54 protein-coding genes and 1 pseudogene (1 of these 55 only partly in view) are annotated in these 57,264 nt (G+C 68.6%); 36 read left to right on the forward strand and 19 right to left on the reverse strand.

The annotated features are described in order from the left end of the window. The first annotated feature begins 241 nt into the window (after positions 1-241). The 3 genes from NS2_RS01690 (at position 242) to NS2_RS01700 (ending at position 2,010) form a co-directional block, all read left to right on the forward strand. Positions 242-1,279, forward strand: a complete 1,038-nt coding sequence (locus NS2_RS01690) for a LacI family DNA-binding transcriptional regulator (protein WP_155239656.1) — start codon at positions 242-244, stop codon at positions 1,277-1,279. 21 nt (positions 1,280-1,300) lie between these two features. After that, positions 1,301-1,510, forward strand: coding sequence for a hypothetical protein (locus NS2_RS01695; RefSeq protein WP_033085319.1), 210 nt, complete (start codon positions 1,301-1,303; stop codon positions 1,508-1,510). Positions 1,511-1,686: 176 nt separating this feature from the next. Further along, positions 1,687-2,010, forward strand: coding sequence for a hypothetical protein (locus NS2_RS01700; RefSeq protein ID WP_033085318.1), 324 nt, complete (start codon positions 1,687-1,689; stop codon positions 2,008-2,010). Positions 2,011-2,317: 307 nt separating this feature from the next. Here NS2_RS01700 and kilB read toward each other — a convergent pair. The 4 genes and pseudogenes from kilB to NS2_RS01715 all read right to left on the reverse strand — a co-directional run. Beyond that, a pseudogene (gene kilB / locus NS2_RS38740) lies at positions 2,318-2,620 on the reverse strand (plasmid transfer protein KilB); the annotation flags it as partial. Positions 2,621-2,749: 129 nt separating this feature from the next. Beyond that, complete coding sequence (locus NS2_RS01705) at positions 2,750-3,049, reverse strand: hypothetical protein (protein ID WP_033085316.1); 300 nt, start codon at positions 3,047-3,049, stop codon at positions 2,750-2,752. A gap of 206 nt (positions 3,050-3,255) precedes the next feature. After that, entirely contained in the window at positions 3,256-3,468 is a 213-nt protein-coding gene (locus NS2_RS01710; RefSeq protein ID WP_033085315.1) for a hypothetical protein, read from the reverse strand. 160 nt (positions 3,469-3,628) lie between these two features. After that, positions 3,629-4,114, reverse strand: coding sequence for a carboxymuconolactone decarboxylase family protein (locus NS2_RS01715; protein ID WP_033085314.1), 486 nt, complete (start codon positions 4,112-4,114; stop codon positions 3,629-3,631). A 46-nt stretch (positions 4,115-4,160) separates the two neighbouring features. Between NS2_RS01715 and pdxR the strand changes: the two genes are divergently transcribed. After that, positions 4,161-5,597: a MocR-like pyridoxine biosynthesis transcription factor PdxR gene (gene pdxR, locus NS2_RS01720; protein ID WP_033085313.1), complete on the forward strand. Its 1,437-nt coding sequence runs from the start codon at positions 4,161-4,163 to the stop codon at positions 5,595-5,597. Between the two features lie 7 nt (positions 5,598-5,604). Here the strand turns inward: pdxR and NS2_RS01725 are convergent, their stop codons facing one another. Then, a complete protein-coding gene (locus NS2_RS01725; protein WP_033085312.1) occupies positions 5,605-6,297 on the reverse strand; it encodes a TetR/AcrR family transcriptional regulator in 693 nt (230 codons plus the stop codon). A 92-nt stretch (positions 6,298-6,389) separates the two neighbouring features. Between NS2_RS01725 and NS2_RS01730 the strand changes: the two genes are divergently transcribed. Together NS2_RS01730 and NS2_RS01735 are read left to right on the forward strand one after the other, a co-directional pair. Further along, a complete protein-coding gene (locus NS2_RS01730) occupies positions 6,390-6,947 on the forward strand; it encodes an ester cyclase (RefSeq protein WP_033085359.1) in 558 nt (185 codons plus the stop codon). Between the two features lie 36 nt (positions 6,948-6,983). After that, positions 6,984-7,784, forward strand: coding sequence for an MBL fold metallo-hydrolase (locus NS2_RS01735; protein ID WP_036546611.1), 801 nt, complete (start codon positions 6,984-6,986; stop codon positions 7,782-7,784). A gap of 22 nt (positions 7,785-7,806) precedes the next feature. Here NS2_RS01735 and NS2_RS01740 read toward each other — a convergent pair whose 3' ends face one another. The 5 genes from NS2_RS01740 to NS2_RS01760 all read right to left on the reverse strand — a co-directional run bounded on the left by NS2_RS01740 (position 7,807) and on the right by NS2_RS01760 (position 12,037). Continuing rightward, positions 7,807-8,646, reverse strand: coding sequence for an SMP-30/gluconolactonase/LRE family protein (locus NS2_RS01740; RefSeq protein ID WP_033085310.1), 840 nt, complete (start codon positions 8,644-8,646; stop codon positions 7,807-7,809). 200 nt (positions 8,647-8,846) lie between these two features. After that, a complete protein-coding gene (locus NS2_RS01745) occupies positions 8,847-9,257 on the reverse strand; it encodes a DUF7144 family membrane protein (protein ID WP_033085309.1) in 411 nt (136 codons plus the stop codon). Positions 9,258-9,333: 76 nt separating this feature from the next. After that, on the reverse strand, positions 9,334-11,010 hold the full coding sequence (locus tag NS2_RS01750; protein ID WP_033085308.1) for a substrate-binding domain-containing protein: 1,677 nt from the start codon (positions 11,008-11,010) through the stop codon (positions 9,334-9,336). 157 nt (positions 11,011-11,167) lie between these two features. After that, positions 11,168-11,434: a WhiB family transcriptional regulator gene (locus tag NS2_RS01755; protein ID WP_033085307.1), complete on the reverse strand. Its 267-nt coding sequence runs from the start codon at positions 11,432-11,434 to the stop codon at positions 11,168-11,170. A 57-nt stretch (positions 11,435-11,491) separates the two neighbouring features. After that, positions 11,492-12,037 (reverse strand): HNH endonuclease, encoded by a 546-nt coding sequence (locus tag NS2_RS01760; RefSeq protein WP_033085358.1) that lies wholly within the window; start codon positions 12,035-12,037, stop codon positions 11,492-11,494. Positions 12,038-12,436: 399 nt separating this feature from the next. On the opposite strand from NS2_RS01760, the gene NS2_RS01765 reads away from it, so the two are divergent. The 12 genes from NS2_RS01765 to NS2_RS01820 all read left to right on the forward strand — a co-directional run bounded on the left by NS2_RS01765 (position 12,437) and on the right by NS2_RS01820 (position 30,711). After that, positions 12,437-13,369, forward strand: a complete 933-nt coding sequence (locus tag NS2_RS01765; RefSeq protein WP_033085306.1) for a LysR family transcriptional regulator — start codon at positions 12,437-12,439, stop codon at positions 13,367-13,369. Positions 13,370-13,456: 87 nt separating this feature from the next. Then, complete coding sequence (locus tag NS2_RS01770) at positions 13,457-15,136, forward strand: AMP-dependent synthetase/ligase (RefSeq protein WP_261772253.1); 1,680 nt, start codon at positions 13,457-13,459, stop codon at positions 15,134-15,136. A gap of 7 nt (positions 15,137-15,143) precedes the next feature. Beyond that, positions 15,144-16,394, forward strand: a complete 1,251-nt coding sequence (locus tag NS2_RS01775; protein ID WP_033085305.1) for an NAD(P)/FAD-dependent oxidoreductase — start codon at positions 15,144-15,146, stop codon at positions 16,392-16,394. Further along, on the forward strand, positions 16,391-16,990 hold the full coding sequence (locus tag NS2_RS01780; protein ID WP_033085304.1) for an SGNH/GDSL hydrolase family protein: 600 nt from the start codon (positions 16,391-16,393) through the stop codon (positions 16,988-16,990). The genes NS2_RS01775 and NS2_RS01780 overlap by 4 nt, the downstream gene beginning before the upstream one ends. Before the next feature lie 76 nt (positions 16,991-17,066). Then, positions 17,067-23,381, forward strand: coding sequence for a type I polyketide synthase (locus NS2_RS37095; protein ID WP_261772254.1), 6,315 nt, complete (start codon positions 17,067-17,069; stop codon positions 23,379-23,381). Then, positions 23,378-25,345 (forward strand): hotdog family protein, encoded by a 1,968-nt coding sequence (locus NS2_RS01790; protein WP_033085302.1) that lies wholly within the window; start codon positions 23,378-23,380, stop codon positions 25,343-25,345. Before NS2_RS37095 ends, NS2_RS01790 begins: the two co-directional genes overlap by 4 nt. Beyond that, positions 25,342-26,901, forward strand: coding sequence for a PfaD family polyunsaturated fatty acid/polyketide biosynthesis protein (locus NS2_RS01795; RefSeq protein ID WP_033085301.1), 1,560 nt, complete (start codon positions 25,342-25,344; stop codon positions 26,899-26,901). Before NS2_RS01790 ends, NS2_RS01795 begins: the two co-directional genes overlap by 4 nt. Positions 26,902-26,982: 81 nt before the next feature. Further along, complete coding sequence (locus NS2_RS01800; RefSeq protein WP_033085300.1) at positions 26,983-27,795, forward strand: amidohydrolase family protein; 813 nt, start codon at positions 26,983-26,985, stop codon at positions 27,793-27,795. A 160-nt stretch (positions 27,796-27,955) separates the two neighbouring features. Next, positions 27,956-29,011 (forward strand): M4 family metallopeptidase, encoded by a 1,056-nt coding sequence (locus NS2_RS01805; RefSeq protein ID WP_033085299.1) that lies wholly within the window; start codon positions 27,956-27,958, stop codon positions 29,009-29,011. A gap of 25 nt (positions 29,012-29,036) precedes the next feature. After that, positions 29,037-29,345, forward strand: a complete 309-nt coding sequence (locus NS2_RS01810; protein WP_036546492.1) for a protealysin inhibitor emfourin — start codon at positions 29,037-29,039, stop codon at positions 29,343-29,345. Between the two features lie 486 nt (positions 29,346-29,831). Next, complete coding sequence (locus NS2_RS01815; protein WP_143161352.1) at positions 29,832-30,281, forward strand: DUF6345 domain-containing protein; 450 nt, start codon at positions 29,832-29,834, stop codon at positions 30,279-30,281. 151 nt (positions 30,282-30,432) lie between these two features. Then, entirely contained in the window at positions 30,433-30,711 is a 279-nt protein-coding gene (locus NS2_RS01820) for a hypothetical protein (protein WP_147207056.1), read from the forward strand. A 68-nt stretch (positions 30,712-30,779) separates the two neighbouring features. On the opposite strand, the gene NS2_RS01825 is transcribed toward NS2_RS01820, so the two are convergent. The 3 genes from NS2_RS01825 to NS2_RS01835 form a co-directional block, all read right to left on the reverse strand. Next, a complete protein-coding gene (locus NS2_RS01825; protein WP_147207057.1) occupies positions 30,780-31,487 on the reverse strand; it encodes a tetratricopeptide repeat protein in 708 nt (235 codons plus the stop codon). Between the two features lie 1,128 nt (positions 31,488-32,615). Further along, complete coding sequence (locus NS2_RS01830; protein ID WP_033085297.1) at positions 32,616-33,323, reverse strand: DUF8020 domain-containing protein; 708 nt, start codon at positions 33,321-33,323, stop codon at positions 32,616-32,618. Positions 33,324-33,363: 40 nt separating this feature from the next. Continuing rightward, positions 33,364-34,287: a PDR/VanB family oxidoreductase gene (locus NS2_RS01835; RefSeq protein WP_036546490.1), complete on the reverse strand. Its 924-nt coding sequence runs from the start codon at positions 34,285-34,287 to the stop codon at positions 33,364-33,366. Positions 34,288-34,431: 144 nt separating this feature from the next. Here NS2_RS01835 and NS2_RS01840 point away from each other — a divergent pair, with 144 nt between their 5' ends. From NS2_RS01840 to NS2_RS01880, 9 genes are all read left to right on the forward strand, one after another. Continuing rightward, positions 34,432-35,592: an acyl-CoA dehydrogenase family protein gene (locus NS2_RS01840; RefSeq protein WP_147207058.1), complete on the forward strand. Its 1,161-nt coding sequence runs from the start codon at positions 34,432-34,434 to the stop codon at positions 35,590-35,592. 47 nt (positions 35,593-35,639) lie between these two features. Beyond that, positions 35,640-36,161: a PaaI family thioesterase gene (locus tag NS2_RS01845; RefSeq protein WP_033085294.1), complete on the forward strand. Its 522-nt coding sequence runs from the start codon at positions 35,640-35,642 to the stop codon at positions 36,159-36,161. After that, positions 36,161-37,054 carry an alpha/beta hydrolase family protein gene (locus NS2_RS01850; RefSeq protein ID WP_033085293.1) on the forward strand — a complete coding sequence of 298 codons (894 nt, stop codon included), beginning with the start codon at positions 36,161-36,163 and terminating at the stop codon, positions 37,052-37,054. Before NS2_RS01845 ends, NS2_RS01850 begins: the two co-directional genes overlap by 1 nt. Before the next feature lie 9 nt (positions 37,055-37,063). Beyond that, positions 37,064-38,182: an ABC transporter ATP-binding protein gene (locus tag NS2_RS01855; RefSeq protein ID WP_033085292.1), complete on the forward strand. Its 1,119-nt coding sequence runs from the start codon at positions 37,064-37,066 to the stop codon at positions 38,180-38,182. Positions 38,183-38,214: 32 nt separating this feature from the next. Then, complete coding sequence (locus NS2_RS01860) at positions 38,215-39,585, forward strand: ABC transporter substrate-binding protein (protein WP_197707927.1); 1,371 nt, start codon at positions 38,215-38,217, stop codon at positions 39,583-39,585. After that, a complete protein-coding gene (locus NS2_RS01865; RefSeq protein WP_033085290.1) occupies positions 39,582-40,430 on the forward strand; it encodes a metallophosphoesterase in 849 nt (282 codons plus the stop codon). The genes NS2_RS01860 and NS2_RS01865 overlap by 4 nt, the downstream gene beginning before the upstream one ends. Before the next feature lie 3 nt (positions 40,431-40,433). Beyond that, the gene (locus tag NS2_RS01870; RefSeq protein ID WP_081985555.1) at positions 40,434-41,387 is read left to right on the forward strand and encodes a carbohydrate ABC transporter permease; all 954 of its coding nucleotides are present in this window, start codon (positions 40,434-40,436) and stop codon (positions 41,385-41,387) included. Then, positions 41,380-42,204, forward strand: coding sequence for a carbohydrate ABC transporter permease (locus tag NS2_RS01875; protein ID WP_045436004.1), 825 nt, complete (start codon positions 41,380-41,382; stop codon positions 42,202-42,204). The genes NS2_RS01870 and NS2_RS01875 overlap by 8 nt, the downstream gene beginning before the upstream one ends. Positions 42,205-42,317: 113 nt before the next feature. After that, positions 42,318-42,941: an antibiotic biosynthesis monooxygenase gene (locus NS2_RS01880; RefSeq protein ID WP_033085353.1), complete on the forward strand. Its 624-nt coding sequence runs from the start codon at positions 42,318-42,320 to the stop codon at positions 42,939-42,941. A gap of 67 nt (positions 42,942-43,008) precedes the next feature. On the opposite strand, the gene NS2_RS01885 is transcribed toward NS2_RS01880, so the two are convergent. Beyond that, positions 43,009-43,788, reverse strand: coding sequence for a class I SAM-dependent methyltransferase (locus NS2_RS01885; protein ID WP_033085352.1), 780 nt, complete (start codon positions 43,786-43,788; stop codon positions 43,009-43,011). Between the two features lie 699 nt (positions 43,789-44,487). On the opposite strand from NS2_RS01885, the gene NS2_RS01895 reads away from it, so the two are divergent. Continuing rightward, positions 44,488-44,973, forward strand: coding sequence for a PaaI family thioesterase (locus NS2_RS01895; protein WP_033085289.1), 486 nt, complete (start codon positions 44,488-44,490; stop codon positions 44,971-44,973). Positions 44,974-45,072: 99 nt separating this feature from the next. Here NS2_RS01895 and NS2_RS01900 read toward each other — a convergent pair whose 3' ends face one another. From NS2_RS01900 to NS2_RS01915, 4 genes are read right to left on the reverse strand one after another with little or no spacing between them, the layout of a single operon-like run. Next, on the reverse strand, positions 45,073-45,915 hold the full coding sequence (locus NS2_RS01900; RefSeq protein ID WP_033085288.1) for an acyl-ACP desaturase: 843 nt from the start codon (positions 45,913-45,915) through the stop codon (positions 45,073-45,075). A gap of 16 nt (positions 45,916-45,931) precedes the next feature. Beyond that, positions 45,932-46,765 (reverse strand): SAM-dependent methyltransferase, encoded by an 834-nt coding sequence (locus NS2_RS01905; RefSeq protein WP_033085287.1) that lies wholly within the window; start codon positions 46,763-46,765, stop codon positions 45,932-45,934. Continuing rightward, entirely contained in the window at positions 46,762-47,013 is a 252-nt protein-coding gene (locus NS2_RS01910) for an acyl carrier protein (RefSeq protein WP_033085286.1), read from the reverse strand. The genes NS2_RS01905 and NS2_RS01910 overlap by 4 nt, the downstream gene beginning before the upstream one ends. Next, positions 47,010-47,405 carry a hotdog fold domain-containing protein gene (locus tag NS2_RS01915; RefSeq protein WP_052085937.1) on the reverse strand — a complete coding sequence of 132 codons (396 nt, stop codon included), beginning with the start codon at positions 47,403-47,405 and terminating at the stop codon, positions 47,010-47,012. Before NS2_RS01915 ends, NS2_RS01910 begins: the two co-directional genes overlap by 4 nt. Before the next feature lie 47 nt (positions 47,406-47,452). Between NS2_RS01915 and NS2_RS01920 the strand changes: the two genes are divergently transcribed. From NS2_RS01920 to NS2_RS01935, 4 genes are all read left to right on the forward strand, one after another. Then, the gene (locus tag NS2_RS01920; RefSeq protein WP_052085936.1) at positions 47,453-47,974 is read left to right on the forward strand and encodes a hypothetical protein; all 522 of its coding nucleotides are present in this window, start codon (positions 47,453-47,455) and stop codon (positions 47,972-47,974) included. Next, on the forward strand, positions 47,956-49,224 hold the full coding sequence (locus NS2_RS01925) for a cytochrome P450 (protein WP_033085285.1): 1,269 nt from the start codon (positions 47,956-47,958) through the stop codon (positions 49,222-49,224). The genes NS2_RS01920 and NS2_RS01925 overlap by 19 nt, the downstream gene beginning before the upstream one ends. A gap of 75 nt (positions 49,225-49,299) precedes the next feature. Further along, on the forward strand, positions 49,300-50,148 hold the full coding sequence (locus tag NS2_RS01930) for an alpha/beta fold hydrolase (protein ID WP_033085284.1): 849 nt from the start codon (positions 49,300-49,302) through the stop codon (positions 50,146-50,148). Positions 50,149-50,179: 31 nt separating this feature from the next. Further along, entirely contained in the window at positions 50,180-50,845 is a 666-nt protein-coding gene (locus NS2_RS01935; RefSeq protein ID WP_045436007.1) for a response regulator, read from the forward strand. Here the strand turns inward: NS2_RS01935 and NS2_RS01940 are convergent. Next, on the reverse strand, positions 50,833-51,396 hold the full coding sequence (locus NS2_RS01940; RefSeq protein ID WP_158544027.1) for a TetR/AcrR family transcriptional regulator: 564 nt from the start codon (positions 51,394-51,396) through the stop codon (positions 50,833-50,835). The two genes, NS2_RS01935 and NS2_RS01940, sit on opposite strands and share 13 nt — an antisense overlap. A 75-nt stretch (positions 51,397-51,471) precedes the next feature. On the opposite strand from NS2_RS01940, the gene NS2_RS01945 reads away from it, so the two are divergent. The 4 genes from NS2_RS01945 to NS2_RS01955 all read left to right on the forward strand — a co-directional run. Beyond that, entirely contained in the window at positions 51,472-52,485 is a 1,014-nt protein-coding gene (locus NS2_RS01945) for an FAD-dependent monooxygenase (RefSeq protein WP_228102765.1), read from the forward strand. 341 nt (positions 52,486-52,826) lie between these two features. Continuing rightward, the gene (locus tag NS2_RS37100) at positions 52,827-53,213 is read left to right on the forward strand and encodes a PEP/pyruvate-binding domain-containing protein (RefSeq protein WP_071811924.1); all 387 of its coding nucleotides are present in this window, start codon (positions 52,827-52,829) and stop codon (positions 53,211-53,213) included. Further along, positions 53,156-55,537, forward strand: a complete 2,382-nt coding sequence (locus NS2_RS01950) for a phosphoenolpyruvate synthase (RefSeq protein ID WP_253251218.1) — start codon at positions 53,156-53,158, stop codon at positions 55,535-55,537. The genes NS2_RS37100 and NS2_RS01950 overlap by 58 nt, the downstream gene beginning before the upstream one ends. Beyond that, a protein-coding gene (locus NS2_RS01955; RefSeq protein ID WP_033085282.1) for an AMP-binding protein crosses the window boundary here: on the forward strand, positions 55,534-57,264 show its 5' portion. Its footprint extends 1,791 nt past the window's final position; only the first 1,731 of its 3,522 coding nucleotides appear in the window; its start codon is at positions 55,534-55,536; the stop codon falls past the right edge of the window. Before NS2_RS01950 ends, NS2_RS01955 begins: the two co-directional genes overlap by 4 nt.

The raw sequence follows: 57,264 nt of genomic DNA on the forward strand, positions 1-57,264 counted from the left end.
GGACACTAGGACTCGAACTGCCCTACTCATCGCCGAGTGGCACAGTATTGGGTTGTTTGTCTGATTTCGTAGTGAATTCTGTGCCACTCGGCATTCGGTTGTGCGGGTGTTGGGATGTCCATGTGGCTGGCTGAGTGGGGCTGGTGTTTGTGTCGCGGCGTTCAGCGGGTTTCTGTATCGTTTTAGTAGAACGATACAGGGGAGGTGGGGGAGGAGACTGCGGGTGTCTTCGGGAGTGACTATGAAGGCTGTTGCGGCTGCGGTTGGTGTTTCGATGGCGACGGTGTCCAACGCCTACAACAAGCCGGATCAGCTTTCGGGCGATGTTCGTGAGCGGATCTTCGCGGTGGCGCGCGAGCTCGGGTATTCCGGACCGCACGCTGCGGCGCGGACGCTGCGTAGTCGGCGCGCGGGCGCGATCGGGCTGCTTTTGACCGAGCAGCTGTCCTATGCGTTCTCCGATCCGTTCGCGGTCGGGCTGCTCGCCGGGTTGAGTGAGGTCGCCGAAGGGACTCGCACGGGGTTGCTGCTCATCCCGCTGCCGCGCTACGAGTCGGGCGCGGACGAGGAGAGTTTGCGCGAGTCGGTCGAGACCGTGCGGAATGCCGTTGTGGACGGCGTCGTCGGCTATTGCATCGACGCCGGACATCCTGCCCTCGAGGTGATTTCGCGCCGCGGGTTGCCGTTCGTGCACACCGAAGACCAGATCGACGGCGGGCGGCGGGTGGTCATCGACGAGGTCGGGGCCATGCGTGGTCTGGGCGCATACCTCGCTGGACTCGGCCATGCTCACGTCGCGATGGTGGTCGACTCCGGGCGAGCCACTACTGCGCCGCACGAGATCACCGATGCGACAACGCTGTACAGCAATGCACGGCTGCGGATGCAGGGCCTGCGGCAGGGGATCGGGGCGAACGCTCGGCTGACGGTTGTATCCGGCGGTCACAACTCCGTCGAGTCCGGTATCGCCGCCGCCGCACTGGTCCTCGATCGCCGTGATCGCCCGACCGCGATCGCCGCCGGCGGTGATGTGCTCGCGTTCGGGGTCATCGAGGCGATGCGGCGGCGGGGCCTGGTGCCGGGGCGCGACATCTCAGTCACCGGATTCGACGACGTCCCGGCCGCGGAGAGCGCCGGGCTCACCACCGTCCGCCAACCGATTCGAGACAAGGGGCGGCTCCTCGGACGCATGCTCCTGGATCCGTCCTACACCGAAGACCGCGTCGTCCTACCCACCGAACTGGTCATCCGCTCCAGCACCGGTCCGGTGCGGAGCTGACGCTCGCCCAAGGAGATCGACATGCATCCCATCGCCGGGCACCTGGCCGTCAAAGCGGTACGGGCCCAGGCCAATTCGGCCCTTCCCGATGCCCCGGTCCGACCCGATCCACCCCCGCACGAGGCCCGCCTCCGCAAGCACATCGCCGCGTTCCTGCGAGCCTCCGCCCAGCGCCGATCCCGCCTGGCCGACCGGCTCGACCCCTGCCTCGCCAAACCGCTACCCTGCTGACTCCGACACCCGGTCCGGATGAAACGCACTTCCCGCGCGCCGATTCCGTCTTCCCGACAGTCGTGTAGCCGCCCGGAACTGCACCATCCGCCGCGATCCGGCAGTTTCGACCACCGCGATGTGCGGCATGTTCGTGCGTTTCCTGGGTGACGGCCGATCGGCGGAATACTGTTCGGATGAGGTGGATTCGCGACTACTACGCGGATGAGGGTATCTGGCTCTTGATCGAACTCGATGATGATGGCTGGCCGAACCGGCAAGTCGATCTTCGAGGTGCGGACGGTGAGCCCCTCACCGCCGCGTCGCTTGCGGAGGTGATGTACGCACGTGACCACGGGGGAATCGCTGAAGTTCAGGCCTACGAACGTAAATACGGTGTGCTCGCGGAAGGCAGCGCCGACGATTGGGACGTCGAGGTCAGCGCCCTCGGCCAAATGTCGGCCGAGGAATTCGGAGCGGTCTGGACGATGGCTCGTCAAGCAATCGAGCAGCGGTGGTAAACCGGTAGCTGAGCAGATTTCCCGAGCGGTGGGCTACTCGATCATCGGCATGATGGTGCATTGAGCCGACCCCAGATCGACTCGGCTCCTTGACCTTCGCCCTGCCCACGCTGGCCGGTTCGGTCAGCGCGGCCAGCGGCATGTGCGGGCATTGCGAGCCCCCTCCCGCACTCGATCGCCGAGTGGCAAGTCCCCGGAGAGGATTTGCCCGAAAATGCCTCCAGCAATTGCCATTCGGCGATTTGGGTGGGAGCGCGATCCCGGGGGTGCTCGCTGCGGTCAGCGCTGTACGCGCAAGAGTTGATGTTCAGTGATCCCGTAGGGCGGACCGGTAATCGGCGAGGAGGCGTGCCGCTGCGTCCTGAACGAAAGCCGACACTGCAGCCTCGAAAGCGATTTCTCGTTGTCTGAGATCGGTCAAGCTATCAGCATTGATCAGATCGTGAACCTGCGTGAATGCCGTATCCACCAAGGGCTCAGGTCGCGCGGTCACCAACTCCAGACGAAGTCTCGCGGCGTGTGCCGCACTACCGAGGCGATCCGCCTCTGCGTACGCCGCGGGGGTGTCGTGTGAGTCCTTCTTACGAAGCCACAGCCTCACCAGCCCTCGCCGCTGAGCGACGCTGAAACCAGTACGTTGTGCACGAACCGAGCAGCGTGCCTATGACAGCGACAACACTCCCGAGAACCGCATTCACCGGTCACCCCTGAACTCGATTCGAACCCAAACCTGCTGGGGCTATTGGAGAGCGACCGCTCGTCGGGGTGTCGTAAGTCGATGGAAGCTGTCGACAAAGTCCTGCAGGGCGCGACGATCCTCGTCGTTGGACGGGCGGTGGCCACGTTCGGTGATCACCGTGACCAGGTCACCGGCCCTGATCTGCAGAACGTCCCAGCACATCGGCAACACGAGCGCATGGACCGTGCGTCCGTGGCAACTGATCGTGACGTATGAGCCGTAGCGACTCGCCACGTCCGCCAGGTCCGCGGCGATCTCCTCATCGAGTGCGCCGACCGCCCGAAACTCCTCGAAATGCATATCGTGTCCCCCAGGGCCTTTCTCGTCACACCAGTGCTCCGCAGCCTATGCCTGGTCGGGTGCGCAGCGCACCAAACTCGGTATGAGCGCGCACTTTTGGTAGTCCTGTGGTGCATTGTCCGTTGGATGTTCACAGGCGGTCCGCTGGCGATTGGCGGTGCCGGTGCGGGTGCGATATGGGTGTCTTCGTGCGGTTTTCCGTCGGTCTACCGGATGACCGGGGTGTCGAACCCGCCGGTCGCCCGCACGTAGTCGAAGGTGTAACCCTGGTGGGTGAGGATAATGGCCGCATCTGTAGGTAGGTTCCAGGCGCCGCGGGCATCTTCGACGATCTCCTGTGCGTCTTCGCGCAGTCGGTCGAAATCGCGGATGCCTGCGCGGTCGCTGCCTCGGAACAGGTCACCGCACGCCTCGCCCATTTGTGTACTCGGGGTTGTGCGCGAGCATGACCAGTCGCGATTTCCATACCGCGACAATCGGTTCGGCGGTCACCTGGGGACTCATGGATCGATCGTGGCACACCCGTTCAGGGTTGAAGAAGAACGCCCAAACAGTCTTGCTCGGGATCTGTGGGGCGGGTCAGGAGTTGGCGTCGCCGGAGAGGGGCCAGGGGCGGGTGGTGGCGCCGATTCGGGTCCAGGTGTTGATGATGGCGATGTCCCAGACGAGGTGGGCCAGTTCCTGTTCGTCGAAGTGAGCTGCGGCCTCTGTCCAGATGTCCTGGCTCACTTCGCTGTCGGCGAGGCGGGTCATGGCTTCGGCGAGGGCGAAGGCGGCGCGTTCGCGGGGGGTGAAGAAGGGGGATTCCGGCCAGGCGGAGAGGAGGGAGAGGCGGCGGTGGGTGTCGCCGCCGGCGATGGCGTCGCGGGAGTGCATGTCGATGCAGTAGACGCAGCCGTTGATCTGGGCTACGCGGAGTTTCACCAGTTCGCGGAGGGGCTTTTCGAGGGAGGAGTGCTGGGCGGCGCGTTCGAGGCCGTTCATGGCCTTGGCGATCGCGGGGGTGAGGTCGTCGATGGCGAGGCGGGTCTCGGGGAGGACGTAGGGCGTGGTGTTCGTTGTCATGGTTCAACCGTAGAGCGATAATGGACCGATGTTAGGAGCCAATTAGATGGCTGATTATTGGTCCACTTTGGATGTTGATCTGCATCTGCCGGTTGATTCCGGTACGGGTCGGCGGAACGGGCTGGAGCATGCGCTGCGCGAGGCGATTCGCGACGGGCGGTTGAGTGCGGGAACCCGACTGCCATCTACCCGGACGTTGGCAGCCGAACTCGGAGTGTCGCGTGGAACCGTCAGCGCCGCCTATGACCAATTGGTGGCCGAAGGACATTTGTTGGCGCAGCGGGGATCCGGGACCCGGGTCGCGCACACCGCCGGTGCGGTCGCCGCGTCGAGGAGTGTCGATCGTGGCCCTGCCTCGCCGGTTCCGATGCGGCACGACCTGCGTTCGGGCAGACCGGATCTGAGTCGTTTTCCCACGGCTGCCTGGCTGCGGGCGTCTCGGGCCGCGCTCGGCCGCGCGACGCGGGATGCGTTCGGGTACGGCGATCCTCGCGGCCGGATCGAATTGCGCTCGGCGCTGGCCGAATACCTGGGGCGCACCCGCGGAGTGCTGGCGACACCGGATCGGATCGTCATCACCACGGGCGTGCAGCCGGGCCTGGGACTGCTCGGCAGCGTGCTGTCGGCCTCCGGCCTACCGGCGGTGGCCATGGAGGATCCCTACATCCCGCAGTTCCGAGACGCGGTCCGGAGGCAGGGAGCGACCGTCGTGCCCTTGCCCGTGGATGACGCTGGTGCGCAAGTGGATCGGCTGACCACCGCCGACTTCGACGGTGTCGGCGCGGCCGTGGTGACGCCGAGTCACCAGTTCCCGATCGGGTCGACGCTGAGCCCGTCGCGGCGACAGGAGCTGGCGCGCTGGGCGCGGGCGGGGCATCTGGTCATCGAGGACGACTACGACGGCGAATTCCGTTACGATCGGCAACCGGTCGGCGCGATTCAGGGGATCGCGCCCGAGGACGTGGTCTATCTCGGAAGTGCCTCCAAGACACTGGGTCCCGGACTTCGCCTGGGCTGGATGGTGCTGCCGTCGCGGTGGGTCGGCCCAGTCACCGAGGCCAAGCGACTCGCCGATCACCACTCCGAGACGCTGGGTCAGCTGACGCTCGCCGAAATGATCACCTCGCACGCCTACGACCGGCACATCCGATCGAGCAGATTGCGCTACCGCCGCCGACGAGATCTGCTCGCGGATCGCCTCAAACCACGCGCGGGCCGCCCGCTCACCGGTTTCGCCCTGGGCGGGATCGCCGCCGGGCTGAATGCCCTGATCCGCCTTGAGCCGGCCGGTCTCACCGAGGCTGAAGTCCTCACTCGCGCAGGCGAATACGGACTGGCCATCGACGGCCTGTCGGGAATGTGGCTCGCATCGGAGGGGCGAGACGACCGCCCGCAAGGAATCGTCGTGGGCTTCGCGTCACCGAGCGACGGCGCCTACCCGGCCGCTCTCGACACCCTGGTTCGCACCCTGTCGTGGAAATGAGCTCTGCTCAACGAATCCCTGCCGAACCCTCGATCCGGGCAACGACGGCGTCGAGTGTCAGATCCATCGCGTAGTCGAATTCCGCTCGGCTGTCGAACCGGGCCAGGTGGGGTGCGGTCGCGACGAGGGCGGGCAGGCCCGACTGTACGAGCGTCTCCTGGCGTGCGGCGATCCCTGCGAGGTCACTGATTCCGAAGGTCGGGCCCGCGTTCACTTCTCGCAGCAGCGTGCCGATGAGGGTGGCCACCATCGTCCGCGTCAGGTGGACGGCCTCGCCCGGGTCGCAGCCCGCGTCGAGCAGGATTTCCAGTACCGCCTGGATCGGTGCCAAGCCCTGCGCCGATGCCAGTTGCCGGGTGAGCACGAGCGCGGCGGCGTCGGGATGCGCCAGGGCGGTGTCGCGGAACGCCGCGGCTACGGCGCGCAGGTCGGCGCGGAGATCGCCGGTGCGCGTGGGGATTTCGATCGAACCCAGCAGGTGCTCGGCCACCGCGTCGAGCAGCCCGTCCTTGCCTTCGACATAGTTGTACAGGCTCTTGGGATCGACGCCGAGCTCCCGGGCGACCGCCCGGATACCCACCGCGCCGATACCGTCGCCGCCGATTACCCGCAGGGTCGCTCCGACGATTCCCGCGCGAGTGAGCTGGCCCGCGCCTTTGGGCGGTCGTCCCCGGCGCGTCGCGGTGGTTGGGCTGGGCATGCGGCCATTCTGCCGCAACCCATTGATTAAATCCACATCGTGGGTATATCTTCGGCGGTATTAAACCCACGCCGTGGATATTGGAGTCCGGCATGCGATTCTCTCTGCCACCCGAAGACGTCCTGCGCGCCCGAGAGAAAGTGGTCCTCGACCACTTTCGCGACGAGGTGGCCCAGGACTGGGACGCCACGCTGTCGACGTTTCCCCACCCGCGCTACGAACTGATCGCCCCGATGGTCGTCCACGACGGCGACACCGAGGTGCGCGATTACTACCGCGACACCCGTCGTGCCTTCCCCGACCAGGACCATGAGATCATCGCCCTGCGCCACAGCCACGATGCCGTGATCGTCGAATTCTGGTTGCTGGGAACGCATCTGGGTCCACTGGGCAAGATCCCGCTCACCGGGTCGTCCCATCGAACCAGGATGACCGCCTATTTCGTGTTCGATGAGCACGAGCATCTGGTGGCCGAGCGAATCTACTTCGACCAGCTGACCGTCCTGAAGCAACTGGTGGGCGGGCTCGACAAACGCAATCCTCGCGATCTGCTCACTCTCGCAAGGGTTCTCGCGGGAGCCGTCGCGACCACCGGTGGTGAGCCCGACCCGCGGCTGCTCGCCACCACCCCGCCCGACCTCGGCGACTGACCCCGCGGTCATGGCGGCAAGGCTGGAGGCACCGGAATGAAGGTTCACCACCTCAACTGCGGCACCATGCGACCCCGATTCACCCCCGAGGGCCTGGTTTGTCATGTCCTGCTGCTCGAGACGGACACCGGACTGGTGCTCGTGGACAGCGGGCTGGGATTGCGTGACGCCGCCGACCCGGCGGGGCGGTTCGGACCCGGGCGGTTCTATGTGCGCCCGCGGTTCGACGCCGACGAGTCCGCGATCGGGCAGATCGAAGGTCTCGGCTTCGATCCCCGTGACGTCCGCGATATCGTGCTCACCCACTTCGACGCCGACCACACCGGCGGCATCGCCGACTTTCCCTGGGCCAGAATCCATCTCACCACAGACGAAGCGAATGCGGTCCTGCGTCCGGGCGGTTTCGTCGAGAAGGGGCGCTACCTGCCCGCCCAGCGCGACCACGATCCGATTCTCGTCCGCCACGATCCCGGCCACGGCGATCGCTGGCACGGCTTCGCCGCCGCCAAGGAACTCACCGAGATCACCCCCGGCCTGGTTCTGATCGGCCTGCCCGGCCATACCCGCGGCCACGCCGCCATCGCCGTCGACACCGGTCGGCGATGGATCTTCCACGCCGGGGACTCCTTCTATCACCACGGCCAGATCGATGGTGTCGGCCCGGCGCCGCGCGCGCTGACCACGATGGAGCGGTTCGTGGCCTTCGACCGGGACCGGGTGCGCGCCAACCATCGACGCCTCGCCGAGCTGTGGACCACGCGGGAGGACGAGCTGCTACTGGTCAATGCCCATGATCCGTTCCTACTGCAGCGCGCTCGGCAGGCTGCCGAATCATGAAGCGCTGCACAGTATCTCGGATCTACGGCCAGCCCGCCCCCGGCACGTCGACGCGTACCGCGAGCACCTGGCCGCTGCCCGGGGCGACCATTTCCGGCTCGGTCATGCCGCGCCATTCCGCGGCGACGATGTGCAGGGTGCGTCCGTCGGATCCGCCCAGGGCGCAGGCGAATCCACCGCGGTCGAGGTGGATGGTCTGCAATACCTTGCCGCCCTCGGCGACTCGTACGCACCGGCGGTTGGGGACGTCGGCGTACCAGACGGCGTGCTCCCGGTCGAAGCAGATGCCGTCGGGGACGCCGGTATCGAGGTCGGCCCACACGCGACGGTTCGACAGGTCGCCGTCGGCATCGATGTCGAAGCCGACCAAGGATTTTCCATAGGAATCCGCGACCACCAGGGTGGCATTGTCGGCCGTCACGGCCATGCCGTTGGGGAAGGCGATGCCCTCCGCGACGCGGCGCACCGCACCGCCCGCGGTCACCAGCGTCACCCCGCCGGGCGCGAAGTCCTGCCCGCTCATCGGATCGAACCCGGCCCCGTTCACGTAGGCATTGCCGCGGCCGTCGACGACAATGTCGTTCCAGCCGGGCCGGCCGAGGTCCGCGTACGGGAGCAGGGTGCCGTCCGTGAGTCGAAGCAGTCGTCCCCGAGGCGAATCCACGATGATGAGGTCACCGTCGGGCGACCACGCCGTGCACAGTGGCAGGGAGTCGACGCGTGTCACCACCTCGCACTCGCCGACGTCGTCGACGGCCAGCACCTCCCCGGCCGACCAGTCCGAGAAGTAGAGCCGGTCGCCGTGCCAGCGCGGAGATTCGACCAGTCCGCGCCCGGTGGCCAGGGTCTCGATCTCGCTCATCGGCCGTCCGCCTTCCATCGTGCCGGGGGTCGTCGCGATGACGAGTGTAGGCGGACCGAGTCGCGCCGGACGGCCGCCGGGAACATCGTTCACGGTGGACGCAACCGCAGACCTCCGCTGGCGGGCAGCACGGGTTTTGCCGAAAGGGCAAGCGCCCCATCGGCTGTCGGCCGATGGGGCGCTTCGCGTTGCGTTGCGGGCTAGTTCGCGGCGGGTTTGTACGCGGCGATACCCCAGATCACCACCACGTCGAGGGCGATGATGAGCAGGGACCAGGCGGGGTAGTAGGGGATCCACAGGAAGTTCTCCACGATGGACAGGGCCGCGAAGACGATGGCGGCGGTGCGGCCCCAGGTGGTGCCCATGAGCAGGCCGATGGCCACGCCGATCTCGACGATGCCGAGGATGATGTGGATCCAGCCCCAGCCGGTGGTGTTCAGTTTGTAGATGTAGTCGTAACCGACTACCAGCAGGTCATCGGACGCTACAGCCGAAATGCCCTGCAGGACCGAGAGCACCCCGATCACGATCAGCAGAATGCCCGCCGCGATCGATGCGCCGGCCGCAAAGCCCTGCTTCAGAGAGGGTTCGGGACCATTACTGTGTGCCATTCGCCGAATATGCCACGGTTTTGCTGGCGAATGTGGAAGGTCCACCTACGTGTTGCTTCGGTATCCGCGGAGCGGGTCACGGCGTGGTCAGTGCCTGCGAGACCGCGGTCCCGAACGGCAGGTCGGCGGTGGTGTTCACCTTGGTGTACGTGCCGCCGGTGCGCTGGGTGAGGGTTTGCAGGGTCTGGGTGCCGGGGCCGTTGATGACGATCACGTCGATGCGGACGGGATGGGCCGGGTCGGTCGCGGCGGCGATGTCGGCGAGTAGCTGGTCACCGGTGACGGGGGAGTCGTCCTCGGGGCCGTCGGTGATCAGCAGGATCGAATTGGTGCGGGCCGAAGCGTAGTTGGCGAGCACGTTCTTGTAGGCCGCTTCCAAGGTGGGGTAGGTGCGGTCCGGCTTGGACGGGCCGGCGGTGACGGTGGTCAGGGCTTGGCTGATGGCGGCCCGCTGGTCGTTGCCCAGAGGGGCGGTGGGGGTGAGGACCTTGTAGGGGTTGTTGCCGTCGAGATTCTTGGAGTACTCCCACACGCCCAGCCCGAAGTCGGGCGGCATCACGTTCATCGTGGACCCCAGTGCCGCAACGGCATTCGCGAGGCGGGTGCCGTAGCCCTCGGCGGCGGACATGGAGGAGGAGACGTCCAGCAGCACGGTGGCCTGCACGCCCAGCACGGGGTGGGCGAGGATCTGATTCACCTTGTCCAGCACGGCCTTCGCGGGTACCGCGGTCGTGGTGGGCGGTGCGGCGCCGAAACCGTTGTCGGTGAACAGCTTCGACTGGTCGGGCGCGCGCAGGAAGTCGACGAACAGCCCCGCGATCAGGTTCTGGGTCTGATCGACCCACGCGCCGGTGAGCTGCGCGGCCGGATAGTCGGCGACCGGGCCCGCGCCGTCGGGACGGAACGCGGTCAGGCCGTTGCGTCCGCGGATCTGCTGTTCGGTGGCGGCCACCGCGTGCAGCGGGGCGGCGGCGTGATCGGTGGCGGCGGCGAGATCGGTGAGGGCGCCGTTCGTGTCCTTGGCGGCGGGTGCGCCCGTGGCCAGCAGGGAGATGGCCGACACCACCTGGCCGGTGGCGACCGCCTTGGCGTCGAGCGGGTCGGTGCCGGAGACACCCGAGCCGACCGCGGTCGCGACGGCGAGCGAACCGTCGCCCGCGGGAATGGCCAGGCGCAGCTTGCCCCACGGCGCGAGGCCGATATCGGCGAGGGATCCACTTTGCAGCTTCGGCAGATCCGACCAGTGCACCTTGGCGGTTTCCAGGGCGGTGCGCAGCTCATCGGGCACGGCGAGGGAAACGGGACTGACGGCGATGGGCGCCGGAGTTCCGGCGATCAGCCCGGGCACGCGCATCTGCTCGATCGAGCGGGAGGACTCCGGAATCCAGAGCGCGGGCTGCGGACCCAGCGCCGAATTCCACGGCTTGTTCGCGGTGAACGCCGCGACCATGGCAGCCGAGGGCTGCGCGATCACCGCCACCTCCGCGCAGTGGTCGCGGACGTGCGGTTTGGTGGCGTTGAACCGATCGGCCGCGGACTTGACGGGGTTCAGGATGTCGGGATCGACGGTGACGTTCAGGGTCGCGGTGCCCTCGACGCAGGACGCGGCCGCCCGGCTGTCGCGTTCCTTGGACCGATCCGATAACCACGCCCAGCCGAGGACGGCCAGCGCTAACACGATCACCGCGGCGATTGCGATAACCGGTCCCTTGCTGACACCTCGTGACCCGCCCGCGGCGCGATGAGTACCCACGGTCGACAAGTGTATGTTGACGCCCCGGTAGCCACCTGTACCAGGCGGTTACGCGAAATCCGACCGGCACGCTCGGTCCGGCTCGACAGAGCGGCGGCCGCCTCGATGGCACGAACCGGCGGCCGTCTCGATGAGACGGCCGCCGCACCCCTCGATGTCAGTCGCGAATCAGCTTGCCGCGGTCGTATTCGTGCCCGCCCCAGACACCGGACTGGCCGGTGCGGGCCGCGAAGTCACCGCATTCGCGGCGGATCGGGCAGGACTCGCAGATGCCGCGCGCGTAGTCGAAGTCCTGCGAAGGGTAGGGGAACCACGCCTCGTGGTTCGGGTCACCCTTGCAGGCCGCGTGCTGCCAGTAGTCCTTCGAGTCGGAGATCGGGAGCAGATCAGCCAGGGTCTGCTCCCGAAGTGCAGTGTTCGTCATCGGATCTCGCTCCTTTCATGTCCGATCACGCGTAACGGGCGTTGTTCGTTCAGCAGGTCAGGACGCGGCCAGTTCCTTCCAGACCTGGCGCTGTGTCCGCTCTCTGTCATTGGGGGCCTTGGGCTCCCACAGCAGGCGCATCCCGGCCTCCTCCGGAGTCCGGTCCGCCTTGTACGTATTGCAGGGACCGCACGCGGCGATCAGGTTGGCCCAGGTATTGGGCCCGCCCTTGGACCGCGGGCGGATGTGGTCGACGGTGCGCGCCCAGCCGTTGCAGTACCCGCACCGGTAGCGGTCGCGGCGCAGGATGGCGGGCAGGGTGGCGCGGCTGTTGTCGTCGTGCACCAGGATCCGGTGCTCGAGGTACACGTAGCGGTGCAGCCGGATGGTCTCCGGCAGCGCCAGCTCCAGGTGCTTCGAGCGGATCGGGAAGTGCGGCTGCCGATCGGTGACGGTCTCGGCGGCATCGCTGAGCAGCAGCACCACCGCGCGGTCGGCGCGGATCGTGGTCAGCGCCTCGTAGGAGGCGTTGAGCAGCAGCACTCCGGCGTGTATCCAGTTGTCGGTGGTTATCTCCGGGTCTTCGGCATGACGGAACAGCATGGGGGTCACCATGTTTCGTGGAAAGGGATCGAACAGGAAGGGAAGTGGGCGGCTTACGCGCGGGCCTGGAGACGGCCGATGGACCGCTCACCGCGTAGCACGCTGTGGATCTTCAAGGTATTCAAGCCGTCTCCTCCTTTCCTGCTGGTCACGACCGTGACGGTCGGGTGATCTTCGGTGAAACACATGGTGGCACAACGGCCGTACCGTGTGCGAGCGGATTTCTCCAACCCCCGTGCAGTGACAACGAACGACAGTCGCCGCTTGTTCCGGGGAGACGGGAATCACATCGGGGATTCACTGGGAGGCAACCGAACCGGGGGCGGCTGTGTGGTCGCGATTCATCGTTGGTTACTTGCCGCCGCTACCGTGAGGGTCACTCGGAAGGAGCCTGACCTCATGGAGTTCCGACATCTCGTTTCGTTCATCACGATCGCCGAAGAATTGCACTTCGGCCGCGCGGCGCAGCGCCTTCATCTGACCCAGCCGAGCCTCAGTGCTCAGCTGCAGAAACTGGAAAAGTCACTCGGGGTCCAGCTGGTCGCCCGGAATTCGCACGAGGTCCGGCTGACCGCGGCCGGGCGTGAGTTCGAGGCGCAGGCGCGCCAGATCGTCGCCCAGATGGAACGGGCGGCGCGGGCGGCCAAGGCCACCGCGGAGGGGCGGTCGGGCAGCCTGGCCATCGGCTACAACCTGCCCGCCAGCCGGCACGTGCTGCCGGAGACATTGGTGCGGATGACCGAACGGCATCCCGACATCGTGGTGTCGCTGTGGGAGAAGCGGACCGGGCCGCAGCTGGCGGCGCTCGCGGACGGCTCCCTGGACATCGCCCTCGTCTACGGTCACCCGAGCACCGCGGAGTTCCGCTATCGGCGGCTGCTGCACCGGGTGCCGCTGGTGGCGGTGGTGGGACGGCGGCATCGCTGGGCGGATCGGCCGGGCGTGCCGTTCGCGGAGTTGCAGGGGCAGGACTGTGTGCTGTTCTCCCGGGAGCAGTGCCCGGCCATGCACGACGCCATCTTCCGGGCGGCCGCGCAGTCGCGGATCACCCTGACGGTGGCCCATCACGCCGACGATCCGGGTGCGACGGCCCACATGGTGTCGGTCCGGCCGATGGTGGGATTCGCGTCGTTGCCGCGCGCGATTTCCATGGGAATGGGCGCGCCCGGCAGCAATTCGGTCGCGGTCAAACTATTGGATCCGGTACCCACCTTGGATTTGTACGCGGTGTGGCGTGCCGAAGAACAGAATCCGGCCGTGGCCGCTTTTCTGGACTGCGTCGAATCGGGCGAACCTGCACCCCTCGATGATGCCCGCGCGGTCGCGGTCTGAGCGATTCGATAGGCAATGACTTTCGCGCGGTAGGAACAGCCGTCCGGGCGGCGACGAGAATGATTGTCGCCGAACAGAATTCGGTTCGTGAACATCGCGTCTGTCACCGATAGATCCGTCACCGGAAACGGTTTCGAACCGCCCGCCACCTCGAGTCTCTACCGCATCGTCGCCGATGCGGCGTATCGGCATCCCGAGCGTGCGACCCTCGCCGCAGGGGAGGACACCCCGCTCACCTGCGCGGAACTCGACCGGCAGGTGCGGGCGACGGCTTCGGCGCTGCTGGAGCGGCAGGTCGCCGCCGGTGACCGGGTGGTGGTGCTGGGCCGCACCGGGCTGGCGTGGGCACTGCTGGACCTGGCCGCGCTGGCGATCGGCGCGGTGGTGGTGCCGGTGTATCCGACCTCGTCGGACACCCAGATCGAGCACATCCTGCGGGACAGCGGCAGCACCTGTTTCGCGGCGGAGACCGAGGCGGACCGCGAGCGGCTGCACGCGGCGGGCGCGGGCGAGGTGTGGAGTTTCGCGCAGGTCCGCGGGTGGGCGGACGGGGAGATCCGCGCCGATCTGGCCGCACACACGGCGGTGGTGCGGGCCGACGACCTGGCCATGATCGTCTACACCAGCGGCACCACGGGATTGTCCAAGGGCTGCATGATCACCCACCGCAATATGTACGTGTCCGCCGCGAACACGGTGCGCCAGACCGGGCAGTTGTTCGACGGCGTGACCGCGCTCGCGCTGCCGCTCTCGCACGTGTTCGGTCAGACCATGCTGTTCGCCTGCCTCTACGGCGGCGCGGCCACCCACCTGCTGCCCGGGATCCCGGAGCTGGTGCCCGCGCTGCCGCGGCTGCGCCCGACGTTCCTGGCGCTGATTCCGTACGCGCTGGAGAAGATTCGCAAACACTGCCGTGCGCTGGTGAGCCCGGAGGCCGAACGAGTAGCCGTCGAGACCGGGCTGCTGCGGCTGTCGCGTCCGCAGCCTCCCGTTGCGATGGACGATCCGGTCGCCGCGGCGCTGGGCGGGCGGCTGCGTTACGTGATCTCCGGCGGTGCGTCGCTGGATGATTCGACCGCCGGGTTCTACGCCGCGTTCGGCACCGTGATCCTGAACTGCTACGGCCTGACCGAGGCGGCGACCGCGGTGACGGTCAGCGCGCCCGAGTCCAATCGCCTGGGCACCGTGGGGAAACCGATTCCGGGTACCGCGGTGGCGATCGCCGGCGATGGTGAGGTGCTGGTCGGCGGGCCGCACGTGTCGCCCGGCTACTGGGGCGCGGCCGCGGCGCAGACTCCGGTGGATGCCGAGGGCTGGTTGCACACCGGCGATATCGGCGAGCTCGAGGACGGCTACCTGCGAATCACCGGGCGCAAGAAAGAGATTCTGGTGACCTCGGGCGGCAAGAATGTCGCGCCCACTCCGCTCGAGGACCGGGTGCGGCTGCATCCGTTGGTCAGCAATTGCATGGTGGTGGGGGAGGGCCGGGCCTTTGTCACCGCGCTGGTGACCCTGGACGCCGAGCGCGCCGAGAATTGGGCGAGCGAGTATCCCGGGCGTGAGCTCTCGACCGCCGTTCAATCCGCGATCGACGACGCGAATTCGCTCGTCTCGCGTGCCGAATCCATTCGTGAATTCCGCATCTTGGCAAGTGATTTCACGGTCGCCAATGGATTGTTGACCTCCTCGCTGAAACTGCGTCGCGCCGCGATCGCGGAAACCTATGCGGCCGATATCGAACTGCTCTACTCGACGACCCGAAAGTGATCCGATCATGTATGACGTCATTGTTGTCGGTACCCGCGTGTCCGGCGCCCCGCTGGCCATGCTGCTGGCCCGGCAGGGTTTCCGCGTGCTCGCGGTGGACCGGGCCCTGTTCCCGAGCGACACCCCGTCCACCCACTACATCCACCAGGCCGGGCTGAGCCTGCTGAAGTCCTGGGATCTGCTCGACCGCGTCACCGCCACCGGCTGCCCGCCGGTGCGGCACCTCAACTTCACCTACACCGATATCGATATTCGCGGGATGGCGGATCCGTCCGCCGACGGCATCGACGCCGTGTACTGCCCGCGTCGCACCGTGCTGGACAAGATCCTGGTCGACGCGGCGAACGAGGCCGGGGCCGAGGTGATCTCGGGCTTCGCGGTGACCGGGCTGCTGCGCGACGGCGACCGCGTCGTGGGCATCCGCGGACGCGAGGGCGGGGGCATCGAGCGGGAGTTCCGGGCCACGCTGGTGGTGGGTGCGGACGGGTCGGGCTCGACGGTGGCGAAGGAGGTGGGCGCGCAGGTCTACGAAGGCTCGCCCGCGGCGTGCTTCGTGTACTACTCCTACTACGAGGGCATCGACTGGGGCATGCAGCACCGCACCGGGTTCGGTGAGCAGCAGTTCGCGGCCTGGCCGACCAATGACGAGCTGTATCTGGTGGCGGTCATGCGTAAGCGTGATCGGTTCCGGGAGTTCCGCAACGACCCGGACGCGGGCGTGCAGGAGATCGTGGATCAGGTGGATCCGGAAATCGGTGCACGACTGCGGGATTCGGGGAATCGGGTGGAGCCGTTCCGGCCCATGCTGTATCCGGACAACTACCGTCGTCAGTCCTTCGGGCCCGGCTGGGCGCTGGTCGGCGACGCCGGATATCACAAGGACCCGTTCACCGGGTGGGGCATCACCGACTCGTTCGAGTACGCGCAGCTGCTCGCCGACCTGGCCGGTGAGCGTCTTTCGGGCGGACGGCCTTTCGAGGAGACGCTGCCGGAATACCAGCGTGAGCGTGACGCCCAGAGCGCCAGCACCTACGAGCTGACCACCAGCATCTCCGAGCTGACCCTGACCCCGTACTACGACTCGGTGTTCCGTGCCGCCAGCATGAGCCCGGACTACTCCAAGAAGTTCTTCGGGCTGATCGCCGGGCTGTACTCGCCCGAGAAGTTCTTCGGTGAAGAAGAATTGGCGGAACTGTACGAGCTGGTCGATTTCCCGGTGGACGCGCGGCATGTGAGCAAGAGCGAGGCCGCGCTATGACCGGCGTCGGCCTGGTCGCGCTGGGTGACAGCTTCGTGGAGGGCCGGGGTGACCCGGCTCCGGCGGGAGGCTACCGGGGCTGGGTGGCCCGCCTGGGCGCCCAGCTCGGGCTGCGGCCGCACGCGGTGCGCAATCTGGGCGTGCACGGCGCGACCACCGGCGACGTGCTGCGCGCGCAGCTGCCGCTGGCGGTGCGGGCCGAACTGTACGGCGTGGTGGTCGGTGTCAACGATCTGGTGAGCGCCTTCGATCCGGAAGCCTTCGAGGCCAACCTCGATGCGTTGTTCGGCTCGCTGCGAGCCACCGGCGCAACGGTTTTCACGGCCGACTATCCGGATATCCCTGCGCGCCTGCCGGTTCCGGACGGCTTCCGCACCCTGCTGCGGGAACGCTTCACCTTCGCCAATGCCGCCATGGCCCGGGTCACCGCCGATCACGGGGTTCTGCTGCTGGAGCTGTCCGCGCACCCCGACTGGGAGCGCGCGGGCACCTGGACCGAGGACGGACTGCACCCCGGCCCGTCCGGGCACCGCTTGTTCGCCGCCGGTGCGGCCGAACTGATTTCGTCGATCACCGCCACCACGGTCGCCGCCTGACCGGCGCACCGGCCACGGCGACCGCGTCGCCGTTGCACACCTTCGACGCCTTTGCGCACCTTCGAGAGGATTCTTCGTGACGGACGACAGACGCCTGGCACGCGACCCGATTGCCATCGTGGGGATGTCGGGCCTGCTGCCCAGGGCACGCAACCATCGAGAGTACTGGCAGAACATCGTCGACGGCGTGGACTGCACCGAGGAGGTACCCGCCTCCCGCTGGAACCTGGACGACTATTACGACCGGGATCCGGCGACGCCGGACAAGACCTATTCGCGCCGTGGCGCATTCCTGCCCGACGTGGACTTCGATCCGCTCGAGTTCGGGCTGCCGCCCAATCAACTCGAGGTCACCAGCACCATGCAGACGCTCAGCCTGGGGGTGGCGCGCGATCTGCTGGCCGACGCGGGCGCGACCGGGTCGGGCTGGTACGACCCGGCGCGCACCGGCGTGGTGCTGGGGACGACCGGGCCGGTGCCGCTCATGCATCCCCTCGCGGCGCGGCTGTCGACGCCGGTGCTGGTGGAGGCCGCGCGTTCGGTCGGGCTGTCCGAGGCGGACGCGGCGGCCATTGCCGACCGGTACGCGGCGGCTTTCGCGCCGTGGGAGGAGAATTCGTTCCCGGGCCTGCTCGCCAATGTGGTGGCCGGGCGGGTGGCCAACCGGCTCGGGCTGGGTGGCATGAACTGCACTGTGGACGCGGCGTGCGCGGCCTCGCTGGCCGCCATCCGCACGGCCATCGCCGAACTGCGCGACGGCCGGGCCGACATGATGATCACCGGTGGTGTGGACACCGAGAACACCATTTTCATCTACATGTGCTTCAGCAAGGTGGGGGCGCTCTCGCACAGCGGGCGGATCAGCCCGTTCGGGGCGGGCGCGGACGGAACGCTGCTGGGCGAGGGTATTTCGATGCTGGCGTTGCGGCGGCTGGCGGACGCGCGGCGTGACGGGAACCGGGTGTACGCGGTGATCCGCGGGCTGGGGTCCTCCAGTGACGGCCGGGCCAAGAGCATCTACGCGCCGGTTGCCGCGGGGCAGCGGCTCGCGCTGGATCGCGCCTATACCGACGCCGACTGCTCGCCCGCCGATGTGGAGCTCATCGAGGCGCATGCCACCGGCACCGCGGTCGGTGACAAGACCGAGCTGACGGCGCTGAAAGGGCTGCTGGCCGAGGCGAGTTCGGAGCCTCGTTTCGCGGCGCTGGGCAGTGTGAAGTCCCAGATCGGGCACACCAAGGGCGCGGCGGGCACGGCCGGCATCATGAAGCTGGCGCTGGCGCTGCATCAGAAGGTGTTGCCGGGCACCATCAATGTGGATGCGCCCAATTCCGAAATCGCTTCGGAGGCAGCGCCTTTCTATGTCAATGCGCGTACCCGCCCGTGGATTCTGGACCCGGAACGGCCGGTGCGGCGGGCGGCGGCCTCGGCAATGGGGTTCGGCGGCACCAACTTCCACCTCGTGCTCGAGGAAGCCGACGGTGTGCGCGGGGAACTGCTGCACCGGGTGCCCAGAGCGCATGTCTGGCACGCGGCCGATGTGGCGGGGCTGATCGAGGCCGTGCGCGGCAGCGAGGGCGGTGACGGTGGCGGGATTCCCGAGGATCACGCCCGGGTCGGCTTCGTCTCGCTGGACGCGGACGCCGCCGCGGAATTGCGCGATCTGGTGGTGGACGAGCTGACGCGCAATCCCGAAGCGGCGCAGTGGGATCACCCCGAGGGCGTGTACTTCCGGGCCGCCGCGCTGCCCGGGCGCAAGGCGGGCGCGCTGTTCGCCGGCCAGGGCAGCCAGGACGTGGACATGGGTGCGGCCGCGGCGCTGAACAATCCGCCGGTGGGCGCTGCCTTCGATGCCGCCAATGCGGCCTTCGCCGGGGCCGCGACCCGGCTCGGGGCGGTGGTGTTCCCGCCGCCCGCCTTCCACGAGGACACCCGCGCCGAACAGGAGATCGCGCTGCGCCGCACCGAATTCGCGCAACCGGCCATCGGCGCGCTGTCGGCCGGGCAGTTCCGGGTGCTCAGCGAGTTCGGGTTCCGCGCCGAGGGCTACCTGGGCCACAGCTTCGGTGAGCTCACCGCGCTGTGGGCGTCCGGTGCGATCACCGACGCGGACTTCTACACCTTGGCGCGGGCCCGGGGCGCGGCCATGACCGTGCCCGAGGGCGTCGAGGCGGGCACCATGGTGGCGGTCGGCGCGGCGCGCGAGGACGTCGAGCACGCCCTCGAAGGTGTCGAGGACGTGTGGATCTGCAACCACAACGCCCCCGATCAGGTGGTGGTCGGCGGCGGCACCGCGGCCATCGCGGCGGTGACCGGGCGATTCACCGAAAAAGGCTGGATCACCAGGCCATTGCCGGTGTCCGGAGCCTTCCACACGCCATACGTCGGCCACGCGGTGGAAGCATTCGGCGCAGCCGTGGCCCGGGTGACGATCGGAGCGCCCGACGCCCCCGTATACGCCGACACCCGCGACGCCTCCTACGGCAACGACCCCGAAGCCAACCGCACCACCCTGACCGCCCAACTCGGCAACCCGGTCGAATTCCACGCCGCCCTCACCGCCATGCGCGCCGACGGCTGCACCGTCTTCGTCGAATTCGGCCCCAAACAAGTCCTGACCTCCCTCGCCCGCCGCACCTTCGGCGACGACATCATCACCATCCCCACCGACTCCGGCCCCATCGGCAACGGCGACCTCACCCTGAAGCGAGCCGCCGTCCGACTGGCCGTGCTGGGCTTCGACATTCGCGGCATCAACCGTCACTGCGCCCCGGAACCCTCGGCTCCAGCCCGCAAGCCCGCCATGACGGTGAAGATCTCGGCCCCCGAGTACGTCCCCGAATCCCGCCGCGCCGCCCACACCGCCGCCCTGAACGACGGATACCGGGTGAACGTCGCGGCCGCCTCCACAACCGGGACCACTTCGCTCGAAAATGGCGCGGCGACAACCGGACTCGCGGCACTGGCGACCGGCGGCCCCGACAGCCTCACGATCGACCACGCCGACAAGAGGAAACCCGCCGCGTCGGTGAGCCGCTCCGCGCCCCGATTCGCCGGTAACGGCGGCGTAGGGCACGGCCCAAGTGTCACCGTCACCTCCCTCGATTCCTCCGGCCGGAGCGACCGGCCCACTCCTCCCAGCGATCTGGAGAATTCTGTGACCGCGGAACCGCAATACCGCATTCCCGCGCCGGACGTACTGGACAGTGCGCTCGTGCAGCATCTGCACACGCACCGGCACTATCTGGACGGGCAGCTCGAGCTGGCTCGTGATCTGGCCGGGGCGCTGCGCCACGGTCACGTGGACGAGATGCTGGTGCGGGCCATCGAAGCCGTGAAGGATCACGGGCTGGCGATCAGCGAAAGTCATTCGCGTGCCGGGGATGTCGTAGCCCAACTGGCGGCGCTGGAAGGCGGAAACGGGCAGGCGCGCCCGACGCCGGTGTACGTCGAGCCGGACTCGGTGCTCACCGCGCCCGCAGCGGTGGCGCCCGGCTCGGCGATGCGGGCCGTGGGAGCCGTGCCTAGCCTTCCCGCCGCGGCTGTGGTCGGGTCGGTGGCCCCGGCGAGGGAGATCGTCGTCGCGCCGTCGGCGGAAAGCTCCGTGCCGGGCAACGGATTCGCGGCCGGACCCGCGGGTGTCACCTCCACACCGGAGGGTGCCACGGGGACCGCGGCGAATGCGACCACGGAAGAGGTGAGTTCCGCACTTGGGGTGACAGGTGTCGCGGCCGCGTCGGAGGGCGTGTTGTCCGCCGACGCGGTGCGGCAGGCGCTGCGCGAGGTCGTGGCGGAGAAGACCGGCTATCCGGTCGAGATGGTGGACACCGGCATGGATCTCGAGGCGGATCTGGGGGTGGATTCGATCAAGCGGGTGCAGGTGATCGGGGCCTTGCAGGAGCGGTTCCCGGAGCTGCCGGTGCTCGGGCCGGAGCAGTTGGGGACGCTGCGCACGCTCGAACAGATCGTGGGCGAGCTGGTCGGGGGTGATGTTCACCCAAAAGGTGAGGCCGCGGCCGAGACGCCGCGGCATGTGGTGGAGCTTGTCGAGGTGGCCGCGGTGGATTCGGCGGTGGATCCTTACCGGGCGGCGGGGCATGCCCTGCTGATGTGCCTGGACGAGTCGGGCGAAACCGATTGTGACGCATTGGAAGAGCTGTTGCTGGGGCGCAGCTGGACGGTGCGCCGGGTCTCCGGGGCCGATGCCGTGGGCGGCAGCGGGCCGGTGGACCTGTGCGTGGTGGTCGCGGGGATCGCGACCGAATGGCGGCGGGCCCAGGACATTCTGACCGAGGCGATTCTGGTGGCCGGGCAGGTGCTGCCCCGGCTGCGGGCGGCCGATGCGCGGGCCGGGTTCGCGACCATTACCCGGCTCGACGGGCACCTCGGCTTCCGGGGTGACGCCGAACCGGTCGCCGCGTTGCTGGGTGGGCTCGGTGGCCTGGTGAAAACCCTAGCGGCCGAGCAGCCCACGCTGTTCTGCCGGGCCCTCGACATCGATCCGGGCATGCCGCCGCGGCGGCTGGCGGAGGTGGTGCTCGAGGAACTCTGCGATGTCGCCCTCGACACCCTCGAGGTCGGCATCGATGCCGCGGGTGTGCGTCGCACCCCGGTGCCGAGCCGGCACGCCGCGGCCCGTACGGCCGACATCGTCCGCGCGGGAACAGATTTCGGTCCCGCACTCCTCACCGCGGTCGACACCCTCCTGGTCACCGGCGGTGCGCGCGGTGTCACGGCGACCTGTGTCCTGGAACTCGCCCGCCACAGCGCCTGCCGCTTCGTCCTGCTGGGCCGCACCGAGCTGACCGAGGACCCGGAGTGGGCGGCCACCGTCGCCGACTCCGACCTCAAACCAGCGGCGGTGCGGGCCCTGGCCGGAACCGGACTCACCCCACGCGAGATCGACAGGACGTGCGCGAATATCCGCGCGGTCCGCGAAATCCGGGCGACCCTGGCCGAACTCGGCGATCGTGCGGTCGACCTCGCCGTCGATGCGACGGACGAGACCGCATTGGCGCAAGCGCTCGCACCGTGGCGCGCAGACGCCGAAGGGCCGCGCGAGGCCACGTCCCTGATCACCGGTGTCGTACATGGTGCGGGTGTGCTGGCGGATTCGTTGATTCCGGACAAGACCGCGGAATCGATCGGGCGGGTACTCGGGCCCAAGCTGGCCGGGCTGGCGGCGGTGCTGGCGGCGGTCGGTGAGCCGCGGCACCTGATCCTGTTCACGTCGGTGGCCGGGCTGTTCGGGAATACCGGGCAGGCGGACTATGCGGCGGCCAATGAGGCGCTGGGGCGGTTCGCGGTCAGTTGGGGTGCGCGGGATCCGGAACGGCGGGTCACCGCGTTGGATTGGGGTGCGTGGGACGGCGGGATGGTGACTGCCGCGCTGCGGGAGCACTTCGCGGCGCGTGGGGTGCCATTGCTGGACCCGGCGGCCGGTGCGGCGGCGTTCGCCGCGCAGTTCGGCGCGGCGCGTCGGGAAGAGCCGATCCTGTTGGTGGGTGCGGCCACCGCGCTGTCGACCGGGGACTCCCCGGTGGTGCCGGTGCGAGCGCGGCGCGGGATCGCGGGGCTGGTCGAGCACCCGATGATCGAGGCTCATCGGATCGGCGAGCACATCGTGCTTCCGGCCACGTTCGGGCTGGGCGCGATGGTGAATCTGGCCGAGCGGACCCATCCGGGACGAATCGTGTTGGGGGCCAGCGACTTCCAGGTGCTCAAGGGGCTGGTCTTCGACCACCCGGTGAACACCCTGGAATTCGAGCTCGAGCCCGCGGATCCGGTGGACGGCATGGCCGCGGTGCGTGCCACGGTCTTCGCCGACACGGCTGCTCGATTCCGCGCCATGCTGCTGCTGGCGCGGGAATCGGAAACAGGAGCGCGACAGCAGCTCTCGGGCACGTCGGTACGAATTCCGGATGGTCCGGGTGAGAACGCCGAGTGGATCTACCGGGACGCGATCCAGTTTCACGCGCCCGCCCTCCAGGGGCTGCGTGCGGTGCGGGCCGAGAGCGACGAGGCCATTGTCTTCGAATGCCGACTCGACCCGGAGCCGGTGGCGCACGGCGCATTCGGCGGTCGACTGCATGATCCGGTTCTCGCGGATCTGATCCTGCAATGCCCGCCGGTATTGGGCCACCGCCTGCTGGGCGCGGCCTGCCTGCCCCTGGGCGTGGGCCGGGTGGACTACTTCCGCCCGCTCCCGGCGGCCGCGCCGTTCCTGGTGGTGGTCGACAATCCCCGGGCCACCCGAATGGAGGCCCTGATCGACGCGACAGCAGTGGCCACCGATGGCACGGTGCTGCAACGGTTCTCGGATGTCGCCGTGCTCACGACACCCGATCTGACGGCGAAATTCCGAACCTCGGTGAGGCGGTGGACGGTATGACGGTTCTCGAATTCGACGGCATCGCCTTCGATCCGGTCGGTGCGCGGCAACAGGCCGCGGAGAAACCGGGCGGTACACCGGCGGCAGCGCCGGTGCCAGCAACCGGGTGGGCGCACCCCGATCATTCCGCGCACGCTGATGAGCACGTGCAACCTGTCGCCGCGGACGCGATCGCCCAACTGCGGACGGGCGTGATCGAGGCGCATCGTGCGGCACTCACCGCGCAGACCGCACTTCAGCGCGAAGTGTGGCGGCGGGCACGGGCGCTCGCGGAGGCGGAGAACACCGTCGTGCAGGCGGTTTCGGCGCAGGTCGAGGTCTGTGCGCGGGAAGGTGCGTTCAAGCCGCCGGCCCGCACGGTGGTGCATCGGCTGGATCGCGCCGCGCTGGAACGGCTGGTGGCCGACGAGATGGGTGTCGTCTTCGGCCGCAGGCACCGCCGCGCGGGTGTGGCGGTTTCGGCGCGGCTGGCCGCCACCACGCCACTGGTCCTCACCGAGGTCGGTACGCTGGAGCTGTACGGCGGAAACGGGAACGGCCGGGTCGTGGCCCGATTCGAGGGGGATCCGCGTGCGGCGGCGCTCCAGGCGGCCGAGGTGTTCGCGCTCTATACCGGCATGCCGCTGTGCCTGTCGGGGAGCACGCTCACCGGCGGGGTCGGCGAGACCGAGGCCGGAACCGGCGGCGGCACCGTCGATCTCGCGGTGGACCGCCTCGACCTGGTGCCGCGTCCGTTCCTTCAGGCCACCGCGACGCTCGACGGGGTCGCCGAGCCATTGGCGGTCACCGTCATGGTTGCCGAGCGTCCCGGCACCGGCGTGGGTCCCGGCGATGCGGTCGCCGGGCTGCTGCTCAATGAGTTCCACATGGCGCATCTGGCGCGTGGCGACCAGGCCATCGCCATGGGAGCGGAGTTCGCGCCCTACACCGGTGTTCGCGCGACCCGGCTCCCGACCGGCGGTCTGCTGCTGGTGGATCGGGTGGTGCGGTTCGACGGTACGCGCGGGAACCTCGAATCAGCCTCGTACGACACGGAATACGACTCTGCGGCGGACTCCTGGTACTACGGCGACACCGCCAACGATTCGATGCCCCACTTCGTGTACATGGAGACGTCATTGCAGGCGGCCCTGCTCATGGGCTACTACGCCGGGCCGACCCTGACCCAGCCCGGCACCACCCTGAGCCTGCGCAATCTGGGCGGCACCGCCACGGTGCTGCGGCAGATCGAGCTGCGCGACACCACGATTCAGCAGACCTCACGGCTGCTGTCGACGACCATCCTGCCCGGCTCCTCGCTGCAAACCTTCGACTACACCCTCAGCGTGGACGGTGAGCCGTTCTATCGGGGCGAGACCATGTTCGGCTACTTCAGCGACCAGGCCCTCGCCAATCAGACGGGGCTGGACGCGGGCCGGTATGTGCCGAGCTGGCTTTCCGCGCATCCGCAGGTCCCGACCCGGGTCATCGACGTGGCGGCCCGCCGCGCCGACCCGGCCGCCCGCGCGTGCTCACGGCGCAATCTGGCCCTGATCGACCGCGTCGAAGTGGTGGACGACGGCGGCACCTACGGTGCGGGATACCTGCGCTCGCTGCGCCCGATCGACCCGCGGGACTGGTTCTTCGCCCGGCATTTCCACCTGGACCCGGTGATTCCGGGCTCGCTGGGCGTGGAATCGGTCATCCACGCCGTGCAGGAATGGATGCTCGACGCCGGATTCGCCGACGGCATGGCCGATCCGGTATTCCGGATTCCCGTCGGCATCGCCTTCAGCTGGCGCTATCGCGGCCAGTTCCTGCCCACCGACGGCACCGTCGAGTTGGAGGCGCACATCAAATCGGTGCGCCACGACGCGCACGGGACCACCGTCATCGTGGACGGGTCGCTGTGGAAGCCGGGACTGCGCATCTACGAACTCGTCGATCTCGCCGTCGAACTCGCCGATCGAAAGGCGTCCGCATGACCACCGTTCGGCCTCCCGTCGCCGAGACCGCCACCGATATCGCCGACCTGCTGCTCGATCTGGAGCGGCCCTGCTGGATCGTGCGCCGCGAGGACCGGGTCGCGGCCACGACCGATCCGGCCGCCGCCGCGCACGGGCAGATCCTCGCCGCGGTTGCGCCGCTGCCGTCGGAAAGGCTGGGGGACAGCGCCTTCCGGACCGCGCACGGCGTGCGTGCCGCCTACGCGGCCGGGGCCATGGCCAACGGCATCGCCTCGCCCGGGCTGGTGGTGGCCATGGCCGAGGCCGGATATCTGGCCAGTTACGGTGCGGCGGGGGTGACTCCGCCGGTCGTGGACGCCGCCCTGGCCGAGCTGTCGCGACGGCTCGAGGGCAAGCCCTTCGCCTGCAATCTGATTCACAGCCCGTCGGAACCCGCGCTGGAGCGGGCCATTGTGGACGCCTGCCTGCGTCACGGCGTGCGATGCGTGGAAGCGTCGGCGTTCATGGACCTCACCGCGGAAGTGGTGCGGTATCGGGCCGCCGGGCTGACGGTCGACCGGGGCGGAGCGATCGAGATCCGGAATCGGTTGATCGCCAAGGTGTCCCGGGTCGAGGTGGCCGATCTGTTCCTGCGCCCGGCACCGGAGCGGCTGCTCAGGCGGCTGATCGCCGACGGCCGGATCACGGCTGCCCAGGCACAGCTGGCGGCACGGGTTCCGATGGCCGATGACATTACCGCCGAGGCGGATTCGGGCGGGCACACCGACCGCCGCCCGCTGGTGGTGCTGCTGCCCGAGCTGCTGGCCGCCCGCGACCGTGTGGCGGGCACCGTGCCGGTGGCGGCGACGGTGCGGATCGGCGCGGCGGGCGGCATCGGCACCCCGGCCGCCGCGGCCGCCGCCTTCGCCATGGGCGCGGCCTATATCGTCACCGGATCGATCAACCAGTCCGCGCGGGAGTCGGCCCAATGTGATTCCACCAAGGCGCTTCTGGCGACCGCGGAATTCGCCGACTGCGTGATGGCGCCGTCCTCGGACATGTTCGAGCTGGGCGTACAGGTCCAGGTGTTGCGGCGCGGCACCATGTTCGCCGCCCGCGCGCAGCGGCTCTACGAGCTGTACCGGGCCTACGGCGGCATCGACGCGCTGCCCGAGCCGGTGCGAAAGGACCTGGAGGACAAGATGTTCCGCCGCCCACTGGATACCGTATGGCAGGACTGCGTGGCCTTCTTCACCGAACGCGATCCGGCCCAGCTGGTTTCGGCCGAACGCGACTCGAAGGCGAGGATGGCTCTCATCTTCCGCTGGTATCTCGGCCTGTCCTCGGGCTGGAGCATTCGCGGCGACACCGAACGACGGGCCGACTACCAGATCTGGTGCGGCCCGGCGATGGGCGCGTTCAACACCTGGGTGTCGGGCAGCCACCTGGCCGCGCCGGGCAACCGCACGGTGGCCGAGATCGCGGACCAGATCATGACCGGCGCGGCCTATCTCACGCGGGTCGCGCAGCTGCGCTCGGCCGGGGTGAGACTCCCGGCGGCGGTCGGCCGCTATCTTCCCCGTCCGCTGAACTGATCGGCGGGAACCGTCGGTCCGGGCCCGCGCGGCCCGGCATGATGGAAGACGGCCTTACGCAACGCGAAGGAGCACGCGCAGATGACCGTCGACGCCTGGGCCCAGCACCCCACCGCCCGTTTTCTCGCCCACGACATGTTCGCCTCCCTGCGCCGCTGGTCCGGCACGGAGATCCCCACCGACGACATTCCGCTGAGGTCGACGCTCGCCGCCATGGACGCGGCGGGCGTCGACCACACGCTACTGTCGGCGTGGATCGCCCCGGAGGGTGTTCTCATCTCCAATGATGAAGTGGCCGAATGGGTTTCCGAAGCACCCGACCGCTTTTCCGGCATCGCCTCGGTGGACCTGCGCCGGCCCATGGATGCCGTGCGCGAACTGCGTCACCGCGTTCGGGACCAAGGCTTCAAGGCGCTGCGGGTCCTGCCCTGGCTGTGGGAGACCCCGCCCACCGACCGCCGCTTCTACCCGCTCTTCGCGGCCTGCGTGGACCTCGGCATCCCCTTCTGCACCCAGGTCGGCCATACCGGCCCCCTTCGTCCGTCCGAAACCGGCCGTCCCATCCCGTACATCGACCAGGTGGCGCTGGATTTCCCGGAACTGACCATCGTCTGCGGCCACATCGGTTATCCGTGGACCGAGGAAATGATCTCCGTCGCGCGCAAACACCCGAACGTCGTCATCGACACCTCGGCCTACACCACCAAACGCGTACCGCCGGAACTGATCTCCTATATGAAGACCGGCACGGGCCGCCACAAGGTCCTGTTCGGCACCAACTACCCGATGATCTTTCCCCAGCATGCCCTCGACGGCCTCGACGCCCTGGATCTCGACGACGAAACCCGGGTGCTCTACCTCGACGGCAACGCCCGGCGCGTCTTCGGCCTGTAGCGTCCGACCGTTACGGAGGGGATCGAATTGCCGCAATGCTGTGAGAAATCGACACGCATTGACACGACGTGCGCGAAATCTCATCCATTCATATGAGGTGCAGGCGCGGTCGCAATGGTCTGCTTGGAGGCGAAATTCCGAATTCGCCCAAGGAGATCGCATGTTCTCGAATAGGTGTTCACTCGCCTGCATTCTGCCCCCCGATCTGCTCCTGACGCTGGCCCGGGACATGACTCCCGAGCAGCGAGCGGCGCTGCTCCGGACGTTGGATGTGGACCACAGCTTCCGGCTGGCGCGTGCGGAAGTGGCAGGTAGGCAGGGCGTTCGGCCCGGTCTGACGTTGGCCGCACCGGCCGGCGGAGCCCCGCGGCGGACGATCTACGACCAGCGCCACTCGACGGCGACCACGCTCGGGAAGGTCGCGCGCAGCGAAGGTCAACCGCCCGTCGCCGACGTCTCGGTCAATCAGGCCTACGACAACTTCGGCGCCACTTACAAGATGTACTGGGATGTGTTCCACCGGGATTCGATCGACGGTCAGGGAATGGCGATCGCCGGGCTCGTCCACTTCGGAAAAGACTATGACAACGCATTCTGGGACGGCCGGGGTCACATGTTCTTCGGCGACGGTGACGGTCGGGTGCTGACCGATACCACCAAGGGGCTGGATGTGGTCGGTCACGAATTGACACACGGGGTAACACAGTACGAGGCGAACCTGATCTATTCGGGGCAGTCGGGCGCCTTGAACGAGTCGATTTCCGATGTCTTCGGCTCCCTGGTCAAGCAGTACCACCTGGCGCAGACGGCCGATCAGGCCGACTGGCTGATCGGCGCCGACATCGTCGGACCGGAACTGGCTCCGGCCCTGCGCTCGATGAAGGCACCGGGCACGGCCAATCCCCACGATCGTCAGCCCGCGGTGATGACCGATTATGTGCAGACCGCTTCGGACAACGGTGGGGTCCACACCAATTCGGGTATCCCGAACCACGCCTTCCACGTTGTGGCGACCACCCTGGGCGGTCCGGCCTGGAAGTCCGCGGGATCGATCTGGTACGACACCGTGGCCGATCCGGCGCTCAAACCCAATGCCACCTTCGCCGATTTCGCCCGGCTCACCCTGAAGCAGGCCCGGAACCGTTTCGGGACGACGAGTGCCGAAGCCTCGGCGGTCGGGGCGGGCTGGGATGCGGTGAAGGTCCCCGTCCGTTGAGCCCCCGGCGAGCTACGCTGGAACGATGTCGACGAACCGGATACACGTCGAATACCGCCGCAGCGGCGGCCTCGCCGGCCTCGATATGACGGCCGACGTCGATGTCGAGGACCTGCCTGCCGATCAGCGACGTTGCGTGGAGGCGCTGATGACCGACGCCCGGCCCGCGTCATCCGGCGCGGACGGGTCGGCCGACCGGTTCACCTACAAAATCGTGATCAGCGACGGCGATCGGACATGGACCCACAGCTGGGGTGAGACGCAGGTTCCGGAAGCGGTCGAACCGTTGCTGGCGACGTTGGCGGAACGTGCACACCCCGCGCCGAGTCGCTGAACGGTCGACGGCAAGGATTTTCGGGGAGTTTCGTGCCCTGTCATCACCGGTGCACGAATAAAAGCTCGGGGGAATGTAATTCACAGAGCGCGGACCACCGGGGCGCGACAATCCCTGTGCCCGAGTGAGAGTCGCCGAGGGAGGGAATTGATATGCGGATTGTTCACAGCTCGCGCGGCGCGCAGCCGTTCGAGAAGATCGCAAGCGAACGCGTGGCGGCCAAAGGCGGCGCGGGAAACTGGTTCGGGGTCTTCAGTATCCAGAAGTTCGTCGACCAGAACGCGCTGTCCTACACGCATGCGGACGCGGACGGTTGGTATTCGTACCTCAGCAAGTTCAAGACCGGGAACTTCCGATTCGAGGACGCCGGTGTCGTCGTCTGCGAGTTCATCGAAGGCACCGACGACTGGGACGACTGGCAGGACACCTACGGGCTCGATGCCTGCAAGTCCATCTATTACTCCGGCCACGGCACCATGGACGGCAATGGCGTCTTCAGCATTCGGCTGGGGGGCCGACTGGTCCAACCGGGGCCATTGGGCCTCCTCGGACAACATGGTGATCGGCGACGACCACACCCGCTACCTGTGTTGGTCGACGTGTCTGTCGCTGCGGGTGCTCGACGGGATGAATCCGATCCGCACGTGGGGCGGCCCGGATCACGGCTTCCGCATGCTGTTCGGCTTCGAGACCACCAGCATCGACAGCCCCGACTACGGTAAGAACTTCTGGGCCGAGTGGAACAAGGGCAAGTCCTTCAGTCAGGCCTGGCTCGACGCCAGCTGGGACATCAGCCATACCCAGGCGCCGTCGGTGGTGGCGTGCGGCGCGAACAGCGACGAGGCCGGGGCCCGGCTGAACAACGAGCGGGTGCTGTCCTGGGATGCGGTCAGCACCAACTGGTTCAGCCGGCGCTGGTACTACGCGGCCCGCTAGGTTCCCGCCCGGCGCGCCAATCTCGCCCTGCCACAGGATCTTCTGGTCGCCGACCTGGCGCCGATCGAACTGACCGGCGACCATATCCGGTCCGTGGCACAGCGGTTCGGGCTCGACGGTCCGCTGCCGCACGACGTGATGGCGGGGCCCGATGGGTCGGTGTGCGTGCCGATCGGCGAACAGCGCGGCGTCTTCGGTTCCTCCGGACCCCGAGGATCTGCTCGCGCGGGCGTCGTCCGACCGGATCCGGACGCTGGCGGCTCAGGGTGGGCGCCCGCCCAGTGAGGTTTCGATCGTCCCGGACACCACCGAGGTCGGCTACGAGATCGACGGCGACAGCGCGTATCTGGCCGCGCGCCGGGTAGTGGAGAGCGCGCTCGGCAACGGCTGCCGCAAACAGCACCACGTGGTGGCTCCGATCGTTCGGTGACTTCGGCCGTCCTGCGGCGGGAATGACCGTGTCGATCGCCTTCGATCGATCCTGAACCGACTGGGGCACTATCGATTTCGATCGTGCCCCAGTCGATCGATGGCCTTGTCGATCAGCTCCCCGAGGCTGGCCTGGGGCGCTTGCTGTCTCTCGTACTCGATCAGCCGGTCGGCCGTGGCGCGATCACTCATCACCAGGGCCAGCAGCTCCGCGTACCTGCCCGACGGGATCGAGCCGGACCGGGACGGATGGCCGGACACGGGGGTCGGCGAAGGTCCGATCGGCATGCCGGGCGGTAACTCCCGCAGATTCCGCACCGCGGCAGCGCTTCCCGCGGCGGCCGCACAGTGCCACCAATACCCGGCCCCGGCGAAATCCCCACGGCGATACAGCAACAGACCGAGATTGTTCATGGCGCTGCTCTCACCGGCCTCGACCGCCCGCAGATACCACTGCTCGGCCTCGGCACGTTCCCCCTGCTCGTCGAGCAGCGCCCCCAGCGCGGCCATCGCCTGCGCATTCCCCGCGTCCGCGGCTGTGCGCAGCCACATTCGGGCCTCGCGGCGCGCACTGTCATTGCGATCGCGATTGCGCCACCGCTCGAACCGGCCTTGGACCGCGACCCTGTCGTACAGCAGCCGCGCCAGCCGGTCCATCGCGGCCGTGTCGCCCTGGGCCGCACCCTGTCGATAGCACTGCTCGGCCGCCCCGACATCGCCCCGCGCCTCATAAACCCGCCCGAGCTCCACCAGAGCCTCGCCATCCGGATAGGCCATCCCGCCGACCTCCACCACCCGATCACACTGCCCGCCTATCCAACCGCAGTTCACCTCCGGCTCAGCCGTTTTCGCCGATATCGGAGGACCTCCCAAGTCCGCGACCCCCGAAATTCATGTCACGCGTGGTGTTTCCGCATGCCATGATCACCAGCCACCTGAATCCGCTGCCGTCCCGGTGGTGAGAGAGCAGGCGGCGAGTCCAGTTGAACACTCGGCCGGATGACGAAGACCTCGTCGGGATCACCGATCCGGACGAGGTCTGTGTCCCCCGGGTTCGGTGCCGCGCGGTCGCGACCGGAGTGAACAGTCCGATCGTCGAGTCGGGCGTTGCGCGAGTAGGTGATCGGCTCGGGGTGGTCCGCGCCGACGGTCGGCCGGGTCCGTCGGACACGTGCGCGGGGATAGATATGCCGTGCAAGGTCGGACAGCCGCACGACGAATCGGCGCCCATCGGTCCCATCTTCCGCGAGCTGCGAAAGCTGGACTTCGAGCCCGGTGACGTCATCGTCGGCAGACTCGTTGCCCGCGTCCCTTCACGACCACCGCGGCCGGAGGCCCTGGCCGCCTTGCGCGAGTTGACCGTTGGGGGCGGGGAAAGCCGTCCGCTACGCGAGTCGCCGGGACCGTTGCTGCAACTGTTGACCCCGGGGACGGTACGAGCTCCGCGGACCCGAGCCGCTGTGGCCGGACTATCCGAACGCTGTGAAGAAGCGCTGGACCACCGTCTCGCGAGCGGCCATCGTCCACGCAAAACCAGATGAGCCTGTCTGGTTCTATCCAGGTAGCTGTCGTCGAACACGACACCGAGGTGCTGCTGTGCAGCCCCGATAGCCTCCTCGGAAGCGGCGGTACCGGGTTCTTGGGATGGCGTGGAGGTAGATTCCGCGCTGCTCTTCTGCCACTCGCCCAACGGACGAAGCCCCCGTTCGGATCACCGATCCGAACGGGGGCTCTGTCCCCCGGGCGAACTCGCCGGGTCTTGATCCGCCCTCGTCAGATGCCAAGGAGCGTTGGTGGGTCGTGACACGCCCAGGGCGATAACCGTGCCCGGGCGTCACGCACGGATCATGTACGCCGAAATGGGCAGGTCAGCGGCCAGTGAATGCGGCAGATCGCCAGGTCGGATCATTTGCCCTGGAATGGGGAATTGATCGTGGTGAAGTACTGGATGGCGGCGGCGACCGCGATGGGGGCGGTGATCAGGAGTTGGCCGGCGAAGGTTCCGACGAATCCCACTGCGCCCGCGCCGATGAGGCAGCCGGCGCCCGCGGCGCCGAGCAGGGGTAGGAACATGGCCGTCAGGATGCCGGCGGAACCGAGGGTGATCAGTGTGGCGCCGACGGTGCCGCCGATGAGACAGCCGAGGGCCGCGCCGCCGAGGCCGCCGACGAGGGTGCCGACGGTGGCGCCGAGGGAGATGGTGTCGCGCATGCGGCCCCAGGCGGCCTGTTCGCGGTCGTACTGGGTCTTCCAGGGGGCCTGGTCCTCGTAGGGGAGGGCCACGGGCTGGTAGACGGCGTGGGCCTCGTCGAAGACGGGGGTCAGGGTGGCGGTGCGGTCGTTGATGTCGGCCGCGATGGGGAAGACGAAATCGTCTACGCGGAAAGACAGTTCGGTGCCGGCCAGCACGGTGCCGTCGGCGGACTTGATCTTGAAGACGCCGTTCTCGACGGTCATGGAGCCCGCGTCGGTGCCGATGACCGTATCGGTGCCGGTGCTGGTCGCGGTGTAGTTCAGGGCGGCGGGGGCGTCGGCCCCGGCCGTGCCGGTGACGCCGGCGCTGACGCACAGTCCGGCCGCGAGCAGCGCGGACGCCGCAGCAGTTTTCCTCATCCTGTTTCTCTCTGCGTGTGTTTTCTCGGTGCTTCCCGTGTCACAGATCGAGCACGAGAACATCGGAGAGCGCCCGGGAGACGCAGGGCATCAGGGTCCTGCCGTGGGCGCGTTCGTCGGCGGTCAGCACCGAATCGCGGTGCTGTACTTCGCCTTCGAGGAAGGTGGTCTCACAGCTGCCGCAGGTGCCCGCGCGGCAGGAGGTGACGATCGCGACGCCCGCGCCTTCGAGAGCGTCGACGATCGACCGGTCCGCCGCGACCGACAGCACCTGACCACTGTGCGCGAGCCGGACCAGGAAGGCGCGATCGACGACGGTGTCGACGCGCCGCGGCGTGAACCGCTCGGTGTGCACGGCCAGGCCGCGGCGCGCGCCCTCGCTCTCGACGGCGTCGAGCAGCGGCGCGGGTCCACAGCAGTACACGGTGGCGGTGGTGTCGGCGAGCAGCGTTGCGATGGGCAGCAGCCCGGATTCGTTCTGTGCCAGCAGATTTACCCGCTCGTAGCGGGCCAGCTCGCCGGTGAAGGCCAGATGGCCGCGGGTGCGTGCACCGTAGTGCAGGCTCCAGCGCGCGCCGGTCCGCTCGGCGGCCGCGAGCATGGGCAGGATCGGGGTGATCCCGATCCCGCCCGCCACGAACAGGTACTCGTCATTGGGCACCAGCTCGAAGTTATTGCGTGGCAGTGATACTCGCAACTCGGTGCCGGGGTGCGCGGTGCGGTGCAGGTGTTCGGAGCCGCCGCGCCCCGCCGGTTCGCGCAGGATGGCGACGCGCCAGCGTCGCTCGTCGGCGGGATCCCCGCACAGCGAGTACTGTCGTACCCCAACGGTTCCCGCGTGCACGTCGATGTGCGCGCCGGGGGTCCAGCGCGGCAGTGCGCCGCCGGGCGCGGTCAGTTCGAGGGCGAACACGCCCTCGGCCACGTCCCGCCGGTCGGCCACCAGGACCGTCAGCTCGCTCATCGCATCCCCTCGTGGAGTCCGTGTCGAGCCCAACCCTGGTCGAGCCGGGTCGCCGATCGCGCGGCGGTTGCCCGAGTCGATTCGACCGATAGGCATTGCCGATCGTCCCGCCGGGACACCCGGGCGCCGGCCGACACTGACCCCATGAGCGCTGTGGCGGAACTGGTCGAACGGACCAGAGCATTCGTGACCGAGCACGTGTACCCCGTGGAGCGTGAGGTGGTGGCCGGTGGGCGCGTCACCGATGACGCCCTGCGGCTGGACCTGCAGAAGAAGGCCAAGGAGGCCGGAGTTTTCGGGCCGCTGTCCGACCCGCGCCACGGCGGCCTCGGCTTGGACACCCGCGGTCAGGCCCGGGTGCTCGAGGCGGCGGGCGCGAGCCTGCTGGGACCCCTTGCCGTCAATGCCTGGGCTCCCGACGACGGCAATATCCACCTGCTGGCCCACGTCGCGAATGCCGAACAGCAAGAACGGTATCTGGCTCCGCTGGCCTCGGGTGAGGTGCGGTCGGCCATCGCGCTGACCGAACCGGCCCCCGGTGCGGGATCGGATCCGCGCATGCTGCGGACCAATGCCCAGGAGACCGACGACGGCTGGGTCATCAACGGTGCCAAGCACTTCACCACCGGCGCGAACGGCGCGGCCTTCACCATCTGCGTGGCCATGACGGCCGACGGACCCACCATGTTCCTGGTCGATCAGGACAATCCCGGCCTACGGGTGGGCCGCCGCATGCCGACTCTGGACCACACCAGCACGCCCGGCGGCCACTGCGAGGTCGAGTTCGTCGACTGCGAGGTGCCCGACACCGCCGTGCTGGGCGAGGTGGGCCGCGGCCTGGAGCTGGCGCAGGTGCGGCTCGCGCCCTCGCGGCTGGTGTTCTGCATGAACTGGCTCGGCCTGGCCATGCGCGCCCAGCAGCTCACCGTCGAACACATCACGCGCCGTTCGGCTTTCGGCGTCCCGATCGCCGAGCACGGCATCGCCCAGGGCCTGGTCGCCGACAACGAGATCGATATCGCCGCGGCCCGCAGCCTGGTGCGCTCGGTCGCCGAGACGGTCGACACCTTCGGCCCGGCCTCCGCGCAGGCGCGCCACGAGACCTCGGTCGCGAAAACCTTCGTGTCCGAGGCGGTCTGGCGGGTGCTGGATCGCACCGTACAGCTGCACGGTGGCCTGGGCGTGTGCGAGGACCACCTGGTGGCGCGATTCCTCGTGGAAGCCAGGGCATTCCGCATCTACGAGGGGCCGTCGGAAGTGCTGCGCTGGTCGATCGCCCGCCGCGTGCTGCGCGGGCCGCGCTGATTCCTCCGCAACCGTGCCGAGCGCCGAAATCAGAAGGGAACATCGACATGACCAGAACGCTGGCCGGATTCGCCGCCGCCTATCCGGACCTGGACCCCGACGCCGTCGACTACGAGTACCTGCGGGCGGTGTCGGCGGCGCTGGTGCCGTTCGGCGCGCACGTCGGCACGCAGGTCACCGAGATCAGCCGTGAGCGCGCGGTGGTGGAGATCCCGGTACTGGACGAAGTGTGCAATCACATGGGCACCGTGCACGCGGGGGCGTTGTTCACCGCCGCCGATATCGCCGGTGCGTCGGCGTTCGTGGGTGCCGCGGCCGAACGGTTGCACACGGTCGAACGGCTGATGCTGCGGGGCGGCACCGCCTCGTATCGCAAACCGGCGCAGGGGCGTATCCGCGCCGTGGCCACCGTCGACCAGGCCGAGCTGGCGGTCATCCTGGCCGCGACCGAGTCCGCGCGCTTCGAACTGTCGGGCAAGGCGTCGCTGCTGGATGACAACGATGTGGTGGTCGCCAAGTTCACCTTCGACTACGTGTGCGATGTGACCATCGCCGGAACCGAGGCGTGATGACCACCGCGACACCCGAATCCCGCTCGGAATTCGGCACTTTGGAATCGACCCGGGTGGAGACCGCCGATGGCGTGTCGTTCACCGTGCGATTCCTGCCGTCGGAGCGGTCCGATGCGCCGGTCGTGCTGATCCTGCCCGCCATGGCGATGAAGGCGCGCAACTACTTCTCACTCGCCAAAGCGCTTCAGGCCCTGGGGCTCTCGGTTGCGACCTGCGATCTGCGCGCGCACGGCGAGGCCACCCCGGCCCTGGGCGACCACACCGATTTCGGTTACCGCGAGATGATCGAAACCGATCTGCCCTCGATCGTGACGGCCGTCGAGGACCGCTTCCCGGGTGCACCGATCCACCTGTTCGGGCACAGCCTCGGCGGTCAGCTCGCGCTGCTGTTCTCGGCCGCCGAGCCCGGCCGGATCGCGGGTGTGACCGTCATCGGCACCGGCACGGTGTTCTGGTGGGCCTTCGGCCCGCGCCGCTGGTGGGAGGCGCTGAGCCGGGTCCAGTGGATCGGCCTGGTATCCCGGGTGCGCGGCCACTGGCCCGGCGGTGTGCTGATCCCCGCCCCCATGCCCGGCGGGGTGATGATCGACTGGTCGGTGCACTCGCTGACCAGTTATTACCGCCCGAGCGGCACCAATCGGCGCTACAACTCGCTGCTGGCCGCCATGCCACTGCCGGTGCTGGTCATCTCCCTGTCCGAGGACGTGCTGGGCCCGAAATCCAATGTGGACTTCCTGGTTTCGCGCATGCCCGCCGCCCAGGTCACCCGCTGGCACATCGACGAGAACTCGGACGTGGCCAATCGCGACCACTTCCTGTGGGTCAAGGACGCACCCGCCATCGCGACCGGCGTGGCGAATTGGATCACGACCGGCGTCGCGCCGGTCTGAAGGAGAGACGTGGCCCGGCTGCAAATCGATGCGGTGTCGAAGCGATTCGGCACCGACCACGCGGTGCGCGAGGTGAGCCTCGACATCGCCGACGGGGAATTCCTGGTGCTGCTCGGACCCAGCGGCTGCGGAAAATCCACGCTGCTGCGCATGATCGCGGGCCTGGAACAACCGTCTGCGGGCCGAATCCTGTTGGACGGCAGCGACATCACCGACGAGGCGCCGCCGCGGCGGGATCTGGCCATGGTTTTCCAGAGTTACGCGCTGTATCCGCATCTGTCGGTGGCTCGCAACATCGGGTTCCCGTTGCGTGCCCGGCGGCGCTCCCGTGCCGAGATCGACCGGCGGGTGCGCGAAGTCGCGGGCACGCTGGAGCTGTCGGAGCTGCTGGAGCGCCGTCCGGCGGCGCTCTCGGGCGGTCAGCGGCAGCGAGTCGCGCTGGCGCGGGCCATGGTTCGCGATCCGGGGGCCTTCCTCATGGACGAGCCGCTGTCGAATCTGGACGCCAAGCTGCGCAGCGCGACCCGCGCCGAGCTCATCGGCCTGCATCGGCGGCGGGGGGCGACGTTCTTGTACGTCACCCACGATCAGGTGGAGGCCATGACCATGGCAACCCGCATCGCGCTGCTCAACGCTGGGCAGGTCGAACAGGTCGGCACTCCCGAGGAGCTCTACGACACGCCGCGCACCGCCTTCGTCGCCGGATTCCTGGGCTCGCCGCCGATGAACCTGTTTCCGGCGGAGGTGTTTTCGCGGGAGGGCGCACTCCGGGTGCGCGCCGACGGCATCGACGCCGCCCTCGGCCTGGACGGCGGACCCGAGGACGCCGCGACGGTGCTCGCGGGTATCCGGCCCGAACGCCTGCGCCTGGATCCGGCCGCCACCGCCGTGCGCGGCCGCGTGAGCATGGTCGAGAACCTCGGCAGCGAGGAACTGGTGCATGTCACCGCGGGCGCGGTCCGGCTCTGCGTGCGCGCGCCCCGGCCGGTGGGGGTGGCGGTGGGCCAGGACATCGGACTGCGCGCCGACCCCGCCGACATCCACCTGTTCGACCCGGCCTCCGGGCTGCGGATGACCTGGCGGGAACCGGAATCCGTCATCCCGGACGCGACGGCCTCCGTCGCCTGAACTTCGAACACCACTCGATGAGGAGAAAACCCGTGAAACGCACCGTGCCCATCCTGGGCCTGGTGTTCGCCGCCTGCCTCGCGCTCACCAGCTGCGGGCTGGGCGGCACCACCGCCACCGACACCACCGCCACCGCGCAGGTCCCCGAACTCGGCCCCGACCAGAAGGTCTCGATCGTCTTCGAGTCCTACAACTACGGTCTCGCCGGCGCGTGGACCGACACCTTCAACGCGCTGATCGCCGACTTCTCCAAGAAGTTCCCCAATATCAAGGTGACCGCGCAGAAGCCGCAGGGCAACAGCCCCAACCCGGCCACCGACACCATTTCCAGCATTCAGAACCAGATCGTCGCGGGCAATCCGCCCGATGTGGCGCAATTGGGTTTCAGCGACCTGGATTTCACCGTTCACCAGTTGGGTGCGAAGCCGCTGGACACGCTGTTCGGCAAGCAGGCGGTGCAGGCGAACTTCGACGGGCAGCGCTTCCGCTTCCACCCGCGCGCCCGCGTGCTCGACGACTGGGAGGGGCACACCTATGGCGTGCCGTTCGTGTTCTCGACCCCGGTGCTGTACTACAACGCGAGCCTGTTCACGGCCGCCGGGCTGGATCCGGCCAAGCCGCCGCTGACCTGGCAGCAGGTGTCCGAGGACGCCAAGGCGATCAATGCCAAGACCGGGCAGGGCGGGGTGTATCTGGACTGCCTGACCAAGTCGGCCAAGGACTGGTGCTTCCAGTCGCTGGTGCGTTCCAATGGCGGACGGGTCATCTCCGAGGATCGGCGCAGCCTCACCTATGCCGATGCGCCCACGGTCGAGGTCGCCCGGATGGCACAGGATCTGGTCACCTCCGGGGCTATGCCCAAGCTCGCGCAGAAGCAGGGTTACGAGGCGTTCGCGCGCGGCGAGATCGGCATGATCCTCGAAACCAGTGCCATTCAGGGCACTTTCGTGGCGGGTGCGAAGGACAAGTGGGACCTGCGCGCGGCAGCCATGCCGCGCTTCGGTGACCGCGCCCCGGTGCCCACCAATTCCGGTGCGGGACTGCACATTCTGACCGCCGATCCGGCCAAGCAGCGCGCCGCCTGGGAGCTGATCAAGTACCTCACCAGCGAGGATTCCTACATTCGGATCTCCAAGAACATCGGCTACCTGCCGCTGCGCTCGGAGATGGTGACCGACACCTCCGTGCTCGGCGCGTGGGCGTCCCAGAATCCGTTGCTGGCACCGAATATCGCGCAGCTGGCCACCATGGAGCCGTGGGTTTCCATGCCCGGCAACAACTATCTGCAGATCCGTGACGGCATGATGGACGCCGTCGAGTCGGTCGTGTTCCAGGGCAAGGACGCCCAGTCCACGCTCACCGCCGCCCGTAGCGAGGGCGCCGAACTGCTGCCCGCGTCATGAGCGAACTGACACTGGTGCAACTCACCGACACCCACATTCGGGCCGCGGGGGAGCGGGTGCTCGACTCGGTGGATACCCACGCGGTGCTGCTGGGGGTCCTCGAGCGGCTGCGCGGTGGTGGGCGGCGCATCGACGCGCTGATCCTGTCCGGCGACCTCACCGACAATGGCGCGCCCGAGGCGTATCGGCGGCTGCGGGACGCGGTCGAACCGGCGGCCGCCGAGCTGGGGGCACAGGTGCTGTTGGTGATGGGAAACCATGATGAGCGCGGCGCCTTCGGGGTGGAACTGCTCGGGCTCGAACCGGATGCCCCCGGTTCGCGCGACCGTGTGCTGGAAGTGGACGGTCTGCGGGTCATCGGGCTCGACAGCACGACCCCGGGCCGCCACGACGGTCGACTGGAGCCGGAGCAGTTGGCCTGGCTGGGTGAGCAATTGCGGCGGCCCGCCGAGCGCGGCACGCTGCTGGTGCTGCACCATCCGCCGCTGCCCTCGGCCATTCCGGCGGCTGAGTTCCTGAAGTTGCAGGACGCCGACCGGCTGGCGGAGGTGCTCGCGGGCAGCGATGTGCGCATGATCCTGTGCGGGCACAACCACATGACCGCGGCCGCGGCGCTGGCCGGGATCCCGGTCTGGGTCGGCCCGGCGCTGGCCTACCGCATCGACGCCATGGCCCCGGCCGGACGTCAGCAGGCTTATGCGGGTGCGGGTTTCACGCGGCTGGACGTACTGGGGGAGACCGTCATCGCGACGGCGGTGGACGCCATTCCGGTGCATCGGATCTACGACAAGTCCGAGACCGAGGTGCAGGAACGCCTGTCCGCGCTCGCGGCGGATGCCGGGTAGCCGGTGTTCGTCACTGTCGAATCGCAGGACGCGCGGCCGGTGCTCGCCACGGCACCGGCGGCGCGTCCGCGGCGGGCACCGCTGCGCAGGGTGCGTCGAATCGCCGCGCCCTACCTGTATCTCGCGCCCGCGGTGATCCTGCTGGTGGTGTGGACCTATCAGCCGCTTGCCCAGGCGCTGCAACTGTCCCCCTACTCGTGGAATCTGCTGCCCACCTCGCCCATGCGATCGGTCGGCACGGCGAACTACGAACGGCTGGTGGATCTTCCGGCGTTCTGGGCCTCGGTGCGCCGCATCGGCGTGCTGATCGTGGGGCTGCTGCCGTTCACGGTCGGGCTGCCGGTGCTGATCGCGCTGGCCAGTCGCCGGGTGGGGGAGCGGGCCCGGACGATCTACCACGCGCTGATCTTCGCGCCGTTCCTGGTCGCGCCGGTGGCCGCCGCCGCGGTCTGGCGCTGGCTGCTGCATCCGCGCACCGGATTCGTCGACAGCGTGCTCGGCTCGCAACGCAACTGGGTCTACGACGCGAGCACCGCGCACTGGGTGATCATCGGCGTCACCGGCTGGCAGCTGCTCGGGTTCGCGGTCCTGGTGGTGTGGGCCGGATTGGCCGGGATCAGCGGCGATTACGACGAGGCGGCGCGCGTGGACGGCGCGAGCCCGGCGCAGATCCGGCGCTGGATCACCCTGCCGCTGCTCTCGCCGACGCTGTCGTTCCTGGTGCTGACCACCGTATTGCTCAGTCCCACACTGACTTTCCCGCTCATCGACACCATGACCCAGGGCGGTCCCGCGCAGGCCACCACGAATATCTACTACCTGCTCTACGAGTACGCCTTCCACAGCTTCGACGCCGGAATGAGCGCCGCCGCCGGGGTGCTGATGTTCGCCGGATTCGGGGTGCTGGCGGCGGGACTGGTCTGGATCTCGGAAAAGGTTGCCTTCCAAGATGATTGAATCCCCGTTGCTCGGGCGATTGCGGTCCGCCGGTGGCCACGCGCTGCTGGCGGGCACCTCGCTGCTGTGCGTGTTCCCGATCTACTGGCTCTTCGCCACCGCCCTGCGCCGTCCCGAGGACGTCGGCTCGCTCTCGCCGCTGCCGTGGCCGATCTCGCTGTCGAACTTCTCCGACGCCGCGCGCCAGGTCGACATCACCGGCCTGGTCGTGAATACCTTTGCGATGGCGGCGCTTTCGGCGGTGGGTCAGCTGCTGAGCGCGCTGCTGGCGGCCTACGCCTTCGCCATGTACACCTTCCGATTCCAGCGGCTGCTGTTTCTGGCCTTCGTCGGCACCTGGCTGGTCCCGTTCCAGGTGACCATGCTGCCCAACTACATCCTGCTCACCCGGCTGGGCCTGCTGGACACCATCGTCGGAGTGGTGCTGCCGACCCTGTGCTCGGCGCTGGCGGTCCTGCTGCTGCGCCAGCACATGGCCGCCTTCCCGAAGGAACTGGTGGCCGCGGCCCGCATCGACGGACGCGGCAGCTGGTCGATCCTGTGGACGGTGGTGGTCCCGAATCTGCGACCGGCCCTGGCGGCCTTGGGAATTCTGCTGTTCATCAACGCGTGGAACGAATACTTCTGGCCCGCGGTGGTTCTCCGCCGCTCCAACGGAGTGCTGCAATTGGGCCTGCGCAGCTTCATGGGCACCGAGGGCGACCAGTGGGGGCCCATGATGGCGGTCGCGGGCCTTGCCTGCCTGCCCGTCCTGCTGCTGTACCTGGTGCTCCAGCGTCACATCGTCAACGCCTTCGTCCGCTCCGGCCTCAAATAAGGGGTCCGGCCTCGGGGTGCCGGCTATTGCCTCAACGATCATGGCGGAGCAGGCTGAGTGGCATCGGTGGCGTCACCGAGGCGCCGCCCCCGCCAAGAGGAGGTGGATTGAACGTGTTCGCACGCTCTAGCACGATTCAGGCGCAACGGTCCTCTATCGACGCCGGGATCGAGCACATGCGCGATCAAGTGATGCCCGCTCTGGCCGAAGTCCCCGGATGGATCGGCCTGTCGCTGCTGGTCGACCGGGACTCCGGCCGATGCATCGTCACCACCGCGTGGGAGACCGAAGCGGCGCTCCACGACAGCGCCGACCGGGTTCGCCCGATTCGTTACCGTGCCGCCGCCATTTTCGGCAGCGGTGACGCGCAGGTCGAGGAATGGGAGATCGCCGTCCTGCACCGCGACCACCCCGCCCCCGAGGGCGCCTGCGCCCGCGTGACCTGGGCCCGAACCAGCCAGGATCGACTCGACGCAGCGATCGACGGCTTCCGCGACGGCACCCTGCCCCGAATGGAAGCCCTCGATGGCTTCTCCAGCGCCAGCCTCCTGGTCGACCGCGCAACCGGCCGCTGCGTCTCCTGTAGCTCGTTCGACAGCGCCGAGGCCATGGACCGCAACCGCACCCAGGCCACCGACATCCGCACCGCAGCCACCCAGCAGGCAGGTGTCCAAGTCACCGAGGTGAGCGAGTTCGAACTGGCCCTCGCCCACCTCCGCGTCCCCGAACTGGTCTGACCCCCCACCGGGCGGCGCCGCCCCAACGGCGCCGCCCGACCAAGGAACCCACGCCCCCCGACGCCTGTCACAGGCGGTGGGCACGCAGGACCCCGGTCAGCATCGGCAGGTCGAACTCGCCCCTGGCGGTTTCCGGCCTGTCCGCGAGGAAGGCGCGGATACGCCCGAGGGTTGCCTCTCGATCCTGCTCACCCATGACCAATATCCCTGCCCGCGTTGCGATCGTCGCGACGAGCGAGTCGGCTGTGCGCCGCTGCACGTGCGAGAACTCGGCCTGCTCGGCCGACCCGAACCGGGCAACCAGAACCGAACCGGTATACAGCAGTCCGCCTGTCGCGCCGCGCCAACTGCTCAGCGTGTCCCGCGGACCGATGGCCGCGCTTCCGCCGACACGCCCCAGCCCCGCAACCCAATCGACCCGATCGTCGAGGACATTCCACGAACCCGCCACGACACCACCCGGCACCAGAACCCTGGCAATCTCGGGTCCGGCCACCGCCATGTCGAACCAGTGCAAGGCGTTCCCGGCCAGCACCGCATCAACGGACCCGTCCGGCAGCGGTATCGCCTCGGCACTACCCCGCAGGCTACGGACAGCAGGCAGTACACGCCGCAGCTCACCGAGCATCGCCGAATCCGGCTCTACCGCAACAACGTCCGCGCCCGAGGCAACCAGTCCACCGGTGAGTTTGCCCGTTCCGGCCCCGAGGTCGAGTACTCGCGCCCCCGGCGCGGATTCCAACGCCCAGAGCACTGCGGCTGAGGCGTAATCCGCCCGGTGCTCGGCGTAAGCGGCTGCCTCGGTACCGAACACCGAAAAATGACGTTGCCGCACAACCCATTCCACGCTCGCCAGTCTCCCGCGCGCACCCCGGGTCCACCCCACAACAGGGCATTTCTATTCATCGAGTGGCACAAATTGGAGGGATTCGTCCGGTTTCCGTCACGGTTTTGTGCCACTCGGCGTTCGGGAGGGGGGTCAAGTTGCTGTGGCTAGTGCTCTCCAGGCTTTTCTGGGGCGTGGGCGGGGTTGTGGGGTGGCGTGTTCGATTCGGCGGCGGGCGTCGTGGGCGGTGATTCGGAGTAGATCGGTCAGTAGGTCTGCGGTGTCGCGATAGCCGGTGTTTGCGGCGAGGCCGCGGCGCTCGGCTTCGGCGACGGCGGCTCGCATGGCGGCGTCCAGGCGCCTTCGGTGGCGTTCGGTTTCGACTAGGGTGCGCAGCAAGTCGACGTCGGCCAGGTTCGGCCATCCTCGGGCGGGAGCATCCGGCGCCAGCGCGGTCGAATGTATGTTCACCCGAGTTAGCTTACCCGGGAGTAGAACATATGTTCGATAATTCGTTTATCCGATGTCGTCGGGCCGAGGGGGCGATGCGGTTCGGGGGGCGATGTCGGCCATGGCCGGACGGTAGTGGTGGAACGGGTGGAGGTGAGCGGCGTTGTCGATCGGCCGATCGGAGGTGGGAATGGAATGGGCTGTGGCAAGCCGGAATGCACCGGTGGCTGGTCGAATTCGGGGACATCGTTGGGTAGGAAGGGATGATCCATGACCGGCACGGGGATACATGTGAACGGCGAGGCCGAATCGAATGCGACGGTGGCTTCGCGGGTCGAGGAATTGACCACGGTCTTCGAGCGGGGGCTGCAGGAGAAGCTGGGTGTCGGTGCGTCGCTGGGGATTCGGCTGGACCGGGCGGGGGATGGGTATACCCGCTACTGCCTGGACCCGAATCCGGCCACCATCAATGCCATGTTCACCGTGCACGGCGGTGTCATCGCGACGCTGATGGATACCGCCATGGGTAGTGCGGTTTTCACCAAGCTGGGTGACGACACCGCGTACACGACCCTGGAATTGAAGGGGTACTTCATCCGCTCGGTCGCCATCGACGGCAGCCGCCTGACCTGCGAGGCGACCGCGGTGCACGTGGGGCGGCGGACCGCCACCGCCGAGGGGCGCATCACCGACGCCAACGGCAAGCTGGTCGCACACGGCTCCACCACGATCCTGGTGCTCGGTCCGCGGAGCTGACCCGGGCGGCACGCGCGAGGGTGACCGATACGCAAGAGAGCCCGGCCTCCGAGGGACCGGGCTCTCTCACATCGGGTCCGGCTCTTGCGGTCGATCGCCTCAGCCGAGCGCGCGGCACTGTCCGATGAAGTCGGCCAACTCGTCGAGCCGATCGGTGCGGGCGTCCACCGCGCGGTCGAGGACGCGCAGCAGATGCTCGTAGGCCGCGGTGTGGTCGTAGTCGGCCACGTCGGCGATCCGAAATGCCCAACGCCAATACCCGCGCATGGTGTCCGCCAACGGCATTCGGAATCCCGCGATCACCTCGCGTATCGGCTCCACCACCTCGTCGCCCTGCACCCGCAGGTACCGGCTCACCACATCGGCCATGAAGCTGAAATGCCGGGCCTCGTCGCGCGCCAGCCGCGAGAGCACCGCGGCCAGCACCGGATCGGCGGCCACCTCCCGCAATTGGTGGTAGTACATCTGGGTCGCCTTCTCCTGCACCAGCGCGTAGGCGAAGAACTGCACCGGATGCCGGTACGGCAGGTCGAACGGCTTCTGTCCTTCCACCGCCAATTCCGCACGCAGCGAATCCCTTTCGGCGATGCCCGACGCCACCTGGTAGTGGTTCAGCGCCCGTGCGTGGGTGTCTTCCTCGAGCGCCCACCGCACCGTGAAGTGGTAGAGCTCTCGATTGTGGATGAAGGCGGGCCGGTCCACGCTGTCGTCGACGGGGAAGAACCGCTGGTACACATCGAAATAACCCGGTAGGTGATCCTCGATGAAGGTCACGAACCGCACCGCCGAGCGCTGCCCCTCGGTGAGCCGGCCCGCGTCGGCCGTCGCCCAGTCGAAGGCGGTCTCCACGTCCCAGGCCCGGGCCGCGGGGGAGGCCGCCAGGAACCCGTCCACCGCTGCTACCAGCTCGCCGACCGGCAGCAGGGAAGATTCCATCGTCATTGTCCGCTCCCGACCGTCAGCGCGCCTTGCGGCAGCCCAGTGCGTAATGCTTTGTGGTGTAACCCCATCCGGCATTGGCCACCTCGAGAAAGTGGCGCAGCTCGGCGGCCAGGCCCGGCTTGCGGGCGTCGATGCGCGCGGCCGCGGCGTCCACATTGGCGATCCAGTCCTCGATGGTGCGCCGATACTGGTCGGTCAGGTCGTCGACCGAGGTGATGGAGAAGCCCGCGTCCTCGGCCGCGGTGATCAGTTCCGAGAGCGGGCGCAGCGAACCCCACCCGAAGATGTCGTTGCGCACGAACTCGGTGCCCGCGCGTTCGTCGAAGGCGCGGCGGGCGGCCGCGTTGCGGAAGCAGCTCTCCGACACGTACAGCGCGCCGCCGCGGCGCAGCACCGCGCGCGCCCGGCCGAAGACCGGGTCCAGCTCCGGCATGTGCACGATGGACCCCAGCATGGTGACGGCGTCCTGGCTGCCCGCGGGCAGGTCCAGTTCCTCGAAATGCCCGACGCGCGTGTGGACTTGACGCGCCACACCGCGCGCGGCGGCCTCGGCGGCGATGTACTCGTGCTGGCGCGGCGCCGGGCTGATGCCCAGGGTTTCGCACCCGTATTCCTGGGCCATGAACAGGATCAGCGACCCCCACCCGCAGCCGATGTCGAGCAGCCGTTCGCCGCCGTGGACACCCAGCCGCCCAGCCACGAACCGCAGCTTGTTGCGTTGCGCGAGTTCCAGTGTTTCGCTGCCGGATTCGTAGAGCGCGGAACTGTACTTGCGCAGCGGATCCAGGAACTGGCCGAAGATCTCCGGATCCAGATCGTAGTGCTGATTGGTGTCGGCGGTGAGGCTCACGCCGCCTCCCGCAGTGCCTTGTCGACCACCGCGGCCACCTCGCCGAGGGTGGCGGTGCCGAAGACGTCCTCGTCCTCGAGTTCGATGTCGTACGTCCGCTCGATGCAGGCGATCATGCGCAGCACCCGCACTGAATCCACCCCGGCCATGCCGCGCAGGTCGGCGTCGGGGGTGAGCGTCGATGCGGGCAACCCCGTCTCGGCGGCGGCGATCTCGGTGACGGTGTGCAGGATGTCGTCGGTGGTCATGACGGAACTCCGTTCGGGGACAGGGCGGTTGCCGTGGTGAGGGCCTGGTCGAGCAGCGCGACCTCGTCGTCGCGCAGGGACAGTTGGTGGCGCACCGCGTCGAGCGCGAAGGGGCGATAGGTGGCGGCCGAGGCGGCGCACACCGCGTCCTCGGCGTCGCGGATCTCGGCCGAGGCCTGGATGAGGCCGCCGGTTCCGGACTCGGAAAGCTCTGCCACGCAACGGTATTCGCGGTCGATCAACAGCGGGGTGAGGAAGCGGGTGCGCTGGGAGACGGTGAAGGCGGGCACGAACTGGTGGACACGGCGCTGGCACGCGGCCGCTTCGACAAGGGCCGCTGCACCGCTGCGGCGGACCCCGTCGCAGATGACGCCGGTCAGACCGCCGTGCACGATGCATCCACGAGATCGTCACTGCCGCCGAATCTCTCGGAGAGGCCGTGCCGTACCGGTTCCGGGCCTCGGTGCGCCGCCGCTTCGACCGGCAGCTCGAGGTCCCGGCGGGGCTGCTGGTGCTCGGCGACGCCCAGTGCGCGTTCAACCCGCTCTACGCCCAGGGCATGACCGTGGCCGCGCTGCAGGTCGCCGCCCTGCGCGAATGCTTGCGGAGCGGCGTCGCGTTCACGATGCTGCCCACCCGGTTCTACGCGGCCGCGAGCGCGGCCACGGACACCGCCTGGCAGCTGGCGGCCGCCTCGGATCTCCGGCATCCCGCCGTCGCGGGGCAGCGCGGCCTGCGCACCAGGCTCACCAACGCGTATGTGGCGCAGTCGCATCGCGCCGCGCACCGTGACCCGCTGGTGGCGCGGACCTTCATGCGGGTCGCCCATCTCGTCGAAGCGCCCGCCGCGCTGGCACATCCGGTGCTGGCGGGCCGAATCATGCTGCGCGGCAATGGCCGCCCGCCTCCTGCCAGCCCCTCGTTGAATCCAGGAGGACCGCCATGGCCGCCCCAGAGATGAACGCCCCAGCCGAGGACCAGGATCCGGCCGTCGTGGACGCGCTGATCCGGCTCTTCGGACCCGACGGCCGCGCCGACCCGTACACCCCCGCCCGCGTCCTGCGCGATGCCGGGCCCATCCACCGCACCCCGCTCGGGCATCACGTGCTCACCCGGTACGAGGACTGCGCCGCGGTGCTGTCCACCACCGCGTGGAGCCACGCCGAGGAGGCGGGGATGATGCACCCGACCGTCGAACCCGAGGACGCGCCCGAGGAACTGCCCACCTCGTTCCTGTGGATGGAGCCGCCGGACCACACCCGGCTGCGCAATCTGGTCACCAAGGGGTTCACCCCGCGCATGGTGACCCGATTGCGGCCGCGCATCACCCAACTCGCCGAACAGCTCGTCGACCGGTCGCTCGAGGAGGGCGAATTCGATCTGGTCGAGAACATCGCCTACCCGCTGCCGCTGATCATCGCGTGTGAGCTCATCGGCGTGCCCGAGGAGGCCTACGAGCAGGTGCACCGGTGGTCGCAGGATCTGGCGCGCGGTTTCGACCACGACTACACCCTGCCCGCGGCATGTCTGACGGCGCGCAGCGCGGCCTCGCGCGGGTTCATGGGCTACTTCCGGGAATTGCTCGACCAGCGTCGCGCCGATCCGAAAGACGATCTGCTGAGCGCCCTCTCACTGGTCGAGGACCGCGGCGACGTGCTCACCGAACAGGAACTGCTGGCCACCTGCATCACCACCTTCGTGGCCGGGCACGAGACCACCGCCAACCTCATCGGTACCGGCATGCTGCGCCTGCTGCGCGCCCCCGACCAGGTCCGGGCCCTGCGTGAACGACCGGAACTGACCGCCTCGGCACCGGACGAGCTGCTGCGCCTGGAGCCGTCGGTGCAGATCACCACCCGTGCCGCCACCCGACCGATCACGGTGGCGGGCCACGACTTCGCGCCCGGCGACGGTGTCGTGGTACTGATCAACTCGGCCAACCACGACGAACGGGCGTTCCCCGACCCGGACCGCACCGACGTGGCCCGCTACTCCGACCCGATGCGCCCCGCCAAGAAGCACCTCGGTTTCAGCCTCGGTATCCACTACTGCCTCGGCGCACCCTTGGCACTGCTCGAAATGGAAGTGCTGCGCGACGTGCTCCTGCGCAAGGTCGCCGCCATGGAACCGATCTCGGAAAACCCGCCCTTCAAGCCGAACGTGGTGATCCGCGGCCTGGAATCCCTGCGGGTGGGTTTCCGGCCCGTGTGAGCTGGCGTGGGGAGTTCCCTTTTCGGCGCGAAAGGGCACCGGCGGGGCTCGGGATGCGGACATAGCGTCGGCGTCATGACCGAGTTTCTGCACCACGCCGGTGGGCGAATCGCTTATGACGTAACCGGATCCGGGCCGCTGGTGGTGCTTTCGCACGGGATGGGGGACCATCGGCGGGCCTATAGGTTTCTGGTGCCCAGGCTGGTCGAGGCCGGGTATCGGGTGGCGAACATGGATATTCGGGGGCACGGAGAATCCAGTATGAGCTGGACCTCGCACGATGGGGGTACGAAGATCACTCGTACCGATATCGCGGGCGATATTCTCGCGCTGATCGGGGAGCTGGGTGGGCCCGCGGTCGTTGTGGGGCACTCGATTTCGGGTGGTGCGGCCACCATCGCCGCTGCCCGTGGGCCGGAACTGGTGCGGGGCGTCATCGAGTTGAATCCGTTCACGCGGGTTCAATCCTTTTCGGTGGGAGCGTTTTTCACCCAGGGGCGCTATCGTCGCGGCCAATCGCTGCTCATCGGGTTGATGGTCTTGCGCAGTCTCGCGCTGTGGCTGAAGTATCTCGACCTCGCCTACCCGATCAAGCCGGCCGACTACGACGAATACGTGGCCGATCTCGCCCGGAATCCGCGTGCGGCAGGCCGTTTCGAGGAGTTCATGAAGGTCGACTCGAATCCGGCCGATGCCGGTGCGCAGCTTCCGAACATCGGCTGCCCGGCACTGGTGATCATGGGTACCGAGGATCCCGACTTCGCGGATCCGCGGGCCGAGGGCGAGGCGATCGTCGCCCTCATGCCGAAGGGGCTGGGCAGGGTCGAGCTCGCGGCGGGTGCCGGGCATTACCCCCACGCCGAATTGCCGGATCGGGTGGCCGAACTGGCGCTCAAATTCCTGGCTCGGCACGCGTCGCAATAGCGGGCACCCGCGTCGAGATCGAGGTCCCGGCGTGATCACCGTCCTGCTCGTCGACGACCACCCCGTGGTCACGGAGGGCATGCGCGGAATGCTCTCGCGGGAGCCGGATCTCACCGTCATCGGCGAGGCGGCCGGCGGCGCGGAGGCGATAACGGTGGCCACCGCCCTGCGCCCCGACGTGGTGCTGATGGACCTGCGCATGCCCGAAATCGACGGCCCCGCGGCCACTGAACGCATCCTCGCCGCCTGCCCCGCCACCCGCGTCGTCGTGGTCACCACCTACGAAACCGACACCGACATCGTGCGCGCCGTGGAGGCCGGAGCCTGCGGCTACCTGCTCGAGGACAGCTCTCGAACCGAGCTGGCCGCCGCCGTCCGCGCCGCCGCCCGCGGCGAAACCGTCCTGGCCCCCGCCGTCAGCGCCCGCCTCCGCCGCCGCGACCGCGACCCGCAGGTGGCACTGTCGGCCCGTGAGACGGAAGTCCTCGGGCATGTCGCACGCGGTCTGACCGACACCGAAATCGGTCTCGTGCTCCATATCGGTGAGGCGACCGTGAAGATCCATCTGCAACGCGCGTTCGTCAAACTCGCCGTCACCGACCGCACGGCCGCGGTCACCGCCGCCCTCGCGCGGGGCCTGCTGGCGGTGCGTCCGCCGGAGCGACCGTCCGCGCGCGGCGGTGATCAGGGCAGATAGCCGCGCAGGAGAATGCGCACGGCCTCGTAGATCTGCTCGGTGCCGGGTTCGCCCGCGCCGGCGAGGCGGTCGAAGATGAGGCCGTCGATGCAGGCCACGAGGGCGTGGGCGCGGGCGGCCGGGTCGGGGGCGCCGAGGGTGGACAGCAGGTCGGCGGCGGTGGTGCGGAGGCGGAGGCCGCTGTCGCGCAGGGCTTTTCGGAGTTTGGGGCGGCGGGTCGATTCGAGGGCCAGTTCGTAGCGGGCGAGCATGCGGGTGCGGTCGACCGTGGTCCACTTGGCGATGAGATCGGTGATCAGGCGGGCCAGTTCGTCGGGGTCGCGGGCCTCGGTCGGGAGCAGGGCGAGTTCGCGGGCGTCGTGCTCGGCGAGGCGGGCGACGGCGGCTTCCAGCAGGGATTCGCGGGTGCGGAAGTGGTTGGAGCAGGAGCCTTCCGGGAGGTTGGCGGCCTGGTCCACGGAACGATGGGTGAGGCCGCGCTGGCCCGCGGTGGCGAGGGTTTCGATTGCGGCGTCGGCCAGCCGGGTGCGGCGGTCTGCGGTGTCGGTCACCATGTCTTCCCTTTCTCCGGACGGTGGCACTACAACTGTAGTCGATGGTAACTACAGATGTAGTGGAGGGTTGTCATGGGTGACCGTGGGAAGGCGATCGTGGTCGGGGGCGGTATCGGTGGATTGGCCACCGCTATCGCATTGACCGGGCGCGGGTGGCGGGTCGAGGTGCTGGAGCGGGCCGCCGAGATCGGTGAGGCCGGGTCGGGTATCTCGCTGTGGGCCAATGGGATCCGTGCGCTGGATGCGCTCGGGGTCGGAGGCGCGGTGCGGGCGGCCGGGCTGGTGGAGACCGAGGGCGGGATTCGTGATCGGGCCGGGCGGTGGCTGTCGAAGACCGATACCGGTGAACTCGCCCGCCGGTTCGGGCCACTGGTCGCGGTGCGGCGAACCGACCTGTTCTCGATCCTGTCGGGTGTGCCGGGCGCGAGTGCGCTGCGCCCGGGCGTCACGGTGACCGGTGTCGAAGCGACCGGATCCGGTGTGCGGGTGGAGCACAGCGAGGGTGCGTCGGAAGCGGATCTGGTGGTCGGGGCCGACGGTATCCGCAGCGTGGTGCGCTCGGCCCTGTGGCCCGCCGCGCGCGGACCGCGATACTCCGGGTACACCGCCTGGCGGATGATCACCGGCCCCTTGGATTTCGTTCCGTCGGGAAGCGAAACCTGGGGCAGCGGAGAGCGTTTCGGCGTGGTCCCGCTGCGCGACGGCTGCGCCTACCTGTTCGGGGTGGCCAACGCTCCCGAGGGGCAACGGCATCCGGGACGCGAATTCGACGAGGTACGGCGCCGATTCGGGCACTGGGCCGCACCGATTCCCGAAGTCCTCGCCCGCGTCGATCCCGCGACGGTCCTGCACCACGACATCTACGACCTGCCACCCCTGGGCACCTTCACCCGCGGCCGGGTGGCGCTGCTCGGCGATGCCGCGCACGCCATGACCCCGAACCTCGGCCAGGGTGCGAATCAGGCCCTGGAGGACGCGGTCACCCTCGCCGTCGTACTCGATCGGGAACCGGTGCCCGAGGCGCTCGCGACCTACGATCGCCTGCGTCGCCCCGCGCCACCGAAATCGTGCGCCGCTCCCGCCTGATCGGCGCCGTCGGTCAATGGTCATCGACACCGGCAACTCTGCTGCGCGACAACGTGATACGAATCTCGCCAGCCTCGGCCATGCTGCGCGGACTGGGTCCGGTGCTGAGCTGGCGGCCGCCCGAATAGCCGCGCCGCAGCCGATTTCCGCACTTCGCGCCGTGCGCCACCCGGAATGTGCACAGCACGGTGCGAGTTTCGCCTCGCAGATACTCTACGACCGGGCCGGGGTTAGGCAGACCCAAGAAGCTTGGGCTGGCGCACGTTTGAAACGTGGATTACCCAGAGTAACACCCCTGATCTTGCTCCGGCGTCTGCTGTGATGCGGCTGACCTCAGGGGGATGGGAGAGGTTGTGCGGTTGCTCGGCCCTTGGTCGGATTCGGTGGATATCGCCGCGTATGGAGGTGGGAAGGCGCGGGGGCTGTATGCGCTGGGGGAACTGGGGGTGCGGGTACCGGAGTGGGCGGTGCTCGGGACGGGGGTCTTCGAGGAGTTCGCCGAGGCGGCGGGCCTGACGGCGGGGTTGCGGGAGTTCGCCGCGCTGGACGAGATCGACGCGGCGCTGGGGCGGGCGGGTGAACTGCGCGCTGCGCTGGCGAAGGCGGAGGTGCCCGAGGTCATCCGGGCGGAGATCACGCAGGGTCGGGCGCGATCGCGGTGCGGTCGTCGATGTCGGCCGAGGACGGGGCGGAGCATTCCTTCGCCGGGCAGTTCGACAGCCACCTGAATGTGCGCGGGGCCGACGCGGTGGTCGAGCGGGTGCGGGACTGCTGGGCCTCCGCGTTCTCCGAGCGTGCGGTGCGATATGCGTTCGCGCACGGCATTTCTCGCACCTTCGCACCGGCGGTGGTGTTGCAGAAATTGATCATCGCGCGATCCAGTGGCGTGGTGTTCACCCGGAATCCGATGACCGGCGCGGCCGACGAGCTGGTGATCAGCGCCGTCTACGGGCTGGGGGAGGGCCTGGTGTCCGGCGCGGTCGACGCCGACTCGCTGATCCTCGACAAGGACACCGGTGAACTGCTCGATATCACGCTGGGGGACAATGATATCCGGTTCGACATCACCGATGGGCAGGGCTGCTCGGCGGTCGCGGTGGCCGAGGACGAGCGCGGTACCCGGGTGCTGGCCGATGCCGAAGTGGCCGAGCTGGCGGAGCTCTCCAGGAAGATCGAAATCGGCGGTGGCACAGCGCAGGACATCGAATGGGCCATCGACGACACGGGTGTGTGGTTGTTGCAGACCCGCCCGATCACCGCCGCCGCAGCGGCGGTGGCCGCGCGCTCGGTCGAATTGCGCGGCGCGGGCGAACGAGTGGGCCCGGACGAGGCGCGGATCTGGGACAACTCCAACATTATCGAGAGCTTCAGCGGCATCACCTCCCCGCTGACCTTCACCACCGCGGCCGACATCTACGGCCGCGTGTACCGCGGTTACGCCGCCTCCCTGCGGGTCCCGCAGCAGCAGCTGCGCCAGACCGACGCGTGGACGCCGGTGCTGCTGGGCACCTTCCACGGTCGCGTCTACTACAACCTGCTGCACTGGTATCGCATGGTCGGCATCGCGCCCGGATACCCGCTCAACCGGCGGGTGCTCGAGGCCGCGCTCGGCGTGGCCGAACCCCTGCCCTCGGATATCGCGAAGACGTTGCGCCCGTTCGAGTTCGATACACCGGCGGCCCGGATCCGGTCGCGGGCGGTGACCACGGCGGTCTACGTGCGGCGACTGTTCGGCATCGACGCGATGATGGCGGACTTCGCCCGCGAGTTCTACCGCGTCTACGACGAATACGACGCCCTGGACTACACCGCCCTGACCGGCGAGCGGGCCTATCGGGCCTATCGCACGGTGGACCGCGACCTGGTCGAGCGCTGGGGGCCGCTCATGGTGCTCGACGCCATCCTGCTGACCACCACCGGCCTGATGTTCCTGCTCACCAAGCTGCTGCTGCCCAAGGCTCCGGAATGGTTCCTCTACGCCGTGGTCGGCCCGGGCGCGGATGTGGAGTCCGCGGAACCGGCGCGCGCCATGATCGAGCTGGCGCGGGCCGTGCGCGCGGATCCGGAACTCGGCGAGATCATCAATTCCACTGCGCCGGAGCAGATCCACGACGCGCTGCGGGCCGCGGGGCGCACCGAGTTCCTGACGGCCATCGACGACTATCTGGACCGCTACGGCTATCGCAGCCTCGACGAACTCAAGCTGGAGACACCGGATCTGCGGGAGAATCCGGCCAACCTGTTCGTCATGCTGCGCAGCGCCGTCGGCCGGGTCGCCGACACCGTCGCGGCCGACCGGGCCGGGGAAGCCGACGCCTATCTCGACGAACACCTCGGCCACGGGGTGCGGCGACGCGTCTATGAACGCCTGCGCGCCAGGGTCGATCGGTGCGCCGCGCACCGGGAAAGACTGCGGTTCTGCCGTACCCGCGCCTTCGGCATGGTCAAACGCATGATCCGGGTGATGGGCCGGGACCTGGTGGCCCGCGACGTCCTCGACGAGTTCGACGACGTGTTCCAGCTGACCGTCACCGAGTTGCGCGGCTGCTACGAGGGCGAGTCCACCGCATCGCTGCGCGAGGTGGTAGCGGCCCGGAAATCCTTGCGCGCCAAGGACTCCGTGCTGGTCGCTCCCGCCCGCTTCCGCACCGTCGGCCCCCGCCTCGGCAATGCCGAGCTGAGCGCCCAGGGCTGGGTGCCGCGCACCGCCACCGAGGCCGCCGCCGCGGGAACCGTCCTGGCCGGAACACCCTCGGCCGCGGGCATTGTCGAGGGCACCGCCGTCGTGGTGGGCGAGCCCCGCGACGTCGCGGGCGGCATTCTCATCGCCTATCGCACCGATCCGGGCTGGGTGGCCGCCCTGCCGTCGGCGTCGGCGCTGGTCATCGAGCGCGGCAGCCCGCTCACCCACGTGGCCATCGTGGCGCGCGAGCTGGGCGTGCCGACAGTGGTCCAACTGCCCGGCGTGACCCGCCAACTGCGTACCGGCATGCGCGTCCGAGTCGATGGGGCCGCCGGCACCGTCACCGTGCTTCCCGAAGGAGAACTGTGATCGACCTTGTGAACGCCGAAGCGGCCGTGCGACATTGGCGGATCGAGCCGTCCGCGGACAGCGGCATCCAGCTCGCCGACGAGGCCGACGGCTGGGAGTTCCGCGGCTATCGCGAACTGGCCGACCAGGTGTGGTCCATCGCGGCGCTGCTGCGCGCGGGCGGGCTCGGCAGCGGCGACGGCGCGTGCGTCATCATGCCGACCGGATTTCCCTGTGTGTCGGCGTTCTACGCCGTCTGGGCGTGCGGCGGCGTGTTCACGCCGGTCGCCCCGCCCATGTTCGGCGATCTCGAGCAGATCGTGGCGCACATCGCGGGCATCCTGGAGCAGGCCGCGCCCCGGCTGGTGGTGACCTCCCCGGAGTTCGAGACCTTCGTGCGCGCCGCGGCCGTCGCGGCCGGGCGCACCGACGAACCTGTGGTGGTCGATGCCGCCACCCTGCCGCCCGCCCCCGCCGTGCGGGAACTCGCCCCGGTCGCGGAAGTCGCCCTGCTGCAATTCACTTCGGGTTCCTCCGGCTCGCCGCGCGGTGTGCGGGTGAGCTGGGGCAACCTGGCCAACAATATCGACATGATCGCCCGGCTCATCGACTGGCGGGCGGGCGAGACCATGGTGTCCTGGCTGCCGCTCTACCACGATATGGGCCTGGTGGGCGCGTTCCTGACCGCGGTCACCAACCAGGCGCCGCTGTATCTCATGCGCCCGGACCAGTTCGTGCGCGACCCGATTCGCTGGCTGCGGGCCATGACCCACGCCCAGCACGCGCCCTCGCCGTCGTTCGCGCTCGGCTACGTGGCGCACCGGGTGCGGCCCGAGGACATCGCCGACCTGGACCTGTCGGGCTGGCGCACCCTGGCCATCGGCTCGGAACCGGTGGAGGTCGCCGATCTTCAGTCCTTCGTGAAACTGACGGGGCCGCAGGGCTTCTCGATGGGTTCGTGCACCCTCGCCTACGGCCTGGCCGAAGCGACGCTCATGGTGACCTCCTCGCCGACCCGCCGCCCGATCACCGCGCTGCGCCTGGACAACCCGAATCTGCGCTTCGGGGAACCGGTTCCGGTGCTCGAGGAAGCATTCCTCGACGACGCCCACCGAGTGGAAGGCGCGGGCTGGATCACCGGGCTCGGCTTCTCCACCCCCGAATCGACGGTGACCGTGGTCGACGACGAGGGGCGCGAACTGCCCGACGGCGTGCTCGGCGAGATGGTCGTGACCGGGGACTCGGTGGCGCTGGGCTATTCCGGCACGCCGAGCGCGACCTCCTCCACCCGGATCGAGAACGGCCGCCTGTATTCCGGTGATGCCGGATTCCTCTACCGGGGAGAGGTTTTCGTGCTCGGCCGCATGGGCACCAGCCTCAAGGTGCGGGGTCGCTCGGTATTCATGGAGGACATCGAATCCCGTGTCGCCCAGGAAACCGGGCTCACCAAGGGCAAGCTGGCCGCCGTCGGCTTCTCCGATGCCGGTGAGCAGGGTGTCGTGCTGTTCGCCGAGACCGCGGCGGGGGACTGGATCGCCGAGGCCCGAGCCATCATTGGCGGCCACCTCGGACCCGCGCAGACGGTGCACATCGTCACCGGACCGCGCGGTCTCATCCGGCGCACCTCCAGCGGCAAGCCCCGGCGTCGGCACATGTGGCAGCAGCTGCGTGACAGCAAGCTCGCGGGCGCGGTGGTCCACTCCGCCGAGGACGAGCCCGAAACCGCGGTCCGGACACCCGGCCTGCCG

It is taken from the genome of Nocardia seriolae NBRC 15557, assembly GCF_007990715.1.
GTDB lineage: Bacteria > Actinomycetota > Actinomycetes > Mycobacteriales > Mycobacteriaceae > Nocardia > Nocardia seriolae.

Excerpts from the sequence above, each read along its gene's own strand:
- NS2_RS01690 (WP_155239656.1), top strand. The coding sequence starts at position 242 with ATGAAGGCTGTTGCGGCTGCGGTTGGTGTTTCGATGGCGACGGTGTCC.
- NS2_RS01695 (WP_033085319.1), top strand. The coding sequence starts at position 1,301 with ATGCATCCCATCGCCGGGCACCTGGCCGTCAAAGCGGTACGGGCCCAG.
- NS2_RS01700 (WP_033085318.1), top strand. The coding sequence starts at position 1,687 with ATGAGGTGGATTCGCGACTACTACGCGGATGAGGGTATCTGGCTCTTG.
- NS2_RS01705 (WP_033085316.1), bottom strand. The coding sequence starts at position 3,049 with ATGCATTTCGAGGAGTTTCGGGCGGTCGGCGCACTCGATGAGGAGATC.
- NS2_RS01710 (WP_033085315.1), bottom strand. The coding sequence starts at position 3,468 with ATGGGCGAGGCGTGCGGTGACCTGTTCCGAGGCAGCGACCGCGCAGGC.
- NS2_RS01715 (WP_033085314.1), bottom strand. The coding sequence starts at position 4,114 with ATGACAACGAACACCACGCCCTACGTCCTCCCCGAGACCCGCCTCGCC.
- pdxR (WP_033085313.1), top strand. The coding sequence starts at position 4,161 with ATGGCTGATTATTGGTCCACTTTGGATGTTGATCTGCATCTGCCGGTT.
- NS2_RS01725 (WP_033085312.1), bottom strand. The coding sequence starts at position 6,297 with ATGCCCAGCCCAACCACCGCGACGCGCCGGGGACGACCGCCCAAAGGC.
- NS2_RS01730 (WP_033085359.1), top strand. The coding sequence starts at position 6,390 with ATGCGATTCTCTCTGCCACCCGAAGACGTCCTGCGCGCCCGAGAGAAA.
- NS2_RS01735 (WP_036546611.1), top strand. The coding sequence starts at position 6,984 with ATGAAGGTTCACCACCTCAACTGCGGCACCATGCGACCCCGATTCACC.
- NS2_RS01740 (WP_033085310.1), bottom strand. The coding sequence starts at position 8,646 with ATGAGCGAGATCGAGACCCTGGCCACCGGGCGCGGACTGGTCGAATCT.
- NS2_RS01745 (WP_033085309.1), bottom strand. The coding sequence starts at position 9,257 with ATGGCACACAGTAATGGTCCCGAACCCTCTCTGAAGCAGGGCTTTGCG.
- NS2_RS01755 (WP_033085307.1), bottom strand. The coding sequence starts at position 11,434 with ATGACGAACACTGCACTTCGGGAGCAGACCCTGGCTGATCTGCTCCCG.
- NS2_RS01760 (WP_033085358.1), bottom strand. The coding sequence starts at position 12,037 with ATGCTGTTCCGTCATGCCGAAGACCCGGAGATAACCACCGACAACTGG.
- NS2_RS01765 (WP_033085306.1), top strand. The coding sequence starts at position 12,437 with ATGGAGTTCCGACATCTCGTTTCGTTCATCACGATCGCCGAAGAATTG.
- NS2_RS01775 (WP_033085305.1), top strand. The coding sequence starts at position 15,144 with ATGTATGACGTCATTGTTGTCGGTACCCGCGTGTCCGGCGCCCCGCTG.
- NS2_RS01780 (WP_033085304.1), top strand. The coding sequence starts at position 16,391 with ATGACCGGCGTCGGCCTGGTCGCGCTGGGTGACAGCTTCGTGGAGGGC.
- NS2_RS01790 (WP_033085302.1), top strand. The coding sequence starts at position 23,378 with ATGACGGTTCTCGAATTCGACGGCATCGCCTTCGATCCGGTCGGTGCG.
- NS2_RS01795 (WP_033085301.1), top strand. The coding sequence starts at position 25,342 with ATGACCACCGTTCGGCCTCCCGTCGCCGAGACCGCCACCGATATCGCC.
- NS2_RS01800 (WP_033085300.1), top strand. The coding sequence starts at position 26,983 with ATGACCGTCGACGCCTGGGCCCAGCACCCCACCGCCCGTTTTCTCGCC.
- NS2_RS01805 (WP_033085299.1), top strand. The coding sequence starts at position 27,956 with ATGTTCTCGAATAGGTGTTCACTCGCCTGCATTCTGCCCCCCGATCTG.
- NS2_RS01810 (WP_036546492.1), top strand. The coding sequence starts at position 29,037 with ATGTCGACGAACCGGATACACGTCGAATACCGCCGCAGCGGCGGCCTC.
- NS2_RS01815 (WP_143161352.1), top strand. The coding sequence starts at position 29,832 with ATGGCGTCTTCAGCATTCGGCTGGGGGGCCGACTGGTCCAACCGGGGC.
- NS2_RS01820 (WP_147207056.1), top strand. The coding sequence starts at position 30,433 with ATGGGTCGGTGTGCGTGCCGATCGGCGAACAGCGCGGCGTCTTCGGTT.
- NS2_RS01825 (WP_147207057.1), bottom strand. The coding sequence starts at position 31,487 with ATGGCCTATCCGGATGGCGAGGCTCTGGTGGAGCTCGGGCGGGTTTAT.
- NS2_RS01830 (WP_033085297.1), bottom strand. The coding sequence starts at position 33,323 with ATGAGGAAAACTGCTGCGGCGTCCGCGCTGCTCGCGGCCGGACTGTGC.
- NS2_RS01835 (WP_036546490.1), bottom strand. The coding sequence starts at position 34,287 with ATGAGCGAGCTGACGGTCCTGGTGGCCGACCGGCGGGACGTGGCCGAG.
- NS2_RS01840 (WP_147207058.1), top strand. The coding sequence starts at position 34,432 with ATGAGCGCTGTGGCGGAACTGGTCGAACGGACCAGAGCATTCGTGACC.
- NS2_RS01845 (WP_033085294.1), top strand. The coding sequence starts at position 35,640 with ATGACCAGAACGCTGGCCGGATTCGCCGCCGCCTATCCGGACCTGGAC.
- NS2_RS01850 (WP_033085293.1), top strand. The coding sequence starts at position 36,161 with ATGACCACCGCGACACCCGAATCCCGCTCGGAATTCGGCACTTTGGAA.
- NS2_RS01865 (WP_033085290.1), top strand. The coding sequence starts at position 39,582 with ATGAGCGAACTGACACTGGTGCAACTCACCGACACCCACATTCGGGCC.
- NS2_RS01875 (WP_045436004.1), top strand. The coding sequence starts at position 41,380 with ATGATTGAATCCCCGTTGCTCGGGCGATTGCGGTCCGCCGGTGGCCAC.
- NS2_RS01895 (WP_033085289.1), top strand. The coding sequence starts at position 44,488 with ATGACCGGCACGGGGATACATGTGAACGGCGAGGCCGAATCGAATGCG.
- NS2_RS01900 (WP_033085288.1), bottom strand. The coding sequence starts at position 45,915 with ATGACGATGGAATCTTCCCTGCTGCCGGTCGGCGAGCTGGTAGCAGCG.
- NS2_RS01910 (WP_033085286.1), bottom strand. The coding sequence starts at position 47,013 with ATGACCACCGACGACATCCTGCACACCGTCACCGAGATCGCCGCCGCC.
- NS2_RS01925 (WP_033085285.1), top strand. The coding sequence starts at position 47,956 with ATGGCCGCCCCAGAGATGAACGCCCCAGCCGAGGACCAGGATCCGGCC.
- NS2_RS01930 (WP_033085284.1), top strand. The coding sequence starts at position 49,300 with ATGACCGAGTTTCTGCACCACGCCGGTGGGCGAATCGCTTATGACGTA.
- NS2_RS01945 (WP_228102765.1), top strand. The coding sequence starts at position 51,472 with ATGGGTGACCGTGGGAAGGCGATCGTGGTCGGGGGCGGTATCGGTGGA.
- NS2_RS37100 (WP_071811924.1), top strand. The coding sequence starts at position 52,827 with ATGGGAGAGGTTGTGCGGTTGCTCGGCCCTTGGTCGGATTCGGTGGAT.
- NS2_RS01950 (WP_253251218.1), top strand. The coding sequence starts at position 53,156 with ATGTCGGCCGAGGACGGGGCGGAGCATTCCTTCGCCGGGCAGTTCGAC.